Origin of the sequence: Collinsella intestinalis (genome assembly GCF_902364775.2) — a bacterium.
In the GTDB taxonomy this organism is placed as follows: Bacteria; Actinomycetota; Coriobacteriia; order Coriobacteriales; family Coriobacteriaceae; genus Collinsella.
In genome coordinates this window covers 304,076-361,746 of the sequence record NZ_CABJEU020000001.1, presented here as the reverse complement: position 1 = coordinate 361,746, position 57,671 = coordinate 304,076, and the positions used below count along the sequence as shown (strand labels likewise).

General features: G+C 60.0%; 46 protein-coding genes (1 of these 46 cut by a window edge). 12 read left to right on the top strand and 34 right to left on the bottom strand.

Annotated elements, in window-relative coordinates:
• Nucleotide 1 precedes the first annotated feature (1 nt).
• The 4 genes from FY258_RS01440 to FY258_RS01425 form a co-directional block, all read right to left on the bottom strand.
• Nucleotides 2–1,267, bottom strand: coding sequence for a 4Fe-4S binding protein (locus FY258_RS01440; protein WP_118102542.1), 1,266 nt, complete (start codon nt 1,265–1,267; stop codon nt 2–4).
• 126 nt (nt 1,268–1,393) lie between these two features.
• Nucleotides 1,394–1,954, bottom strand: coding sequence for a DUF308 domain-containing protein (locus FY258_RS01435; RefSeq protein ID WP_118102540.1), 561 nt, complete (start codon nt 1,952–1,954; stop codon nt 1,394–1,396).
• A 97-nt stretch (nt 1,955–2,051) separates the two neighbouring features.
• Nucleotides 2,052–4,361, bottom strand: coding sequence for a hydratase (locus FY258_RS01430; RefSeq protein WP_118102538.1), 2,310 nt, complete (start codon nt 4,359–4,361; stop codon nt 2,052–2,054).
• Nucleotides 4,362–4,462: 101 nt separating this feature from the next.
• Nucleotides 4,463–4,633 (bottom strand): hypothetical protein, encoded by a 171-nt coding sequence (locus FY258_RS01425; RefSeq protein WP_182279360.1) that lies wholly within the window; start codon nt 4,631–4,633, stop codon nt 4,463–4,465.
• 219 nt (nt 4,634–4,852) lie between these two features.
• Here FY258_RS01425 and FY258_RS01420 point away from each other — a divergent pair, with 219 nt between their 5' ends.
• Nucleotides 4,853–6,616, top strand: a complete 1,764-nt coding sequence (locus FY258_RS01420; RefSeq protein ID WP_118102536.1) for a TerB N-terminal domain-containing protein — start codon at nt 4,853–4,855, stop codon at nt 6,614–6,616.
• A complete protein-coding gene (locus FY258_RS01415) occupies nt 6,609–7,943 on the top strand; it encodes an ATP-binding protein (RefSeq protein WP_118102534.1) in 1,335 nt (444 codons plus the stop codon). Before FY258_RS01420 ends, FY258_RS01415 begins: the two co-directional genes overlap by 8 nt.
• A 138-nt stretch (nt 7,944–8,081) precedes the next feature.
• Here FY258_RS01415 and FY258_RS01410 read toward each other — a convergent pair whose 3' ends face one another.
• Entirely contained in the window at nt 8,082–8,501 is a 420-nt protein-coding gene (locus FY258_RS01410) for a DUF2871 domain-containing protein (protein WP_118102532.1), read from the bottom strand.
• A 158-nt stretch (nt 8,502–8,659) separates the two neighbouring features.
• Nucleotides 8,660–9,673 carry a DNA alkylation repair protein gene (locus FY258_RS01405; protein ID WP_259324394.1) on the bottom strand — a complete coding sequence of 338 codons (1,014 nt, stop codon included), beginning with the start codon at nt 9,671–9,673 and terminating at the stop codon, nt 8,660–8,662.
• 184 nt (nt 9,674–9,857) lie between these two features.
• Here FY258_RS01405 and FY258_RS01400 point away from each other — a divergent pair, with 184 nt between their 5' ends.
• Together FY258_RS01400 and FY258_RS01395 are read left to right on the top strand one after the other, a co-directional pair.
• Complete coding sequence (locus tag FY258_RS01400; protein WP_259324393.1) at nt 9,858–10,430, top strand: SGNH/GDSL hydrolase family protein; 573 nt, start codon at nt 9,858–9,860, stop codon at nt 10,428–10,430.
• Nucleotides 10,431–10,880: 450 nt separating this feature from the next.
• The gene (locus FY258_RS01395) at nt 10,881–11,318 is read left to right on the top strand and encodes a rhodanese-like domain-containing protein (RefSeq protein WP_118102528.1); all 438 of its coding nucleotides are present in this window, start codon (nt 10,881–10,883) and stop codon (nt 11,316–11,318) included.
• Nucleotides 11,319–11,433: 115 nt separating this feature from the next.
• Here FY258_RS01395 and FY258_RS01390 read toward each other — a convergent pair whose 3' ends face one another.
• From FY258_RS01390 to FY258_RS01330, 13 genes are all read right to left on the bottom strand, one after another.
• Nucleotides 11,434–13,083 (bottom strand): coiled-coil domain-containing protein, encoded by a 1,650-nt coding sequence (locus FY258_RS01390; protein ID WP_118102527.1) that lies wholly within the window; start codon nt 13,081–13,083, stop codon nt 11,434–11,436.
• Between the two features lie 18 nt (nt 13,084–13,101).
• Nucleotides 13,102–13,833: a tRNA (N6-threonylcarbamoyladenosine(37)-N6)-methyltransferase TrmO gene (tsaA, locus tag FY258_RS01385; protein WP_118102526.1), complete on the bottom strand. Its 732-nt coding sequence runs from the start codon at nt 13,831–13,833 to the stop codon at nt 13,102–13,104.
• Between the two features lie 8 nt (nt 13,834–13,841).
• On the bottom strand, nt 13,842–14,795 hold the full coding sequence (locus tag FY258_RS01380; RefSeq protein ID WP_118102525.1) for a tRNA dihydrouridine synthase: 954 nt from the start codon (nt 14,793–14,795) through the stop codon (nt 13,842–13,844).
• A complete protein-coding gene (locus FY258_RS01375; RefSeq protein ID WP_118102524.1) occupies nt 14,796–15,851 on the bottom strand; it encodes an alcohol dehydrogenase in 1,056 nt (351 codons plus the stop codon).
• 305 nt (nt 15,852–16,156) lie between these two features.
• Entirely contained in the window at nt 16,157–16,804 is a 648-nt protein-coding gene (locus FY258_RS01370; protein ID WP_182279359.1) for an SIMPL domain-containing protein, read from the bottom strand.
• A 68-nt stretch (nt 16,805–16,872) separates the two neighbouring features.
• Nucleotides 16,873–17,439, bottom strand: a complete 567-nt coding sequence (locus tag FY258_RS01365; protein ID WP_147350708.1) for a hypothetical protein — start codon at nt 17,437–17,439, stop codon at nt 16,873–16,875.
• A gap of 89 nt (nt 17,440–17,528) precedes the next feature.
• Complete coding sequence (locus tag FY258_RS01360) at nt 17,529–19,088, bottom strand: restriction endonuclease (protein WP_118102521.1); 1,560 nt, start codon at nt 19,086–19,088, stop codon at nt 17,529–17,531.
• A 103-nt stretch (nt 19,089–19,191) separates the two neighbouring features.
• Nucleotides 19,192–20,073: an abortive infection family protein gene (locus FY258_RS01355; protein ID WP_118102520.1), complete on the bottom strand. Its 882-nt coding sequence runs from the start codon at nt 20,071–20,073 to the stop codon at nt 19,192–19,194.
• Nucleotides 20,074–20,184: 111 nt separating this feature from the next.
• Nucleotides 20,185–23,277 carry a type I restriction endonuclease subunit R gene (locus FY258_RS01350; protein ID WP_118102519.1) on the bottom strand — a complete coding sequence of 1,031 codons (3,093 nt, stop codon included), beginning with the start codon at nt 23,275–23,277 and terminating at the stop codon, nt 20,185–20,187.
• Between the two features lie 2 nt (nt 23,278–23,279).
• Nucleotides 23,280–24,527 carry a restriction endonuclease subunit S gene (locus FY258_RS01345; RefSeq protein ID WP_118102518.1) on the bottom strand — a complete coding sequence of 416 codons (1,248 nt, stop codon included), beginning with the start codon at nt 24,525–24,527 and terminating at the stop codon, nt 23,280–23,282.
• Nucleotides 24,528–24,529: 2 nt separating this feature from the next.
• Nucleotides 24,530–26,326, bottom strand: a complete 1,797-nt coding sequence (locus FY258_RS01340; RefSeq protein ID WP_118102517.1) for a type I restriction-modification system subunit M — start codon at nt 26,324–26,326, stop codon at nt 24,530–24,532.
• Between the two features lie 50 nt (nt 26,327–26,376).
• Nucleotides 26,377–27,834: an N-6 DNA methylase gene (locus FY258_RS01335; RefSeq protein WP_118102516.1), complete on the bottom strand. Its 1,458-nt coding sequence runs from the start codon at nt 27,832–27,834 to the stop codon at nt 26,377–26,379.
• A gap of 2 nt (nt 27,835–27,836) precedes the next feature.
• Nucleotides 27,837–28,439, bottom strand: a complete 603-nt coding sequence (locus FY258_RS01330; protein ID WP_118102515.1) for a restriction endonuclease subunit S — start codon at nt 28,437–28,439, stop codon at nt 27,837–27,839.
• Nucleotides 28,440–28,803: 364 nt separating this feature from the next.
• Between FY258_RS01330 and FY258_RS01325 the strand changes: the two genes are divergently transcribed.
• Nucleotides 28,804–29,853 carry a restriction endonuclease gene (locus FY258_RS01325; RefSeq protein WP_220396006.1) on the top strand — a complete coding sequence of 350 codons (1,050 nt, stop codon included), beginning with the start codon at nt 28,804–28,806 and terminating at the stop codon, nt 29,851–29,853.
• Nucleotides 29,854–29,993: 140 nt separating this feature from the next.
• On the top strand, nt 29,994–31,037 hold the full coding sequence (locus tag FY258_RS01320; protein WP_118102514.1) for a Fic family protein: 1,044 nt from the start codon (nt 29,994–29,996) through the stop codon (nt 31,035–31,037).
• A 53-nt stretch (nt 31,038–31,090) separates the two neighbouring features.
• Here the strand turns inward: FY258_RS01320 and FY258_RS01315 are convergent, their stop codons facing one another.
• Nucleotides 31,091–31,366, bottom strand: coding sequence for a DUF4160 domain-containing protein (locus FY258_RS01315; RefSeq protein WP_118102513.1), 276 nt, complete (start codon nt 31,364–31,366; stop codon nt 31,091–31,093).
• Nucleotides 31,359–31,619 (bottom strand): hypothetical protein, encoded by a 261-nt coding sequence (locus FY258_RS01310; protein ID WP_118102512.1) that lies wholly within the window; start codon nt 31,617–31,619, stop codon nt 31,359–31,361. The genes FY258_RS01315 and FY258_RS01310 overlap by 8 nt, the downstream gene beginning before the upstream one ends.
• Nucleotides 31,620–31,868: 249 nt before the next feature.
• Here FY258_RS01310 and FY258_RS01305 point away from each other — a divergent pair, with 249 nt between their 5' ends.
• Nucleotides 31,869–33,866 carry a DNA gyrase/topoisomerase IV subunit B gene (locus FY258_RS01305; protein WP_118103944.1) on the top strand — a complete coding sequence of 666 codons (1,998 nt, stop codon included), beginning with the start codon at nt 31,869–31,871 and terminating at the stop codon, nt 33,864–33,866.
• 75 nt (nt 33,867–33,941) lie between these two features.
• Nucleotides 33,942–36,182, top strand: a complete 2,241-nt coding sequence (locus tag FY258_RS01300; protein WP_118102511.1) for a DNA gyrase subunit A — start codon at nt 33,942–33,944, stop codon at nt 36,180–36,182.
• A 1,123-nt stretch (nt 36,183–37,305) separates the two neighbouring features.
• Here FY258_RS01300 and FY258_RS01295 read toward each other — a convergent pair.
• Nucleotides 37,306–37,473, bottom strand: coding sequence for a hypothetical protein (locus tag FY258_RS01295; RefSeq protein WP_157966984.1), 168 nt, complete (start codon nt 37,471–37,473; stop codon nt 37,306–37,308).
• Between the two features lie 837 nt (nt 37,474–38,310).
• On the opposite strand from FY258_RS01295, the gene FY258_RS01290 reads away from it, so the two are divergent.
• Entirely contained in the window at nt 38,311–39,597 is a 1,287-nt protein-coding gene (locus FY258_RS01290) for an MFS transporter (RefSeq protein WP_117798973.1), read from the top strand.
• Between the two features lie 261 nt (nt 39,598–39,858).
• On the top strand, nt 39,859–41,328 hold the full coding sequence (abc-f, locus tag FY258_RS01285) for a ribosomal protection-like ABC-F family protein (protein WP_117734620.1): 1,470 nt from the start codon (nt 39,859–39,861) through the stop codon (nt 41,326–41,328).
• Nucleotides 41,329–41,533: 205 nt separating this feature from the next.
• Here the strand turns inward: abc-f and guaA are convergent, their stop codons facing one another.
• Nucleotides 41,534–43,144: a glutamine-hydrolyzing GMP synthase gene (gene guaA / locus FY258_RS01280; RefSeq protein WP_182279358.1), complete on the bottom strand. Its 1,611-nt coding sequence runs from the start codon at nt 43,142–43,144 to the stop codon at nt 41,534–41,536.
• A 246-nt stretch (nt 43,145–43,390) separates the two neighbouring features.
• Between guaA and FY258_RS01275 the strand changes: the two genes are divergently transcribed.
• Nucleotides 43,391–44,458, top strand: coding sequence for an asparaginase (locus FY258_RS01275; protein ID WP_118102510.1), 1,068 nt, complete (start codon nt 43,391–43,393; stop codon nt 44,456–44,458).
• Between the two features lie 39 nt (nt 44,459–44,497).
• On the opposite strand, the gene FY258_RS01270 is transcribed toward FY258_RS01275, so the two are convergent.
• Nucleotides 44,498–45,013: a hypothetical protein gene (locus tag FY258_RS01270; RefSeq protein WP_147350707.1), complete on the bottom strand. Its 516-nt coding sequence runs from the start codon at nt 45,011–45,013 to the stop codon at nt 44,498–44,500.
• A 153-nt stretch (nt 45,014–45,166) separates the two neighbouring features.
• Here FY258_RS01270 and FY258_RS01265 point away from each other — a divergent pair, with 153 nt between their 5' ends.
• A complete protein-coding gene (locus FY258_RS01265; RefSeq protein ID WP_118102508.1) occupies nt 45,167–45,376 on the top strand; it encodes a helix-turn-helix domain-containing protein in 210 nt (69 codons plus the stop codon).
• A gap of 79 nt (nt 45,377–45,455) precedes the next feature.
• On the opposite strand, the gene FY258_RS01260 is transcribed toward FY258_RS01265, so the two are convergent.
• From FY258_RS01260 to FY258_RS01215, 10 genes are all read right to left on the bottom strand, one after another.
• On the bottom strand, nt 45,456–46,958 hold the full coding sequence (locus FY258_RS01260; protein WP_118102507.1) for a S1C family serine protease: 1,503 nt from the start codon (nt 46,956–46,958) through the stop codon (nt 45,456–45,458).
• Between the two features lie 215 nt (nt 46,959–47,173).
• Complete coding sequence (locus FY258_RS01255) at nt 47,174–47,836, bottom strand: response regulator transcription factor (protein ID WP_118102506.1); 663 nt, start codon at nt 47,834–47,836, stop codon at nt 47,174–47,176.
• A 62-nt stretch (nt 47,837–47,898) separates the two neighbouring features.
• Nucleotides 47,899–49,236 carry a glutamine synthetase family protein gene (locus FY258_RS01250; RefSeq protein ID WP_118102505.1) on the bottom strand — a complete coding sequence of 446 codons (1,338 nt, stop codon included), beginning with the start codon at nt 49,234–49,236 and terminating at the stop codon, nt 47,899–47,901.
• Between the two features lie 186 nt (nt 49,237–49,422).
• On the bottom strand, nt 49,423–51,345 hold the full coding sequence (locus FY258_RS01245) for a fructose-1,6-bisphosphatase (protein WP_118102504.1): 1,923 nt from the start codon (nt 51,343–51,345) through the stop codon (nt 49,423–49,425).
• Between the two features lie 636 nt (nt 51,346–51,981).
• Complete coding sequence (feoB, locus tag FY258_RS01240; RefSeq protein WP_118102502.1) at nt 51,982–54,249, bottom strand: ferrous iron transport protein B; 2,268 nt, start codon at nt 54,247–54,249, stop codon at nt 51,982–51,984.
• A gap of 132 nt (nt 54,250–54,381) precedes the next feature.
• A complete protein-coding gene (locus FY258_RS01235) occupies nt 54,382–54,603 on the bottom strand; it encodes a FeoA family protein (RefSeq protein ID WP_118102501.1) in 222 nt (73 codons plus the stop codon).
• 132 nt (nt 54,604–54,735) lie between these two features.
• Nucleotides 54,736–54,969 (bottom strand): FeoA family protein, encoded by a 234-nt coding sequence (locus FY258_RS01230; RefSeq protein WP_118102500.1) that lies wholly within the window; start codon nt 54,967–54,969, stop codon nt 54,736–54,738.
• Between the two features lie 241 nt (nt 54,970–55,210).
• Nucleotides 55,211–55,963: an ABC transporter ATP-binding protein gene (locus FY258_RS01225; protein WP_118103940.1), complete on the bottom strand. Its 753-nt coding sequence runs from the start codon at nt 55,961–55,963 to the stop codon at nt 55,211–55,213.
• A gap of 200 nt (nt 55,964–56,163) precedes the next feature.
• Nucleotides 56,164–57,228, bottom strand: coding sequence for an ABC transporter substrate-binding protein (locus FY258_RS01220; RefSeq protein WP_259324392.1), 1,065 nt, complete (start codon nt 57,226–57,228; stop codon nt 56,164–56,166).
• A 188-nt stretch (nt 57,229–57,416) separates the two neighbouring features.
• A protein-coding gene (locus FY258_RS01215; RefSeq protein ID WP_118102499.1) for an ABC transporter permease crosses the window boundary here: on the bottom strand, nt 57,417–57,671 show its 3' portion. The gene runs 528 nt beyond the window's last position; the window shows 255 of its 783 coding nt (coding positions 529–783); its start codon lies off the right edge, out of view; it ends in the stop codon at nt 57,417–57,419.

Below are 57,671 nucleotides of genomic sequence, written 5' to 3'. Positions count from 1 at the left end.
TTTAGTCTGCGAGTTTTTCGATCTGGTCGAGCGCCTTGCCGAGCTTCTGCTTGACCTCGGCCTTGGCCTCCGCGTACTCCGCCTTGGCCTCTGCGGCGAGCTTGGCCTTGCGCTCGGCTTCCGGATCGGGAACAACGAGCTCGGCTCCATCGCGCTCGACCATCTTGAGGGCATGGTCGGAGCAGACCTCGGCGCACAGGCCGCAGCCGATGCAATACGTCGGCTCGATGGCGAGCTTACCGCCGTCGAGCAGGTCGCAGGCGAAGGTCGGGCACGCCTCGACACACGCGCCACACATCGTGCACTTGTCGTGGTCGAATTCGGGGAACTGCACGCGCACGTTCTCAGCAAGCTCGGGATGCTGTTGCAGCGTGGAGAGCATGAGCTGGCGCCCCTGCGTGAGGATGCGGCGACGCTTCTGCGTGGTCACGCCGCAGGCGCTGTTCAGCGTCTTCTCCAGCGCGCTCACGCGGCTCGAGTGTTCACGGATGCGCTGCGTCACGCTGGCGACGGCAGCCGTGGCAGGCGTGAGTTTGGACACCGTGAGGCCCGTCTGTCGCACGATCTTGTCCATGAACTCCTTGCGCTCGTACTCGCGACGCTTGTTGCACTTGAGGTCGCGCGGCTCGACCTCGAGGCCCATACCGCGGCCGGCCCACTCCTCGGCCTCGCCGATGGCCTCGCCGAGCATTTCCTCACCGCAGGTGTTGCGGCAGTTGGCGCAGATATCCAGCGGCAGATACACGCTCACGTTGGGGAAGTCGGTCAGGATGGAGAACCAGGTCTCGCGCGTCACGTCGCCGACGCACGCCACAAGCACCTCATTCTCGCGCGGGATGCGCTTGAGGGCGCGCGTGCAGGTGACATACGCGGTCTCATGCGCGGTGGCGGCACGGGCCACGGCGTCGTAGACCTTCTTGGGCTGCAGGCGCGGGCTCACGAAAGCCTCGGTGGGACAGGCGGCGACGCACAGGCCGCACTTGCGGCAGCTGTCCAGAACGTCGATCGCGCCGTCCTCGATCTCGATCGCGTTCACCGGGCATACGTCCATGCACGCATGGCAGCTGCTCTTCTCGGATTTGCAGGCCAGGCACGGAATGCAGTTGACGCGCGGACGTTCCTTGTAATCGGCGGGATTCCAATGCGGCTTGCTCTCGTCCACGGTGCCCAGCAGCGCGTCCGTGATGCCCCCAAAGGGATTCTTGAGGGCGTCGACGCCCTTGCTGATCTCGATGATGTCGTCGAACATATCGTGCTGCTCGGCCATGCGAACTCCCTTATCGCGCCCAGGCAAGCGCGCAGATGCGAAGCGCCCGCGATGGCGGGCGCATGTGAACCGTTAGCTGACTATTGTACCGATGCCGCGGCGGCCATGTGTGAAGACCCGACGGGGCTACTCGGCGTGTCCGGCCTTCGGCTGCCCCTCGTGGCTGGCGACGTGGAACGGATAAACCACGAGCTCCAGACCGAGCAGCAGGACATGATGGCCCAGGTTGGCAATGGGCGCGAGCAGCAGCATGGTGCCGAGCACAAGCTCGAAAATTCCGGAGGCGAGCGGAGCGACCCACTTGTGCCCGGCGGAATGCGCCTTCAGGGACTCGTCGATCTCTGCCGCGGCGTTCTCCAGACCCAGCAGGCCCCACATCACGGCGATGACGTTGAGCGACTCATGCGTGTTGAGCAGCGTGACGATGCCGAGCACGATCATGACAACGTCCGTACCCACGGTGATCTTGCCGGGATTCGAGTTGCGCTCCAGGATGTCCGTCACGATATCTGCCGCGCCGACGAACAGCATAACGCCGCCGAGGAGGTGCGGGAGATGCTCGGCCACGGGCTCGGGCATGACAAGGCACGCCACACCGAGGATGGGCAGGAGCAATGTGGCCACAAAGGCGACTTTGCCCGGGATTTTCTGACCCTTGGGATTGCGGTCGATTTCGATCTGCGACATGCGTGGAGCCTTTCGTGCAAAATGCCCGCCTCGCGTGAGGCGGGCATGCCCTATTCACGTGGCGTTTATACCCACGACAAGCAACTCCAAGCAGGCGTCAGTTATTCTTCGCACGGTCGCGATTGTAATTTATGAGACAACCGGCCTTCACAATGGCGCGTTCCTCGGACGTCATGTCGGCGACGAACAACTCAATCTGCTCGACCTCGCCATTCGCACGCACGACCCACGCGGCAATCGCATCCATCGCGCCCTCGAGCGCGGAGCGAATGCCCGGCACATACACGTAATCCCCCACCTCGAACGTGGGCTCGCCCTTCATCTGGAAGGGAACCATGCCCCAGTTCATCACGTTGGAGCGATAGCGCTTGGTGGCGTACTCGCGCGTGATGTTGGCCAGGCCGCCCAGCACGCGCTGGCAGCTGGCGGCCTGCTCACGTGCAGATCCGTCGCCGGGCTTGACCGCATAGATGGTCGACCCGATCTCCACGGACGCCGGGTCGCCCGCACCGGGCGCTCCGGCGGAGACGAGCCTATCGAACACGCCGGCGACCTCGGCAGGCACAGCACCCCCGAGACGCTGCGCCTCAAGCGCGGCCACGGCCTTGGCGCGACCCACGTATTCCGGGTCGCGGCGGCTCAGCGTGAACTCGGCGAGGCCCAGCGGGTTGGAACGATACGAGCTCGTCTCGCCCGAGGGGATCAACTCATCGGTGGTGGTCACGTCGTCCATGATCTTGGAGGCGACGCGCAGCAGGATATTCTCGGCGAGCGGCTCCATGTCCGGCCAGTCCTTGATATTGGGGCCGTACACCAGGTCGCGCTCACCCTCGGCGGCGCCGAACCCCTGATACACGCGGTGCTCGTACGCGCTTGCGTCGAAATGGTACGACACGCGCTCATCCCAAACATCCTCGGGCAGATCGGTCGCAGCGGTCAGCACGCCGCCCGCGGCCGCGGTTGCGGCAATGGAGCGCGCGTCCATGAGAGCAACGCCCGTGAGCTGGCCATTTCCGGGCTTAGAACCCTCGCGGTTGGGGAAGTTGCGGGTGGTGTGGCGAATCGACAGGCCGTTGTTGGCCGGCGTGTCGCCCGCGCCGAAGCACGGACCGCAGAACGCCGTGCGCACGATCGCACCGGCCTGCATGAGGTCGAATGCGGCACCATTGCTCGCCATCTCCAGGAACACGGGCTGGGAGCTGGGGTACACCGAGAGCGCGAACTCACCATTGCCGCAGGTCTTGCCCTTGAGTACGCGAGCGGCCTGCATCACATTGGTGAAATTGCCGCCCGAACAACCCGCGATGACGCCCTGCTGCACCTGCAGGCGACCGTCCGGACGGATCTTGTCCAGCAGGGACAGCGACGCGCGGCCACCACCCACCTCGGCGGCGCGGAGTTCGACCTCGTGCAGGATATCCTCGAGGTTGGCGTTGAGCTCCTCGATGGCGTAGGCGTTCGAGGGGTGGAACGGCAGCGCGATCATGGGGCGCACCGCGGAGAGGTCGACGCGCACGCACCCATCGTAGTAGGCGACGGGGGCAGGATTGAGCTCGCGGTAGTCCGCCTCGCGTCCGTGCTCGGCAAGATAGGAGCGCGTATCCTCGTCCGTGCGCCAAATGGAGGTGAGGCACGTCGTCTCGGTGGTCATGACATCCACGCCGTTGCGATAATCGGTCGGCATGCTCGCCACACCGGGACCGACGAACTCCATGACCGCGTTCTTCACATAGCCGCAGTCGAACACCGCGCGGATGATGGCGAGCGCGATGTCCTGCGGGCCAACGCCGGGCACCGGCGCGCCCTCGAGATACACTGCCACCACGCGGGGATAGGCCACATCGTAGGTGTCGCGCAGCAGCTGCTTGACCAGCTCGCCACCGCCCTCGCCGATAGCCATCGTGCCCAGGGCGCCATAGCGGGTGTGGGAGTCGGTACCGAGGATCATCTTGCCGCAGCCGGCCTGCATCTCGCGCATGTACTGGTGGATGACGGCGATGTGCGGCGGGACAAAGATGCCGCCGTACTTCTTTGCGGCGGACAGGCCGAAGACGTGATCGTCCTCGTTGATGGTGCCGCCCACGGCGCACAGGGTGTTGTGGCAGTTGGTGAGTACATAGGGCACGGGGAACTCGGTCATTCCCGAGGCCTTGGCCGTCTGGATCACGCCCACATAGGTGATGTCATGGCTGGCGAGTGCATCGAAGCGCAGGCGCAGGCGGTCCATGTCGCCGCTCGTGTTGTGCTCGGCAAGGATCCCATAGGCAATGGTCCCCTCGCGGGCGGCATCCGGGTTGGGAAGCTGGGGGGCGTCTTGCATGGCCCCGGACACGACCTCCTCGGAGATGATCGTCTTCCCATCCACGAGATAAACGCCACCGTTATACAGCTTCACAGGCTCTGCCATGCGCTTGCCACCCCATCCTGGTCATCGGGTCTCGTCTCCCGCGACCATGGGCGCGCGGGTACTTTATCTCGTTGCAGTATACCCGAGCCGCACAAACAGGCCTAGCGCGCAGCCCTGCCCAGCAAATAGATCATCCCAAAGAAGAGGGCGGCGGAGGCCGCAAGGCACCCGATCATGCCAAAGGCTTGGTCGAAGAGGCCCTTCACGCCGCGAGGGCGTGTCTCGTCATCGAGAGCATAGGGGTTGTACTCGTACGGATTGCGGGCATTCATCGATTGCCTCCTTATCGGCCTGCGGGCGGGCAGCCCTTTTGTTCTTGACTGCATCATCCGCCACCTGCGAAAACAGCACCATCGATTTGGCTTACGGACGCCTTGCGCTTTTGTAAGGAAGATTTCGAAATACTGAAGACGGACGGACTCGCAATACGAACATCTGTTTGCTTCTGTGGTAGACTGAGGGGCACATTCGATGAGCCGGGGAGGTGGACCATGAGGCCGATGAACGGAGGCAAGCCCGCTGCGCGCGAGCTCATAGACCGCATCATGTCGAGCGAACGCCTGCAAAGCAGCTCGCATTTCTCCGAGCGCGTGTATGAGAGCGAACCGATCCTCACCACCGGCCGCCAAATGGCGAACTACCTCCCCGAGCGCTATCGCGAAATGAAGGCCATCACCCGCTGGGAGGCCAATGCGAACGGTGGCGGACGATGGCTCTCCGAAGCCGAGCTGTTCTACCGTCAGGCGCGCTTCATGGAGGACTTCGAGGACGACTGCCCTTATCCGGGCACGTTCAATTCGTATTTCCCCACCTACAATGCGATGAGCGACCGTCAATTGCGCGGGTATTTCACCTGGCGCGCGGCGGTGCGCCGGGGCGACGTCCAAGAGTCGTGCCTCTCCTTCGCCTATGTATACCTCTACGAGCTCATCTGCGGGATTGGCATCACTAGCCCGATGGACGGCTTCCAAAAACTCAATTCGTTTTGGCAGACGTACCGCGCCTTCTCGCCCGAAATCGACCGTTACGTCCATGTGTGGCTGCAAGACTACGTTGTCTACCACGCCCTGCCCCAAAACCTGCTCGAGTCGAGCAAGACGCTCGTCTTTGATCGGGCGCTTATCACGTTGGCGCATGTCGAATGGCAACTGAGAACGGACCTTGCCGACCCCAAGCGGCAACGGCGCAAGAAGGGCGTCTCGGCAATGCCCTTACCATGCAATGCCGCAAGCGAAGACGAGCTGTTCGCCGCCATCGACACGCTCTCGACCTATCGCGTCACCGGAAGCCGCCTGTTCAAAGTCGAGCCCGAAGCGCTGCGCCACGTATGCTGCGCGGTCTATGTCCGCTTGAGCGAATACTATCTAAAACATCGCATGTACAGCCTTACGGAAAGCTGGTTCGGAGGAATGCTCACGACGCCCTACACCATGTTCGGGTCCGCGGTGTTCTTCGATCCTGTCACCCACCCGGATGCGGATTACGAATTCAACGAGGCCCATAGCTACCGTTGCGACCGGGGAATGTGGACCTGCAAGCGATTTCCAGGGGGCCTCTCCCGCAATGCCAAGCTCGGTCAGGCGATGCGCGCCGTCGACCGGATGTTGCGCGAAGCACTCGGCTTTGAACACCCGCTCAAAGAGCAAAAGAGCGTCCCAAAGTACCTTATGGGCTTTATCTCCGATGAGATTGAAGCATGGACGTCGTGGCGCAGCGCACATGCGCCCAGGCATATCGACATCGACCTCTCGCGTCTTTCAAGCATCCGCGACGCCGCGGCCATCACACGCGAGGCGCTTCTCATCGAGGAGGAGCGAGAAGGGACGGGGGCCTTGCTCGACGCCGCCGACGGCACAACGGCCAGCGCTGCCGTCCCGACGCTCGAAATGGGAAACTCGACTACAGATGAGCGGATGACGAAGCAGCCGGCGCCAGTGACCACGCCGGAGGAGGGTTCTGGGCGGGCGTTCGCTCCGACAGAGGATCCAACACCGGAGCCCATTGCCGGCGCGGGGCCGACGAACGGCCTTTCCCCTGCCGCCGCCGCTTATCTGCGCGCACTCGTCGAAGGGGACGAAGGCGCCGCCGATGCCGTCATCAAACGGGCTTCTGTCTCGGAGGACATCTTGGTCGACACCATCAACGAGGCCCTTTTCGAGCTCGTTGGGGACACCGTGGTCGAATACGGGCCAAATGGACCCGAGTTGATCGACGATTACCGCGAAGACGTGGAAGGATTTCTGAACCATGAGTAGCCAGCCAGCCGCACCGCGCGTCCCCAAGCGCGTCGCCGCCGTGATCTTGAACTCCCTCAAGGGAGGCGTTGTCCCGCGCATCGGTCTGCCCTACATCACCGTCGGTCGCGAAGTCGAGATTCAGGCCCTTCTCACCGATCTTGCGCTCATCTCCGACGGAGGGGCGAGCTTCCGCTTCCTGGTAGGCCGATACGGCGCGGGCAAGAGCTTCCTTCTGCAGACCATCCGCACCCACGCCATGGGCGAGGGCTTCGTGGTCGCCGACGCCGACCTCTCCCCCGAGCGTCGCCTGCAAGGCGGCCAGGGACAGGGCCTCGCCACCTATCGTGAGCTCATCCGCAACCTCTCCACCAAAACGCGACCCGAGGGCGGGGCGCTCACCCTGATCCTCGACAAATGGGTCGCCAACATTCAGGCGGAAGAGGAGGCCGCGGCGGCGGGCCGCTCAACGGGCACGGGGCTGCGCGAGCAATTTGCCAACCTCGAAGAGATGGTTCACGGATTCGAATTCACGCGCGTTCTGGGCATGTACCGGGCAGCCTGCGCCCAAGGCGATGACGAGATGAAGAGCCGCGCCGTCAAATGGCTGCGCGGCGAGTACCGCACCAAGACGGAAGCCCGAGCAGAGCTGGGGATAAGCACCATCATCGATGATGACTCCTGGTACGACTGCATCAAGCTGTTCGCGCGCTTTCTCACCGGAGCGGGCTACCGGGGCATGCTCATCCTCATCGACGAGTTGGTCAACCTGTACAAGATCCCCAACGCCATCACACGTCAATACAACTACGAGAAGATCTTGCAGATGTATAACGACACGCTGCAGGGCAAAGCCCAGCATCTTGGCATCATCATGGGCGGCACACCGACTTCCATCGAAGACCGCAGGCGTGGCGTGTTCTCTTACGAGGCGCTGCGCAGCCGTCTCACGCAGGGGCGTTTCGCTCGCGAGGGGATGCGCGACATGCTCGCCCCCATCATCAGGCTGCAGCCGCTCACCTATGAGGAACTGCTCGTGCTCATTGAAAAGCTCGCGCAAATCCATGCCGGATATTTTGGCTACGAAGGCGATCTGGACGAGGAGGATCTGGCGGACTTCCTCAAAATCGAGTTCGGCCGCGTGGGTGCCGACACGCACCTCACGCCGCGTGAAGTCATCCGCGATTTCATCGAGCTGTTGGACATCATGTGCCAGAACCCCGACGTCACCCTCAAAGACCTGCTCAACGGAGAAGGCGGGTCGGACGGCGGCTGCACATTCCTCTCAACATCCGCAAACGGCTCCGCCACCGGCGACGATGCGCCTTTCGCCGAGTTCACCATTTAGGATCAGCCGTAACGCCTGATCGCGCGCTGCACGCAGGCGCGCTCGTAGACGATGTTTGTAACCAAAAAACGCCCGGCACCACTATCGAGGTGTCGGGCGTTTGCCGATTCGAGCTGAATCGCATCGAACTGCGAGGGCCTACGCCTCCGCTCGGGAGACGGCGCGCTTCACGCCCAGCAAGATGAGCACGATGCTCACGCCGAGCACGATATGGCCGAGACCGGCAATACCGGAAATCGCCGCATCCATACCGTGAGCAAGCTCAATGCCGAGCACCTGCGGAATGCCGCGCACCACGAGCATCGCCGCGGTGGCGTTGAGACCGATGTGATACGCCGTCACGGCGCGGCTCACTTTGGAATCGGTGATGTGCAGGGCGTTCTCAAGCAACACAAGCAAGAGAAAGACGATCATGCCCAACGCAAAGTAATGAGTGTGGACGAACGCGAGGGTCGTTGCCCCCTCGAAACCATTGAACTTTGTGAACTCACGGAAGAACACGCCTCCCACCATGGCGAGAATCGCGTAAATCAAAGCACTGTTGGCATACTTCTTCATGACAGTTCCTTTCAATCGCTCCCAATTGTTTCTTATTCTATTGCATATATGACATGAACCCCGGAGATCTTCGTTCAGCCGAGGTCCACGCCTACTCGGCACGCGTTATGCCCATCGCCCGCCCATCTCAACGCGAAACGACCGCCCGCGACCATGGTTTAGCGGAACGAACGCAAGCGCTCTTTTGCCTCAACGGAAATGCGCCGACTCTCGCAGGCCTTTTGGATTGCCTTGCGGCGCGTCCATTCATCAAGCAGCGCGCATTCATCCCGACGTTCCACATACGGCCATGCCGCCATTGGCTGCCTGACCAGTGCCTCCGCGAAGTACCATGCCCGCATCATGTCAACGTAGTAGGCGTCCGATTCTGGCTCGGGGCGCTCGGGCGAACCTGGCATGCGCGCAGCCGCAACCATCGCCGGAAACCTCGACTCGAACAGGTCGTCCAAAAACAGACGCATGAGAACTCCGATGCCGAAGCGCACGGTGAAACCGTGCTCCGAGCCCATCCAACGCCGCACGCACTCCAGCGTTCGGGCAGGCTGCTCGGCCAGCACTCGCACTGGCAGCTGGTCACATGTCGCCCAATTGTCTACATGCGGCAAAAACAAGTCATACAGCTCAACCACCCGCTCGTACTCGCGTTCCATTCCGATGGCAAACGCGTGGACTTGATTCTCCTCAAACAGGGCATGCGGAAGGGAGCGCATATAGTCCGATGCATCGTCGCGTCGATACAGTTCGCGAGTAATCTTTCGCAACTGCGGCGTGCGAACGCCAACAAGCCGACGGGGATCGACCGTAGGAACGAGCGGCCTCATGAATGCGGCGTAGTTGGGGTCCACGTAGTTTGCCAAACTCCTGCGAACGAATTCGGCAGCGGTGTCCTCGCCAAAACCTGGAAGCTCACGCCGCAGTACGTCCTCAAGCGGCTCATGCTTGGACCGCTCCAGAAGCTTGTCTTTTTGCTCACGGGAAAGCTGCTTGAAGTGAGCCTCCGCGCTCATCGCACGAGTTTTCGAGTAAAACCGGGCCTGAGCGACAAGGCTAACGGGCGCATGGGATTTAGTGTACTTGGCACCGCGGCCCGACTGATGGGCCGCCAAGCGCGCCTGAACATCAGTCGCATACCCGGTATAAAGGCTTCCGTCGCCGCAGGCGAGCACATACATGTAGTGATCGAATGGCGACATCGGACCCCTTTCTTGAACTCCATCCCCAGCAGAACGGGCGCTCCCACGCCCCAGCAACACTAGTCTAACTGCCTCGGCTCTAAGCAGCTCGTTTGCACGGATGACGACTGCTACGATAAACGGGCCCACCGGCTTTATGCAGCCCCCACATGGAAGATTCTCTATGCGCTCGATACTCATGGTTGGCAACAGCCTAACCTCAGCCAACAACATGCCCCAGACGCTCGAGTCCATCTTGGGTGCCGAGGTCGTCGCCATTACGCGCGGCGGAGCGCGGTTGGCGGAGTTTTCGAATGAGAAAACCCGAACAGGGCAGCGTGTGCGGGAAGCACTTTCATCTGGAGGCTTTGACCTGGTCATAATGCAAGACATGAGCCACCTCGCCGCAACGAATCCGGAGGCGCATGTGCGCTCCGTTGCGGCGATGAGCAAGTTGGCCAGGAGTCATGACGCCTCTCCGCTCCTGTATGGCACCTGGGGATATCTGGTCGGATGCCCTCGTCTCGAAAAACTTGGGATGACCGCGGAAAAGATGTGCAAGCTCATGAGCGCAGGGGGCCAGCAGGCGGCAGATGTAGCTTGCGTGCCGCTGATCGACATGGCGAGCGTAGCCGCCCGATATGAGAAGCCAGAAGATCTCTACGCTGCAGACGGGATTCATCCAAGCAAAGCCGGATCCCTGCTCATTGCGAACCGTATTACAGACCTTGTTGAAGATTTACTTGCCTCTAGATGAGGCCCGCGCGCTCTTTGGAGCGCCGGGCGTCGTGCGTTTTCGCAATCGTGGTCAAAATGCCCTGATGGTGCGCTGACTTGACGCCGGGGTGGGCGCAAAAACCTTATACATTTCTCAAATGACGGTCATCTGTTCATTATCTTTTCTCCTCAGCCCTATCCGGAGATCGAAATGAGGGAGAAATGCCGGGCACCGCGGGTTTCGCAGTCGTTTTCCGGCTTCCTTTAGCGCACAATCAGGGTATTTTGACCAAACTCAGAAAAACGAACGGCCACCAGCAGGCGAAAAACGCGATTTTCAGCCGATACGTTTTTTGCTCTGCATAGACACCGGCAATTACCTGCGGCGATTCGATAGCCCGTGTATAACCCCACTCGCCCTTCTATGTGACAAAGTCACAATCATTTCCTGATATGCTGAAATCGAACAAAGCCAAGAGAAAGGCACGACATGAACCGTCGTACATTCCTAATCGCTGCTTCTCTCACAGGCGTTACCGCGCTCGCCGGGCTCACCGGCTGCTTTGGCGCGGCCGCCGGCAGCAACGGCAGCAATGCTGCGAATGGCAGCAGCAACTCTAGCTCCTACCAGCAGGTTGACGCCGAAACCGCAAAAGAGCTCATGGATACCGAGGACGATTACGTCATCCTCGACGCTCGCACGCAGGCCGAGTACGACGAAGGCCACATCCCCGACGCCATCCTCATCCCGCACGACACCGTGGCAACCGCCGCCGAGGACGCACTGCCCGACAAGGACCAGCTCATCCTCGTATACTGCCGCAGCGGCAATCGCAGCAAGCAGGCCTCGCAAACACTCGTGGACCTCGGCTACACCAATGTCGTCGAGTTCGGGGGCATCAACAGCTGGCCCTACGAGGTCGAATAGCGGCCGCCCGCCGGGCTCGACCGCACCCCGATTTTACCAAGCAAAACACCCTTAAAAACAGATGGGGGCGCGGCCAGATTTCCCTGGTCGCACCCCCTTTCCCACATCTGCCGATCTACAGCTTTCGCGTCGTGCAGTTCGTCAGGTGCTTCGTGTCGCCGATGACCAACCTCTCGGTCTCCTCATCCCAATTGAAGTAAATCCGGATGAATTGCGGGCTGTTCGGATCTCCCACACTCGAACAGATATGCGGCTCGATAAACAGCCTCCGTCCCTGATACTCATCCTTGCGCTCACGCATAAACTTGGAGTTCGCCCTGGTCTGCGGCCCTTCGCCACGTGCGAACTTAAACCGCGACCGACTGTTGAACTCACCGATCTTATCCGCGGCGCCATCGCGATACAGCGGGTACAAAACCGTGCACATACTATGCAAGGCGCTCCAAAATGCCCTGGGTTCGTACCTGCAATCCTCCAACGATGCCCATCCGCGCTCGCTAAAATCTATCCGGTCGGGAAATGCCGAAACGAACAGCCTGGCAATAGCCGGGATAGTGAGCTCAGAAGTATCCGCCATCGCCGTCGCAGCGCCATCCTCTGCCGCGTTGCCGCCTTGCGAGCCGAGCGCATGCTCGAGCCAGGCGATGCGCGCCTCGAGATCATGGTTCGTCTGCCTGCTTTGCCTCAGCTCCTCGCGCATGGCATCGCACTCGTCCTCGGCAAGGCGCGCGAGGCCCTCGGCTTCATCGAGCATCTCTTTGACCTGATCGAGCGCCATATCTTGAATCTGCTCGGCACGGCGCTTGAACGCAAGCTCCTTTCCGGCATTGCGATTGAGCCGATTGACGTCCTCGATGCGGACCGAGGTGTCGCGCGCGAGCACGTCCTCGGCGAGCGCACGGCGCAAGATGGCCATGTAGTGCTCCGCCCCTTGCTCGCGGATATCCGCAGCGGAAAAGAACCGGTGGTTGAAACCATCCCCCACAATGCCGAAGTGCGGATGAGGAGCGTACACGCGAACGGCTCCCCCGTAGCATCGTAGCGACTCGTCCTCGAACTCCGCGTTGAGCACGTCCATGGCGCTGCAATCCACGGTGTAGTACACGGTCGCGTTGGGACCGAGCTGAGACGCAAGCGCCTCGGGATCGATCAGGCACTCGCCAGCGCGGGTGGGGCTGATCACGATGGCGGGGGCTTCGCGATAGGGATTCGCGAGACGCTCGTGAATACCGGGGGCATCGGAGCATGAGAATTCAACCGGGGCGAGCCCGAACTCACATCCGTCTATCGTGCAAACGAGCCTATCGTTTTCCAGCATACTGGCGATCAACTTGGGCACGTTCGGCTTTGGCGCAGGTTGCAGCGGACCGATGTAGCCCGGCATGTCGCTGAACATCGTGATGATCGAGACGGTGCCGCGGTCGACCGAATGACCTTCGAACCCGACCTCGGTTATCCAGCGGCGCGGGGCGCAGCCGGGCGCCCTCTGGTCCTCCACATGCTGGCACGCCCATGTCTGGGCAAACTCGCCGTGATGAAGCGCGGCGTAGAGCCTGACGCTGCCATCTGGGGATTCGAGCATTTCACCGCTTTTGAGCTTGCTCCAAAAGCGCATCTCCTGGGGCAGGGAGTATCCGTCACGGCGGGCCTTGCGCAATGACCAGTCGCGTACGCTCAGAACGAGAGACCACAGGACATCCTCGCCTTGAGGCGCCTCTATTTCGAACCTCGCCTTGAAGAACATCGTGCGATCGAGATCGATCATAGTGCTCCTTCCCAGCCCTTACGTGATATCGACCACGCGCAGCGACTCGCCGTCGACGGTGAACGCCACGTCGAGCCCCGCGTAGGCCAAATGATACACGCGCTCGGGCTCGTGCTTGCTGCCGGCGCGGCGCGGGTCCTGGCGCAGCACCTCGATGAGACCTGCAAGCTTGGGCGAGGGGATGATCTTGCGCAGCTCGGCGGGGAAATCGACCTCGAGCTCCCGCCATGGCGCGCGGTCGATCCAGCCGCCCGTGGCATCGGGATGGCTGTCGGCGAAGGGGATGTAGGGCTTGATGTCGAAAATCGGCGTGCCGTCGCGCAAGTCCGCGGCGAGCACGTGAATCACGGGGGCGCCGTCGACGATCTCGACGCGATCGAGCTTCACGCAGGTCAGACCGATGGGATTGGGCCGAAAGGGGCTGCGCGTGGCAAAGACGCCGCGACGTTCGGAGCCGCCCAGACGGGGCGGGCGCACGGTGGGGGTCCACTTCGCCGTGGTACCGGGCTTGCTGGCAGTCGCCGCATCCGTGGCGATATCGGCCGCCGTTCCACCGGGCGTGCCGTTTTCGAACTCCCAGAGCAGCCACAGATGGCTGAACTCCTCCAAGCCCGCCACGGCCTGCGGCAGTGCGAACTCGGGCTCGAACACGATGCGCCCCTGCAGATGCGGAGCCAAGAAGCTGTTGCGCGGAATGCCAAACTTCTGTGGCAGGTCCGTCTCGATATGCGCGATGGGCGTCATTTCCATGGCGCCCCCTACCCGTGGAACCGCGCGACGGGAGCCAGGGGCTCGGTGCGGAACACGCGCTCGACCGCCGCCTCGTACTCCTCGACCTTGCGGGCCTTGCGCACCGCGCGATGGACCGCCATAGGGTCGGTAAAAGCGCACTTGGCGTAGAACCACCACTCCTTCATGCGGAAGACCGCATTGCCGCCGATCTCGTCGAGATAAGCGGCATATAGCTTGTCGTGGAACTGTCTGAGTTCGTCCGCGCTCGCAGCCGGGCCGCCGGCGAGCATGCGCGCGAGGGCCGGATTGGCGAGCAACCCGCGGCCGAGCATCACATGACGGGTCCGCGGATGCGCCTCCATGAGCACATCCATGTCCTCCGTGCCAAAGATGTCGCCGTTGTAGGCCACCGGGAAGGGTGCACGCGCGAGCGTCTCGCCATACGGCTCCCAGCGCGGTTTGCCCTGGTAGCGATCCTTCTGCACACGCGGATGCACGATGAGTTCCACGAGCGGCAGGCTGCAATACAGCTCGAGGATGCGCTCGTACTCGGCATCGTCCTCCAGGCCCAGGCGCGTCTTGACCGAGACGGGCAGCGGAGAGCGGTCGCACACATCTCGCAAAAACACCTCGAGCTCGTCGAGGTTGCGCAAAAAGCCGGAGCCCTTGCCCTTGGAAACCACCGTGCCCGAGGGACAGCCCAGGTTGAGGTTGACCTCCGCATAGCCCAGCTCGGCCAGTTCGCGTGCGGCCCACACGAACTCGTCCGCGTTCTTGGTGAGCAGCTGCGGAATGACGTTCAGGCCCTCGTTGTTGGCAGGGTCGATCTCCTTAAACGCCTTGCCGCCAAACGAGTTTCCCACGCGCGGCGGGGCGAGAAACGGCGTGTAGTAGCGGTCGAGAGCGCCAAAACACTCAGCGTGCACGCGGCGGAATGTGTGCCCCGTGATCCCCTCCATGGGGGCGAGCGAGTAGATCATCTAGCGATCCTCCCACGGGGTGATGACCAGCTTGAGGCAACCGTCCTCGTGCGCCTCGAACGCGCGATAGGCCTCCACGATGTCGTTGAGCGGATAGCGGCCCGAGATGAGGCAGCTCGCGTCGATGCACCCCTCCTGCACCAGGCGCATGGTCTCGCCCATGTTGCACGCATCCACGCCGCCCGTCTTGAAGACGAGGTTCTTGCCGTACATCTCGTGCAACGGCAGCGTTTGCGGGCCCTCATACATGGCGGAGAGCACCACCACGCCATGCGGGCGGGCGATGCGCCAGGCCATCTCGAAGGTGTTGGAGCCACCGGCCGCCTCGATCACGCTGTCGGCGCCGCGGTTGCTGGAGAGTTCGCGCACCGCGGCCTCGACGGCGGCGAGATCCATGTCGCTCGCGTCGATTACGGCATCGGCCAAGCCGCGCTCACGGGCGAGGGCGAGGCGCGCGGGGTCGATGTCGATCGCGATGATGGTGGCAGGCTCGTGCAGGCGGGCGCACATCATGGTGGTGAGGCCGACCGGGCCGGCGCCGATCACGGCCACCGTGGAGCCGGGCTCGATCTCGGCGATGCTCGCACCCCAGTGGCCCGTGGCCACAATGTCGCCCAGGAAGAGGGCATCCTCGTCGGTCACGTCCGCGGGGATGGGCGCACAGGTGTGGCCCGCATGGGCCACGCGCACGAGCTCGGCTTGGCAACCGTCCTCGCAGCAACCGAGCTCCCAACCGCCTTCCACGCAGTTGTTGACCCAGCCGCGCTCGCAGTAGAAGCACTCGCCGCAGAAGGTCTCGCAGCTCACGGCCACGCGGTCGCCGGGTTTGAGGGCGTGCACGCCCTCCCCCACCTGCTCGACAACGCCCACGAACTCGTGGCCGAGCACCGTATTCGGCGTGGCACGCGGCACGGCGCCGTGAATGATGTGCAGGTCGCTCGTGCAGATGGTCGAGCACGTGACGCGGATAATGGCGTCGGTGGGCAATTGCAGCTGCGGCTCGGGGCGATCCTCGAGCGCGATATGTCCGTTGCCGTCGTGTACCAGGGCTTTCATGGGGGTCTCCTTATCGCTTGTTCGCCCGCAATGATACGCGATTCGGGAGACTCGTGACATGCCGCCGGCAACGTCCGCCTGCAGGTTTCGTCCTTAAAAATGTTGGACTTCACATTTTTAAGGACATAAAAGTGTTGAGTTCAACATTTTTCTGGACGAAATGCCGAGCGCAGCAAGTCTTCGCATAATTTTGCGATTCATGCAGTTCGAAGAATTATGCGAATCGCTTTAAGAGTGAGGGGCCAGCTAAGCGATGTTGAACGATAGGCGCCGAGCGAATTTTGCAGCAGCTGCTGCAAAATTGATCATGCCGAGGGCTTGACCCACCAGTCCACGTCAACGCTGCATTCAACTTCTATCGGCTCGGGATGGAGATCCGGCATGGAACTTGCCGCGCCATTCGGGGTCGCGGAGGCGTCGGCACAAGCCACGCGCCAGAAACAGGAGTCCCCGCTACGGTTGTAGCGAATCTCCTTTACGCCGGCGAGCTCCGTCCCGGCCGCAGTTGCGAGCGCCTCGGCACTCAGCCGGGCCTTCGCGACTGCGGCGCCTATCAGGCGCCGCTCCTCGGCGTCTTCGTCGCTAAGCTCGAAATGCAGATTCACCCGCGCCGTTGAGACTCGGCTTGCGAGCGCCGCCCAAATGGCGGCGATATCGTGAACCTCCCGCTCGACCTTGAGCGTCGCGGAGCAATAGTACTCGTAACCCGTGACGACGGCGCGACGACCGGATGTACATACGTAGGAGGAATACCCATCGAACCCCAGCGCATCGGCAATGCCAAAGGGCTCGAGCGCGCGGATCACGCGATCTTGCTCCGCAGCAAAATCATCGGCGCACTCCTGCTGGGTCTCGCACTTCTTACCAAAGCGCAGTGTGAAAACCGCGAGATCCGGATCGACCTTGTCTTCCGCCGTTGCGCTCACCTTGACGACTGCGAGGTTCTCAGACATATGTACCGACCATCCTTCCCTGATGCGGCCCTTGGACTGCCAACTGAGCCTCCATGTTGATAGGGCGATTAAAGCACCGCGTGAGGACATAGCTCCGCGACGGCGACCTGCTGGCCACCAAGTGCGCTTGGATCTGCCGAACCGCGCCTGCGGGCAGGTGTTTTCGCAACACCATTGCAAGTGCACGGCGGTGAGCTCGAAAAGGCCAGCCAAAGAAGCGGCCGGCGCCACTTCACATAGCAGACCTTCTCGGGAAACGCTCCGTCCGCCTGAATGTGGTACGCAATCTTCGATATGAGGCTGAACGCTTGAAGGTCGATACCGCTGGAGTCGCGGTGCGTCGTATTCGAGCAGTTGCGCACCGAGAGCGCACCCGCCTCCATGAGCTCATAGAAGTCTACGTTCTCGGCCAAGCCTTGGAGCGGGATGCCTTGAGGATAGCGCTTCGTTCGCACAATCTTGCGTGCCGTGGCAATGGGTTCGAATTCGATGTAGATCTCGCCGTCGAGCGTGGGAGCATCATCCTTGCGATTCCAGTTCTCGCATTCGTAGGCATAGAGCGCGGCGATGCCGTCGCTGTCGACGAGAACCGCCCTGCCGGCGTATCCAAAGCTCACGATGGTGCCTCCAACCATCCACATCCGTTCAGATCATATTAAGCTCTACTCCTACGTGCCACATATAGATTGCCTGGGCTTCGACACAGTCGCGTCGCCATGAAGGATCAGTCACCCCCGGTGGAGGGGCTCATAAAGACCGTATGAGTTCCTCGTATCTCGCAGATAATTCCTTCATCGACCTTGGTGCAAGTAGCCACACCCTGAGATACGGTTCGCACCGCCGCCGTATATCGATCGCCGAAAAGATCAATCCAAATCGATTCATCCACAACAAATGACGAAGCTCCCTGATTGACCGATTCCGTCAATTGCCCATCATCCACTTTTACCAACATAAAGGACAAGGAGCCTTTCAGCTCTTTGTCAAGCAAATCAAGCTTCTGCACAAAGCGACGTAAAGAGTCGGCAAAAACACTGGTTATATACGACTCATCAACAATTGGATTGATTTCAAAGAACTGACAGACGCGATAAAGTGCCTCGAAAAAGGTTGCTTGGTCTTCCCATGCCTCCTGAACATCCAGGTCTGCAAATGTGCAATACGTAGCATCGTCGGCATCCCCATTCGGATCACACATCCCCAGTCTCTTTGTCGCAGACAATTCCGCAAGAAAACGTGCGCCCTTAAGGGCGGATTTTACAGTGCAGCCCTCATAATGCGGCCTTATGTCAACTTGAATGGCGGGTCGAACGGCAGCGGAATCTAAATCGATTGGATATTCGAACTTCATGATAATCGGGCATCCATCCTGCCCCTCGTTCGAGCGAACACCGACCTCAGCACCGCACCTCACCGTCTTCAGATTAATATAGAGCGACAAGGGCCGCTCTTCTGCATCTCCCGAGAACAAAAGAAGCGGAGTAGGCGGCTGGCCAGAAATAGAGTGGCAAGCGACGGACTCACACTCACCTGGATCATCAGGGAAATTGATGAGCGGCTTCAGCACCACATCACTCGACGAAAGCGTGAAAGGCGTTCCATCATGGTAGAGCGCCTCAAGTGCATCTCTGCCCTTTTGCGATTTTGATTCAAGCTTCAATATCGGAACCTCTACGGTCACGTTCGGACGAACCTCATAAATCGTCGTCAGGTCGTCCCCGTCAGCAATCACCCTCACCGAAAGGCGATCATCTAGAACGAGATTGTTCAGCCTCCTCATGCCATTTTGAATCATCTCTATAGGCCTATTTCCATCGAGAAGGCTAATCGCCTCAAGCTGGTCTTGAGTGTCGGGAAAATACCTCTTCCTAACCTCCGGCGTCTCGATAAGCAGCGCCTTTACTTCGGAACCAGCAACGTATTTGATTTCGACATCAGGATGCTTCGCGCACAACGCTTCCAACGCCTTGACAGCAGCAGGCGTTGGGTCGGCAGAGCACATCAAGACCCACTGAAAAGCGCTTCTTTTCTCAAGAGCGTCTTTAAACGACTTTTCTATCTGTTTTGCCTGCTTCGAACCCCATCCGTCTCGAAAAAACTTGAATTGGAAGACAACGGAAGGATTCTCGTATGTGCCAATAAAGGCGTCAATCCCCTCATCGCCACCACGCCCGTTGACCGTTTTAACTGGATGGCCCTTGGCGTGTATCAGCGCGAAACACAGCTCTTCCCATTTGTCTGGATCAAGCGAGTTAAAATTGTATTCGTCTTTCAGTTCTCCCATTGTTCTCCAAGAGACCTATCATGCAGAGCCCAACAAAGCTCGGGCAGTTCTTTATTATCCGAGGCATGCAGAGTCGTATCCCACTGCACCACACAACGCACGGTTACCTATTTGCGTGATCGGCAACCGACAGAATGAAGTCAGCCATATTGGTCGCGGCGTTCACCGCCAACCGCGCATGGTAATCCGCAATGTTCAACCGGCTAGAACCCAACCCATGAGCGTCACCGTTCTTGTTGCGCATTTCCGACACAGCGGAGACGATTTTCTCCAAGCCAGAAAGCAGCATATTAACCCGCCTGTCCATGCTGGCATCGCCATGCATGCCATAAAGGGATTTAACGTGCTTGTACAGTTTTCCAATGTCTCCAGTCTCGCTAGACTTCTCCCCTTTCTGTTCAATTACGTAAATGAATACTTCTTCAAGCAGTGTTCGCGCCTTTGTTGTGGCACTGTCGAATTCGCCTTTATCTATATCCGCTTGTGCACGATCAGCGATATCCCTAACATAATTTCTATCGATTGCGCTTATCGAGGGGGTCGCAACCTTCAGAGCAGACCCTCTATCTACAACAACATATATCCCACCGCAGACACGAAGCTCATGACCCCCAAAATACAGTTCCCCATTGATCAATTCAACAGCGCCGTTAACTATCTCTTCGTGCTGGATCGCAATTTCATCAGGACTGAGCCCCCTCAATGCATCGACAAACTGTTCAAGAGAGAAAAGGTACGATAGGGCATCTGAAGCCCTGTCCTTTTCAATGCAATAATCCAGAAGCTCCTCAACGTACATCCACCTGCTCAAAGAGCCATACTCGACTGGATCACCAAATGTATTTAGAATCTGAACAATCCTTGGACCAGAGAGGTAGGGCATAGACAACTCCCTACCGTCAATCTTTGATACAAAGTGTTCATCGCCGTCGAGAATGTCATAAATCCTCCTTCGCTTGAGCAGTTTATAATTCTCCTTCGACATGGAAACCGCCCCCTCGCTATGTAAAATCTGGCGTTGTCATTTTCTAAGCAGGCAAAGGGGCATTGCAGGATGGTCTCTCTCCATCCTGCAATCACCTGCCCCGATCGAGTCCTACTTAAACTTCTCCACCAGCAGCTGTCCGATCGCATTCATCATGGCCCGATACTTGGCACCGTCCTCAAACAAGCTCGTGAAGGAATCGGTGTTCTCCACGTAAGCTTTGCGCGCCTCCTCGTCAAAGACCTTGGGCAGCAGACTCGACTCAAAGACCTGCCTCCCGTCGCGACGGATGGTGTCAGCCACCTGCGGATTGTCGGCGATTCGCTTCCAAAGCGTGTCAATCACAACCCTATCGCCCTCGGTAAAGTTGCCCGACCACTGCTCGTTGAACTTGTCGACTAGCACCTGCAGCGGATCGCGTTTCCTGTCGGGAACAACGGCCTTGGCGCTGCCGCCAGGCTCCAGAACACCCCCGCCAGCTTCAAGCGAGATGCTGCCCTCAAACTCGCGCTTGAGCTTATAGAAACGCATCTCGACCTTGTCATCCACAGCCTCAACGGGAATCTTCTCGACCTTGAGCAGGTGGCGCAGATAACTCAGGTACACGTACTCCTTGTGCAGCTCACGGTCGAACATACGCACGATCTGGGTGATGTAGGTGTACCACTTGCAAAAGCTACGAACCTTGCGCCTGACCTGATAGCGAGCGTCGTCATCCAAATCGTTATAGCGTGCAACTGCCGGCTTTAAAACACTCGCAAGCCTGCCTTGAACATTGTCCCGAACCTTTCCCTTTTCACCCGAAAAGACAATATCTGCCGCAGCCTCGATGTCAGACTCATCGTAGAGCCCATATCCGCGAATATCCGCCTGCACCTGATACAAAAGATCCGTATTGATCTGCTCGGTCAGTGACGTCTCTGTATAGAAGCGTTCGAAAGCCTTCTTGATGTCCTCGGGATCGTTAACAAAGTCGAGGATATACGTATCCTTCTTATCGGGATGGATTCGGTTGACGCGGCAAAGAGTCTGAACAGCCTTCACATCCTTGAGTTTCTTATCTACCACCAATGTATGCAGCAGAGGCTCATCGAACCCGGTCTGATACTTCTCGGCGACCACGAGCACATCACCGTAGTTATGAAACTCGGCCTTTGTCTGGCTCTCGGCAACACGCTGGCCGTCGTGGCCGACGTTAAGAGATTGCTCAGTATATTCAGGGCCATCTGGGCCATCGGCGGGATCGCTGATAGCCCCGGAAAAGGCCACCAGTACCTCCATGTCGTCATAGCCCTTCTTCTGCATATATCGCTTGATCTCGTGGTAATAGCGAACCGTGGCAAGGCGCGACGCCGTAACGACCATCATCTTGCCTTTGCCCTTGATCTTCGTGCGCGTAACGGTCCGGAACGTCTCCACAATGAGCTCCGCCTTTTGCCCAAGGGCATACGGGTGCAGCTCTTTGTACTTACGAAGCAGCTTGAGCGTGGGGCTGCTCGGCACATCGGGGTTGTCGGGCACCGTGCGCGCCAGCTCAACGGCTTCGGAATAGCTCACATAGCTGGCCAGGGGGTCCATGATGAACCCCTCTTCGACGGCTTGGCGCATAGAATAGATATGGAACGGATGAAACGAGCCGTCGGGCAATTCATTACCAAACATCTCGAGCGTCTGCTCCTTGGGCGTAGCGGTAAAGGCCACAAACGTCAGATTCTTATGACGGCCGTGGCTCGCGAGCTCAGCGGCAAGCTCGTCCTCCCAATCCGCCGCCGCGCCTTCCGCCTCCGCCTCGATTTCGGCGTACTCCTCAAGTGCGTCGCGCTTATCAGCAAGGGCGGTCTTGAGCTTAAGCGCGCTTGTTCCCGTCTGGGACGAATGGGCCTCGTCCACGATGACGGCAAAGCGCTTGCCCTCGCTCTCCACCTGCTCGTAAATCACAGGAAACTTCTGCAGGGTCGAAACGATCAGGCGGGCCCCGTCATTGATGGCATCCCGCAGGTCGCCCGAAGTCTTATCTTTGCCGATGGTCACAACCGAGCCAACAGCGTGATCAAAGCCGGAAATTGTCTCTTGGAGCTGGCTGTCAAGCACGCGGCGATCGGTAACCACCACAACGGAATCAAAAAGCGGTTTGTCGTCCACGAACAAAGACGCCAAGCGATAGGCCGTCCAGGCAATGCTATTTGATTTGCCCGACCCCGCCGAATGCTGGATGAGATAGTTCTTGCCCGACCCATTCTTGCGAACGTCCGCAACCACCCTGCGCACAGAATCAAGCTGGTGGTAGCGAGGGAAGATGATGCGCTGCCTCTTGCGCCTGACCTCGCACCCGCGCGCGTCGACCTCCGTCTCCTCCTTGACTTCCAGATGGAGGAACTTGTGGATAATATCGAGCAGGCTGTCCTTTTGAAGTGCCACCTCCCATAGATGGCTCACGGCGTAGCCCTCGGGATTTGAAGGATTTCCGGCTCCGCCATCATTTCCCGCCCCCGCGGAGCCCTGGTTGAAAGGCAAGAAGTGAGTCTTTTCGTCCTCAAGCCTCGTGGTCATACGAACGTCTTCTAAATCCACGGCAAAGAATGCCATCATGCGCGTATTGAACTTAAGGCAGCGGCACCGTGAATCGCGATCATCGCTCCACTGCCGCATCGCGTCCTCAACGTCCTGTCCGGTGAACTGGTCCTTGAGCTCTATGCCCACCACCGGAATGCCGTTGATATCCAGCACCATATCAATGGTCTGGTTGCCCGTTGGAGCAAAGTGGAATTGACGAATGCAGCGACAGACGTTCTTGGAGTAACGTCCGGCTGCACTCTCGTTCAGCCCGCTCTCCGGCTGGAAAAACGCAACCTTAAACGCAATGCCACGATGCTTAAAACCATGTTTGAGCACCGCAACCATGCCCAAACGGTCCACGGCATCGTCAAAGACCTTGACGAACTTGGCAACAGGGTCCGAATTGCACATGCGCTCAAAACGTTCCCATGCCTTGGGCTGGGTAGACTGGATGAAATTGACCAGAGTAACGGCATCCAGAGCGCGCTCGCGATGCGCCATGTAGCCGCCATTAACCATCTGGTAGCTACCATCATCAATGGCAAGGAGCGAATGCCGATCATCACACTTGAGGTAACCGCCCTCGGGTGAACACAGGAATGCCTCGATATCTTCCTCGAGATTCCTTTCCTTGGTCTGCGCAACCATTGTCACACCTCCCGTTTACCGGTGACGACTTCGTAGATGAGCGATTGTTTGTACGCCTTGAGATCGAAAATGATGGCTTGCTTGACTGCTATGGCAGAGTCAACCTGGGAGCACCTATCATCCAGGTATTCCGCGATGCGGCGCTGCTCGTCGAGGACGGGCAGAGCGAACGGCAGATTGCCGATCTTCTTCCAACTCAAGTTGCACGAACGCACGCGGATGCCGTCAGAGAGCGCCATGTAAACGTCGCGGTAGGCCAGCCCCCTCATGTAATACATCAGGAAGCGCTTGTTCTGATCGGAATCCATGACGTTGAGCACGGGCGATGCCTTACCGCGGGAATCGCTGATGCCGATGGAGCCCGCAAAGCCGTCCATGCCGTGGACAACGAGATCTCCGGGTTCGACCCCTTGATACCCGATTTCCTTAAGTGCGACGGTAAATCCCTCTGTCCTACGGTTCTCCCGCAGGGTAACCTCTCCGTCCCGGAAGCAGGTGACGACGCCGTCGCCCGCCTCCACGGGGCGCTGCAAGAGCCTCAGGATCCGCTTGCCCGGAACGACGTCCCATCCCGCGGGAACATCGCCGAGCCACTCAACGCCGCTGTCCACCATAGCCGCGCGCTCATCGAGCCCCTTAGTAACCGCCTGGAAAATCACCGAATTCTTATACGCCTTATATTCTTCTATAGATTGCTCGGCGGCGGAGATGGCGCGGTCGATCTCGGCGCATTTCTCATCCAGGTAGTCCACAATGCGGCGCTGCTCTTCCTCGCCAGGCCACGGCAGTCTAATATACCGAGCCTCCTGCCACTTGAGACCCTGACGCACGCCAGCTCCCATGCCATAAAAGCCCTTGCGCAAATCGTACGCGTGTAAGGCGTAATATATGAATCGGGAACGAAATGCATCGTGCGGGCGAACCGTCACATATGCCGAAGTGATGATGCCGCGCTCCGTCGCCCTGCCCACCCTTAGGCTTTTCTGGTCGTTCTGCAGGTCGGTAAATCTAAGAACGATGTCATTGGGCTGGATAATGTTGTAGGTCTCGAAGCTTGCCGGCAATAAACCGTCCACTGCATTGATATCGCGCCTCCTGATCTTGCCGTAACTCAAGCTGAGGAGATTATTCTCGGCCAGACCTTCATTTGGAGCCTTCACCACCTCCGCAAGTTGACCCACTTGGCGAATCTCCCACCCTGCCGGAACCTCACCAAGCCACTCAACGCCGCTGTCCCTCATCTCGCTCATCGTTACCGCACCTCACCGAAAAGCGCCTCGAGACTCTTTTCGAGCGTCTTCTCGTGCTCAAGGATTCTTTTGGCGATCTCGTCTGCCGGCTCGAGCTCTGCGCACTTGTAGAACACACGCGTGAACGGAATGGTATAACCCACCTTGGTCTTCTTCCTATCAACCCATGCATGCTTGTTGTACGGGCGCACCTCGCGCTCAATGTACGCATCGATATCCTGGTTGAGGGGGATATCCTCGGTGTCCGTCTTCGCCTTATCGGCCTGCATCTTGCCGCGAGTATTGAGAATCGGCTCACCGTGCTCGTCAACGACCGGGCTCTCCACGGTCACACGGTTAAATCCAAACTCGACCGTCTCCATCAGGCGAGTCTCGACACACACCTTCTGCCCGTTGGCGCCCACCGCCTCCCAGTTGCCGTCGCGGTACTCGGCATATGCCTGCACAATCAAGTCGCGGCAAGCCTTGGTGATGTCATTCTTTTTATCGCCAATACCCTTGCGGCGCTTCTCAAAACACTTCGAAGCATCAATGAGCAGCACGCGATCACGGTGCTCCGGGGCCTTTGCCTTGCTGAAAATCCAGATGTATGTAGCGATCCCCGTGTTGTAGAACGAGTCACATGGCAACTGCACAATGGCATCAAGCCAATCGTTCTCCAACACATAGCGGCGAATGCTGTCCTCGCCGCTACCGGGCTTGCCCTTGTAAAGGGGGCTCGCATCCTGAATGATCGCCATCACGCCATCGTCCTTGAGCTTGGCCAGGCCATTGAGCACGAACAGCATCTGCCCATCGCCCTTGGCAGGAAGCTTCTCCACGGGAAAGCGCCCACCGCCGGCAGACTTGAACTCTTTCTCCACAACGGTAGCCTGCGGATTCCACGGATCACCGAACGGCGGGTTTGAAATGCAGTAGTCGAACTTAAAGCCCTCGAACTTATCGGCCGAAAGTGTATCGCCAAAGCGCATGTTCGTGTCATCCTCGCCGCGAATGAGCGCGCTCGCCTTTGCAATGCCGAATGTGAAGGGATTGAATTCCTGGCCATAGCACGTCACACGAGCATCGGCGTCCAACTGGCAGAGACGCTCCTCTGTGCAGCCGAGCATCTGCGATGTTCCCATGGTCTGGTCGTACACCGTCTTGGTAATGTGGTCCCCATCAAAGACGTGCGGATCTGCTTGGATGAGTAGATCGGTCATAAGGTAAACGATGTCACGGCTCGTGAAGTGGGCGCCAGCGTCCTCGTCATAGGACTCGGAGAATCGCTGAATGAGGTTCTCAAAGATGTAACCCATATCGACAGCCGTTATCTTGCTGGGCGACATATCGGCTTGAGGCTTGCAGAAATCACAAACCAGCTGATACAGCAACGGGGCGTCCGGATCGCACAAGCGCTCGACCTGATCGGAGAAGTTCATGCGCGCAAGGATGTCTTGCACGTTGTCCGAGAACCCGTTGATGTAATCCTTGAAGTTGTCCTCGATGTTCTCCGGATCGGCCTTAAGGGTCTCGAAGGTGAACTTTGACGTGTTGTAAAACGGATAACCAGAGGCCTCGCGCAGAAAGCCGTCCTTTACCACAAACGCCTTGTATTTCTCCGCAGCCGCGATCACGGCATCGTGCGTGGGGGCAAGGCAGTCGTGGAAGCGCTTGATAACCGTCATGGGCAAGATAACCAAACCATACTCATGCGGCTTATAGGGTCCGCGCAGAGTATCCGCGGCGCTCCAAATGAGGGACGCCTTTTCCTGAATGTTGGCGCCGACGGCCCTGATAAGATCGTCGCTATTGGGCATTACCGTTCCTCCTTCTCAAACGGGCCCGATCATCAGGCCCGTCATTCAATCTAGCTCAAAATGCCAGCAATTTGCTCATCGAGGGTTTCTATGGCCTCCCGAGCGGAGCGCATGTCGCTCAGAATCTCATCCACCGAGCGCACCTCATCCAGCGCCGCCGCGTAGTCAACGATCTCCCCGTAGGCGGAATAGCAGAGACTGCTGCCATTGGCGAGAATCTCCTCGCGTTCGACAATGGTCGCCACCAGCGGAATCTCCTCGCGCTGCTCGACTGTCTTGACCAGCCAATCGATGCCCGCCTCGGTTATCTCGCAGCGGCCTCGTCCCTTGGAAACAAGGCCCTTGCCGTCAAGCTCCTTGCTATCACAATCGACGATGAACACGCCGCCCCTATTTGGACGGGCAGTAAGAACCAGCAACGCACTCTTTACACCAGATCCGGGCACGCAGCCGCCCGGTAGCTCGATGACGGTCTGCAGGCGCCCATCCTGGACCAGCATGCGACGCAGCGCCTGCCGAGTCCTTTGCTGCTGGAACAAGAAACCCGTCGAAACATGCAGGATTGCCACGCCATCTTCCGTAAGCGAATCGAGCGCCTTTAGGACGCAGAAGTCCTCCACGCTAACCGCTCGCGGCGCTTCCTCACCCGTGGCGTGGGCAACCATTTCCCTTGCGTATCCCCCATCGCCCACCTCGGACATACGAAGCCTCGTGCCAAGCGGCGGTGCCACGAAAACGCGCTCTGCTGGTGCCGTCGCAGAAGTCGCCTTGAGAACATCCCCGTTTGCGATGTCGCTGTTCTTGGTAGGATCTGCAAAGAAGCAAGCGATCTTAGCCCGCATGACAGCCGAAGCATCGATATCTCTTCCACAAGCCGAAGCCGCACCCTTGGAGAGCGCCGTAGCGAGATAGACGCCGTTGCCACATGCGAGGTCGAGCACGGTCTTTCTCTCAACATCCGCGAGGCTTGTAGCGAGATTCGCTATCGACAAAGACGTAGCGTGCTCGCCCCTGCGTTTGCTCCAAGAGTCGGAGCCATATTCCTCGGCAAGCACGGACCAAATAGTCGATGCTGTTTTACCCTCGCCCCTCTCCATCAAGCTGAGCCCGGAAGAGGCGAGCATTTGGGCCCACATCGTTATCGCGCCGGACAGGTCGCGCTCGCGAAACTCAATCCCTCGCAAATTAGGAAGGACGCAGCCGTGCGCACGCAATTCCGCATAGTAGTCCACAAAGCCCGCCGCTACGTACTCATTGCCGATGCACGTCTCGACCTCATCAATTGAGAACCTGTCATCGAAGTCGATGACACCGAGCTCGACAATATTGCGCGACACGTACGAGCAGTACAACATGAACTGTTCGAGGTCATAGATATCAACTAGGCCCAGTCGGCGCATCTCGCTTTCATATCCTTGGAGCAGCAGGCGCAGCTTGGGCACGAAGTCGGAGCCATCGACGGTGGAGAACGTAGCGGATGCAAACTTAAAGCCAATCTTCTTGCGCATGATTATCGGCCCTCTCCCCAGATGGAGTCTGACATCTGGCTAACAATAAGCTCCTCATCCAGCTCAATGAGCCTCGTGTATTGACGCCTCCGCTCTTGCACCGCCTGGAAAAGCAACGCAAGCTCCTGCTGTCGCTCCAGAGGTGGCAATGGGACCTCGATTTCCGCCACCGCCCGACGCTTGAGCATTGCCATGGCGGTGCTCTGTCCCGTGCTCACGGCCTGCAAAACTGCATTGGTCTGAGGCATGCCCAAGAACATGGAAAGATACTGCATGTCGACGGCCGCATCTGGCTTCTTGCGAAGGATCATGACAGACGAGGTGACAAGAATCCCTTCGTGGTCCTTATCGATATATGCTGAGTCATATGGTGTTGAGAGCTTGATAACGACATCGCCCTCGCGAGTGAAGTGCTCTTTGTTGATCTCGCCCACCTCCTCGGTGACGAGCTCGTCGTCGACGATGGAGCCGCCTTGCAGGGAGCGAGGGGGAAGGGCTCTGACGCTCCGTGCTTCGCCGCCCTCGGGTATCTTCCTGGCTCGGGCCATCGGGGCGCCAGTCTTGATATGGCAGAGCTCTTCCAGATTTGCATACTCAATGCTCATGTTGAAATCCTATCGGAGTGGTACACCTGTTGGTATACTGTGGCTTGGCTTGGAGCTCGTCCCTACTGGGACGGGCCCTTTTTGTTTGTGTGGGTTGGTGTTACCGAAACGGCGCGCTCCTTTCTTCCGCACTCCCCCTCTTCATCTCTTGCCTCCTATCATGATTCACCTATGTATTTGGACTCTTAATAGTCTGTCCAAATCGCTCTGGACAGTAATATATTTAGAATTGCTCTATTGGTCAAGTATGCGGTTAGAAATTGTCCAAATCCTTTTGGACAATTAAATCTAATGTACGGACCTTTCCTTACTCACCACATAGACACATTCGTATACAGCTCGTCCCAGTGAGATAATACGAAGCATGAGATTCGCAACGGGAAAGGCCGTCACCATGAACGCTTGGATGATTCGCGCGGGGCGCGGGGGAACGTTCGCAACCGATTGGGTCGAGAACAGCATCATCGGCATTGGCTGGGACTTCGATGGTCTGGACATCGCCAACATGGACCGCGACCAGATCAGGGCTGCATATGCCGCGGCGCACCCCGCCGAGAGCAAGCAGAAGGTCGCGACCAGCGTTGGGCAGGTATTCCGTTTTGCCCATTCCATGGAGCAGGGGTCGACCGTCGTCATGTACGACCCCGCCGAACGCCTCTACCATATCGGCGTCATCTCCGGCCCCTGCTCACCCGTGCCGGAGCCCGAAGGCATAACCTACACGCGTGCCGTCACTTGGAACAAAACTGCTCTACGCGACGTGCTCTCGCAGTCTTCCAAGAACTCGCTTGGCGGAATTCAGACCATTTTCGCCATCTCGGCCGAGGTAATGGCCGACCTGGAATCGGCAGCCTCCCATAAGCGCCCGGCGGCGGGCGGCGGGCTCGCCTGCAACCCCGACGAGTCAGCCCAAGATTCAAGCGACGACTCCTCTAGTGACGACGAGGCGCTCACCGCCACATACGACAACGGCATCGAGCTCATCAAGGACCGCGTGAGTCAACTCGGTTGGGAGGACATGGAGCGTCTGGTGGCGGGCATGCTCAAGGCGATGGGTTATTGCGCCCGCGTGACACCCAAGGGCCCCGATGGTGGACGCGACGTGATCGCCTCCCCCGACGCGCTGGGACTCGAGTCTCCACGCATCGTGGCGGAGGTAAAGCACCGCAAGGGAGCCATGGGCGCACCCGCAGTGCGCTCGTTCATCGGCGGGCTTCGCGCGGGCGATCGCGGGCTCTACGTCTCCACCGGGAGCTTCACCAAGGAGGCCCGCTACGAGGCCGACCGCGCCAACGTGCCCGTACGCCTGCTCGACCTCGATTCCTTTGTTCGCCATTACGTCGAGGTCTACGACAAGACCGACGACGAGACCCGCAGCATTCTCCCGCTCACCCGCATCTGGTGGCCGGCGTAGCGAGCCGCCCCACGGGGAATTTGGACACGCGGCCTCCTCGGCGCATCCTCGTCGCGCCTAAAGTATCCTCGCCAATGCTCAAGTATCTTCGCCAAATCGCCTATACTTGTCGAAGATACTACGTAGATGGCGAGGATACTTTGACCCAATTCGACTACAACCGAGCACTCAGCAGCCTTATGACCCCCAAGGTCGTCTCCGCTCTTGGGAGTATCCGCGAGCACAAGGGTAAGACCTCCCTGCTCTCCATCGCTCACCCCGACCACTTCGCCGCTTTGGTGGAAGTTGCCAAGATTCAAAGTACGAGCGCATCGAATAGAATCGAGAACATCTCGACCTCCGACAGGCGCCTGCGCGAGCTCATGCTCAAAAAGGCCGAACCCAGAAACCGCGATGAGCGCGAAATCGCCGGCTACCGCTACGTTTTGGACCTCATCCACGAAAGCCATGATGACATCCCGATCACCCCTGGCGTGATCTTGCAGCTCCACCGTGACCTGTACCGCTATTCGGGCGATTCCCATGCGGGCACATGGAAGGATTCGGACAATGTGATCGCTGAGCGCACCGCGCAAGGCGAACTCGTCGCGCGCTTTGTTCCCACGCCCGCCGTCATGACACCCGACGCTGTCGAGGCCATCTGCAACGAATACCGCGAGCAGATAGATGCCCGAACGCACGACCCCCTGCTCGTGTCCCTTGTGTTCGCGTTCGATTTTGTGAGCATCCATCCGTTCAACGACGGCAACGGGCGCATGAGCAGGCTGCTCACGCTGCTGCTCATGTACCGCTCCGGTTACGACGTTGGAAAGTTCGTCTCGATCGAGAAGGAAATCGAACGCACAAAAGAGACGTACTACGAAGCCCTTGCCGTAAGCTCGCAAGGCTGGCGGGAAGGAAAGAGCGACTACGCGCCCTTCGTCACCTACATGCTCGGCATCATTGACGCCTGTTACCGAGAGCTCGCCAACAGGCTCCCCCTCGTGGGCGCCCCCGCGGACAACGAGGAGGCTATTCGCGCCTTCTTCGACCGGCTGATCGGCTCGGCCACAAAGCGGGAGATCATTGACGCCAATCCCGGGATGAGTCAGCGCACGCTGGAGCGCATCCTCTCGAAGCTGCAGCAAGAAGGCGTGATCGAGAAGATCGGCGCCGCACGATCAACCGCATACCAGCGGCGATAGGGCACTACAACGGCGAAAAGCACCGATAGCGGAGGGCGGAGATATCCGGCAGACTACTTATAAAAACTGATATCCCCGTGGAAGTAGGCCTTCCAACGTTCGCAGATTTCACCGTGGTTCGCGAGAATGAAGTCCATCACGTTCGCAAGGTCTTTCTTATTGAGCTTGCTGCCGTTGCTCGCGAGCACACAGCCGCTATTGCGCGTCAGCCAAATCTTGGTTGCCCCTGCGGTCGGACGGCCCTTCGCCACGTGAACATGCACGGGCTCACCGTCCTCACCCGTCCAGAAGAAGATGGCGAAACCCTGGAAGAGGAAGAGCCTAGGCATATTCCCTCGACACCTCACGTGCGAGCCTCAGGATCAGTTGCGCATTGTTATGGACAAAGGAGTCTAGACGGGCGATGTCGGCATCGTCGAATCCCTCTATCTCCGACCACTCAAACGCGGGAAGCGTGCACATAGCGGAATCAAAGCCCAAGTCGACGGGCCGCTCGATAGAAACCTGCACCTCGCCACTATCGAGGACGTTGGAGAACGCCAGCTGCGTCCCATCCTCGAGCTCCGCATAGTTGTAGAACATTACGCACCTCCATGGCTGCCCTTCCGCCAGATTATACCCGCGCCAGGCCATTCGCACTTTAAGGGGCAAGGCGATGTTGCGCAGACGCTAGCCTGATTTCCGAGCTCAGGAAAAGTACGTGTACCCTCGACGCACGAACTTCTGTTCGATGGATTTCGATTGGACGAGACCCAACACGAGCTGGGCTATGCTACGGTATTCATCTATATGGCTACAAAGACGCAAAAGGGAACCACCGAGAGAGCGAGCATGGCAAAGAACACCGCAAACTATGGCAACGACAGCATCCGTCAGCTCAAGGACGAGGAGCGCGTACGCCTGCGCCCCGCCGTCATCTTCGGCTCGGACGGGCTCGACGGCTGCGCGCACGCCGCCTTCGAGATCCTGTCCAACGCCGTCGACGAGGCGCGCCAGGGCTACGGTAAACTGATCACCCTTACCGCCTTCCGCGACGGCTCCATCCAGGTCGAGGACAACGGCCGCGGCTGCCCGCTCGATTGGAACCCGTCCGAGAAGCGCTTCAACTGGGAGCTCGTCTTCTGCGAGCTCTACGCCGGCGGCAAGTACAACAACAACGAGGGCGGCGACTACGACTTCTCGCTGGGCACCAACGGCCTGGGCTCCTGCGCGACCCAGTACGCCTCCGAGTACATGGACGTCACGGTCTTGCGCGACGGCAACAAGTACTCCCTGCACTTCAAGAAGGGCAAGGTTGTCGGTACCAAGAAGAAGGCGCTCGAAATCGAGCCCTCTAACGAGGACCGCACCGGCACCACCATCAAGTGGCGCCCAGACCTGGAGGTCTTCACCTCGATCAGCATCCCGCACGATTGGTACCGCGAAACCATGCGCCGTCAGGCCGTGGTCAACGCCAACGTAACCTTCCGCCTGCGCATAGAGGGCGACGACGGCGAATTCGCCGAAGAGGACTTCTGCTATCCCAAGGGCATCGAGGACTACGTGCTCGAGAAGGTGGGGGCCGACTACCTCACCGAGCCCTTCTTCATCGAGGCGGAGCGCCGCGGCCGCGACCGTGAGGATCTGCCCGACTACAACGTCAAGATCACGGCCTGCCTATGCTTCTCGCGCACCTTCCAGATGCAGGAGTACTACCACAACTCCTCATGGCTCGAGAACGGCGGCTCGCCCGAGAAGGCGGCCCGCAGCGCGCTTACCAGCGCGATCGACGCCTACATCAAGGGCCAGGGCAAGTACAACAAAAACGAGAGCTCCATCAAGTGGCAGGACGTCCAGGACTGCCTGGTGCTGGTGACCAACTGCTTCTCCACCCAGACGTCGTACGAGAACCAGACCAAGAAGGCCATCAACAACCGCTTCATCCAGCAGTCCATGACGGCGTTCTTCAAGGAGCGCCTCTCGACCTACCTAATCGAGAACAAAGACGCCGCCAACAAGATCATGGAGCAGGTCCTCATCAACAAGCGCTCGCGCGAGAACGCCGAGAAGACCCGCCAGAGCATCAAGACAAACCTGCAGCAGAAGACCGACATGGCCAACCGCGTGCAGAAGTTCATCGACTGCCGCTCCAAGGACAAGACCCGTCGCGAGGTCTACATCGTAGAGGGCGACTCGGCGGCGGGCGCCATCCGCACCTCGCGCGATGCCGAGTTCCAGGGCGTCATGCCCGTCCGCGGCAAGATCCTCAACTGCCTGAAGGAGGACTACCCGCGCATCTTCAAGTCCGATGTCATCATGGACCTCATGCGCGTGCTGGGCTGCGGCGTGGAAATCAAGGACAAGCGCATCAAGAACCTGGGCGCCTTTGATCTGGACAACCTCAACTGGAGCAAGGTCATCATCTGTACGGACGCCGACGTGGACGGCTACCACATCCGCACGCTCATCCTGACGATGCTCTACCGCCTGGTGCCCACGCTCATCGACGAGGGCTACGTCTACATCGCCGAGTCGCCACTCTACGAGATCAACTGCAAGGAGAAGACCTACTTCGCCTACACCGAGCTCGAGAAGAACGCCATCCTGGCCGAGATCGGCGACCAGAAGTGCTCCATCAACCGCTCCAAGGGTCTTGGTGAGAACGACCCGGACATGATGTGGCTCACCACCATGAACCCCGAGACGCGCCGCCTGATCAAGGTAGAGCCCGAAGACGTGGCCAAGATGGAGTCCATGTTCAATCTGCTGCTGGGCAACGACGAGGCCGGCCGCAAGCGCCATATCGCAGAGCACGGCAAGGAGTATCTCGACCAGCTGGACCTGCAGTAAGGTCTGGAGCCCGCACTCGGGCGGCACCGCCCGTAACGAAGCACAACGGCCCCCAAGAAGCACCAAGAGGACATCGTGGCAAAGAAGAAAACCAACACCCAGAGCAAGAAGAAGCAGGTCAACACCGACAACGTCATCGGCCTGCACTCGGAGGTCACGGCGCAGCCCATCACGGAGACGCTCGAGACCAACTACATGCCCTACGCCATGAGCACCAACGTCTCGCGCGCGTTCCCCGAGATCGACGGCTTCAAGCCCTCGCATCGCAAGCTGCTCTACACCATGTACAAGATGGGCCTGCTCAAGGGCGACCGCCAGAAGAGCGCCAACATCGTGGGCCAGACCATGAAGCTCAACCCGCACGGCGACGCCGCCATCTACGAGACGATGGTCCGCCTCGCCACGGGCAACGAGGCGCTGCTCGCTCCCTTCGTCGAGTCCAAGGGCAACTTTGGTAAGTACTACTCGGGCGACCTGACCTATGCCGCCTCGCGTTACACCGAGGCCAAGCTCTCCCCCATCTGCGCCGAGATCTTCAAGGACATCGACAAGGACCCGGTCGACTTCGTCGACAGCTACGACGGCGCCATGAAGGAGCCGCGCCTGCTGCCCACCACGTTCCCCAACATCCTGGTCTCGGCCAACAAGGGCATCGGCGTGGCCATGGCTTCCGACATCTGCGGCTTCAACCTCAACGAGGTCTGTACCGCCACCATGCACTTCCTCGAGGACCCCAGCTGCGACCTGCTCGAGTACATGCCCATGCCCGATTTCTCCACCGGCGGCGAAATCATCTACCGCCGCGAGGAGATGGAGCGCATCATCGAGACGGGCCTGGGCAGCTTCCAGATCCGCTCGCGCTGGCGTTGGGTCCCCGAAGAGCGCATCATCGAGGTCTACGAGATCCCCTACACCACCAAGACCGACGTCATCATCGACCGCATCATCAAGCTCTCCAAGGAGGGCAAGGTGCGCGAGATCGCCGACATCCGCGACGAGACCGACCTCTCCGGCCTGCGCATCGCCATCGACCTCAAGCGCGGCGTGGACCCCGAGAAGCTCATGGCCAAGTTGTACCGCACCACCACGCTGCAGGACTCGTTCTCGTGCAACTTCAACGTTCTGGTGGACGGCTACCCGCGCGTCATGGGCGTGCGCCAGATCCTGCATGAGTGGGTTGCGTGGCGCGTCCAGTCCACGCGCCGCCGCGTGAACTTCGACCTGGGCAAGAAGTCCGAGCGCCTGCACCTGCTGCACGGTCTGGAGGCCATCTTGCTCGACATCGACAAGGCCATCGCCATCATCCGCGGCACCAAACTCGAGGCCGAGGTCGTCCCCAACCTGATGAGCGGATTTGACATCGACGAGACCCAGGCCGAGTTCGTGGCCGAGCTCAAGCTGCGCAACATCAACGAGGAGTACATCCTCAACCGCACCAAGGACATCGCCAAACTCGAGGCCGAGATCGCCGAGCTGGAGGAGATCCTCTCAAGCGAGGAGAACATCAAGAAGGTCATTTCCGACGAGCTGGCCGCGGTCAACAAGAAGTACGTCATGCCGCGCCGCACGGGCAGGATCGAGCCGTCCGATGTCATCGAGGTGAGCCTGGAGCCCGAGGTCGAGGAGTACCCGGTCACCATCATGCTCTCGCGCGAGGGCTACCTCAAAAAGATGACCGACCGCGTGCTGCGCAAGGGCGCGGCGCTCAAGTACAAAGACGGCGACGAGCCCTTCATCGAGTTCCCGTCCGCCAACACGCACGAGCTGTTGGTGTTCACTAACAAGAGCCAGGTGTACAAGTGCAAGGTCGCTGCGTTTGAGGACACCAAGTCCGCGCAGCTGGGTGCGTACCTGCCCACCGACCTGGAGATGGACCCCGACGAGAGCGTGATCTGGGTCATCGACCCCGAGGATTACAAGGCCGACGTGCTGTTCGTCTTCGAGAACGGGCGCGCGGTGCGCGTCGCGCTTGCCGGCTACGTCACCAAGACCAACCGCAAACGCCTCAAGAACGCCATCTACGGTGGGTCCAAGCTGCTGTATGCGCAGGTGCTCAAGGAGGATCGCGACGTCGCGCTGGTCTCGAGCGACTACCGTCTGATGAACTTCAACACATCGCTGCTCAAGACCAAGACGACCACCAACACGCAGGGCGTTCAGGCCTTCACGGCCAAGAAGGGACGCGTCATCACCACCGTGAGCACGGCCGAGGAGGTGTTGGGCGCCGGCGTCTCCGCGGAGAAGTTCACCGCGCAGAGCCTGCCGTGCGCCGGCGCGCTCATGAAGGACGACGACATGCCGAGCCTGTTCGACTAAGGCAAGAACACCCGCACTAAACGCAGAAGAGTCTCAAACCTAAGGGCAAAGAACAACATAAGGCTCACATCATCCGACTCGACGGGCTTCCGCATCTCGCGCGGAGCCCGTCGAGCTGCGCATATCAGGCGCCCACGCTTCCCGCGCTTTACCATAGATGCCGCATCGACCAGGTCAGAGCCGCCCTAAAACGCGCTCCCGCTACTTCCGGGCAGAGGGGTCGAGCTTTTTCGTACTTGTTTTCGGTTTTGCCGAGTAACAGGCGAAATCACACGCACAAAACGCCTGGTCACGGAGCCGCGGTCGACTCGTATACTCGGCATTTTCGGAATCTAGTACGAAAAAGCTCGACCCCTCTGCACTATCCCGCCCCCAAACGCCATATCGTCGCAAAGTGCCACGCCTCAACTCCCTTTGCATTTCCCAGTTCGCTGCACATTTCACAACCCACGCTCAAAGTGGGAACCATGCCTGCTCGGGATTCCCCGTCTCCAATCCAGGAAGAGCTGATGTCATCGAAAGGTTGCCCAGAGGTTGCCAAAAAAGATAAGCCCCCGACCTCTCCGCAGGTCAGGGGCTTGAACGGTGCCGTTTCTCGCTATTCCCACTCGGTGGTTATAGTTTTGCCGTCTCGTCACTCCAGTTGCACCCAGTTTTCGGCGGCATCTCGAAGTGAGTGCCGCTGAATGACGCGACGTCGCGTTTCATCGGCTTCGGGGACAAAAGCTGGGACAACTTCAAAAACCATTTTCAAACTCAGAGTATTGAGTTTTTATTTTTGTCCCAAGGGGCACGGAGAGCCGCCTTTGGAGGCTCGATATCGCCGAAAAACGCCCGTTTTGAAACTCAACCGCCTTTGAGCCTGCAAACCACCAGCTTCAACAGTAAGTGAGTCGACGCGGGTGGCTTACGAGCCGTTCACAAAACCGCAGGCCACAGGTCTTTGTCAACGATAAGCAAAGTGAATAGTCTCAGGTGGCTTGCCCATGAGTTGGCGTAAGCCTGTTTAGCAAAAGGCTAATCGGACACGACAGGCCGCCCGCATGGCGACGGCGTTTCCCGTGCGGGCACAAACAGCCCTGCGTGCCCTGTCGCGCGATATCCCAATGCGACGTTCAGAACCCTACCCGCCAAGCAGCCACCTCGCGAAATTCAGCACGAGCACGCCCTCCCGGGTATGGGGCTCATGCCTCGTGCGAGTGATGAGAATCTTCGGGAATGCATCCCCGATGGATAGAATCGGCGCAATCTCCCTCTCGAGCGTCGAATCGGCGCCGATATCGTCGCTCACATACACTTTCCTTCCCGGTTTCGAAACTTGGAAGGCAGTATGCGCAAGGATGCGTCGAGGTGCGATCCCAGTCGTACCATGCCAGCAGAGATGTCGAGGCACATTCGTTCATGCTGCAATGCGGGCATCGGAGATGAAAAACAGCCCGTCGGGTAGTCATGGGCGTGCGGGAGCCCGCATCAGTAACCTGCCTCCTCGGTTGTCCCTTCTTTGCATGGTCGTCTACATAAAGGAGGAACCAGCCATGCAGATCAGCATGCTTGCCCTTCTTGGGTCACGGACCGGGGAGGCGAGGGCCTCCGTCGGGACCGCCCCGAGCAACCGGCATATCCAAGGAATGACAAGGCTCGATCGCTGTGCTGGTCAGGATGCCGAAGCGGGCCGTCCGCCAATCGGAATGCGGGTCAGGATGCTGCAACGTGATTCCAGCTGCAGGATACGGCTCCTTTGCGGTTGCCGCAAAACCTGCTGGCAACATTCTTACTATCCGAATGATGTACGCATCCCTTGGGATCGTTTCGCCTGACCAGGGCCATCTTCAGCGCCTCATCGGCCAGCTCGGCAGGCGCCTCTTCCACGCGTAATAGCCCTGGCGGGTCACCTATGCAACCATAGATACAAAAGGAATCGAATGGCCAGAGAGGACTGCGCTTACCGATGGTCGATTCTTGACAGGCAAACTCAAGCCTCGTTAATATTACATGGTTTGCCAGACCGAATTAACAAAGGAGGGGTGTCGTGGTTGGTCTTTTCCGCACGTGGATGAGCGCCTAGAAAGCGGCGCTGTTGTGGCGTCGCGCTGTTTTTCTGCACGCCATTTCACGATTGGACATAACCATGATATTTGAAACCTCTCGGGGCAGGTCTGCTCTGCTGTGCCATTCATGGCAATTCAAGCTTTGTTTCGTATGGGGCGGCGAGCTCGTTTCGACATTGACGAGTTCGATTCTCCAAATGGGTCTTATTTGGCATCTCGCCCTCACGACAGGGTCGTCTTCTCTCCTCTCCTTAGCATCGCTGGCAGGCTTTCTGCCGATTGCTTTGTTCGGAATCCTTGCGGGCGCCGTTGTCGACAGACTGCCTTTGAAACGTGTCCTCATCGGCGCCGACCTCTTCATTGCCGCGGTGGGTGCCGCCTTGGCGATTGCCTCGTTGGCCGGCAGCTTACCTGCATGGCTAATTCTCATCACCCTGTTTCTCCGTGCAGTTGGTACTTCGTTCTACACGCCAGCCTCCCAATCTCTCACGCCCCATCTCGCCCCACCGGAGCATCTCGTTCGCCTATCGGGGGTGACTCAGGCGATTCAGTCCGGCGGATACATTCTTGGCGCCGCGCTTGCAGCAGTGATTTATCCCGTGGCGGGTATTACCGCTATGATTGTCCTCGACGTGCTGGGAGCGCTTTTCGCTTCTTTAGCCATCCTCGCCGCACAGATAGACGCAGGGAGCCTCGACGAAGCCGACCGCAGCTTGTCCTTTTCCAATAAGGTTCGAGAGCTCTTCTCTGAGATTTCGGACGGCTACAAGCTGATTAGGGGGTACAGGGGGCTGTTCGCCCTTCTTTGGTGCGGGTTCGTCTTCGCTTTCGCGTTCTCTCCGCTCGCGGCATTGTTCCCAATAATGACCTTGGGGCATTTTGGCGGTAGCACGGGGGATGCCGCTTTGGTGGAAATCCTTTTTTCTGCAGGCATGCTGGCTGGGTCCGGTATCTTGGCGGTTACGGGAGGGTTCCGCAATAGGTCGTTCACCATGGTCGCCGCGATTGCCGGCTTCGGCATTGCCGCAATCGTATCCGGATCGCTCGGCCCGTCATTGTTCGCTGCTTTCCTGCCGGTGAGCTTTCTTATGGGCGCATGCTCCCCGTTGTACGCGGGAACCCAGACTGCCCTTATGCAGGAGCAGATACCTCCTGAGTACCTAGGCCGCGTTTTCGGCCTCTACGGAACCATCATGGCTTGGGCCATGCCCATGGGCCTCGCAGCCCCCTCCGTTTTTGCGGATCTGCTTGGAGCTCCGTTATGGTTCGTCGGCTCTGGAGCGACCATGGTACTGCTTGCGATGGCTATGCTGCTTGCTCCGAGCGTCCGAAACGTGGGGAAAAGAGATACCGGGCAGATTCAATAGCCCAAGTATTCGAAAAAAAGAGGCAGCAGCCATCGGTTCAAGCGTCAGCCTTCAAGCCCTTGCGACGACGAGGTATTGCACTGACATCCCACATCGCGCTCCTTATTCGTCGCCAACTATCATTTTCGGATTTGCCGGCTTGCGCAAGGCCAAAACGCTCGCGCCGGCAATTGGGCAAAGGCGAAAAATCGACGTGAGCAATCTTTTTTGGCATGGCTGCGCTTCCAGTAAAACGCTAATACACAAAAGGCGGTTCAACCTATGGAACTCATAGTCAAAGCTAAAGACATCTTTTTGGAATATGCCGGCCGCGATATCCTAGATATCGAAGAGTTGGAAATCTACTCCTACGATCGCATCGGCTTGGTGGGAGACAATGGCGCAGGCAAAACCAGCCTGCTTAAAATTCTGAGCGGCAATCTTACCATTGCGGACGCCGACGTCAGGCGTTTCGGCAGCATTGCCCTCATCGGCCAACTCGATGAACTCGACCTTGATGCGGCTCAGGGCAGTGGTGAGATGCTCTCCCGTCTCAACGTCGCCGGAGTGGCGCAGGAGACGATGAGCGGCGGAGAGGAGACACGCGCCAAGATTGCCTCTGCGCTCTCCCAGCAGGCAAGCGCGATCTTTGCTGATGAGCCTACGAGCCACCTCGACCAAGACGGCATCAGTCTTCTCGTCGGACAACTCAAGGCATTTGATGGAGCCCTGCTCATTGTGAGCCATGACCGTTATTTTCTCGATCAGGTAGTGGACAAGATCTGGGAGCTCAAAGACGGCGGTATTTCCGAATTCTGGGGTGACTACTCCGACTATCTGCGACAGAAAGAAGAAGAGCGCAAAGTTCAGGCGGCTCGATACGAAGAGGCGATGCGCGAGCGCGAGCGCCTTGAAGCCGCCATCGAAAAACAACGGAAAAAAGCACGGCAGGTCGACGCCAAGCAGAAGGGCGCAAAGAAAAGCAACGAGAATGCAGGTCGATTGGGACATCAGAAAGCAACCGGCACCAAACAGAAGAGGATGTACCAGGCGGCTAAGAACATGGAGAAGCGCCTCGAAGCGCTCGAAGGGATTGAGGCCCCTGACAGCATTCGCACCGTGCGGTTCCGCCAGAGCAAGGCCCTGGAACTGCATAGTAAATTTCCCATCTCGGCAGACGATTTCAACTTGAGCTTCGGCAACTGCATGCTCTATGACCACGCGAAATTCGAGATACCGCTCGGTGCCAAAGTGGCCATCACCGGTGGCAACGGTACAGGAAAGACCAGCCTGCTGAAGGCAATCGCTCGACGCGCCGACGGTATCAACATCTCTCCCAAGGCAGAGATCGGTTACTTCGAGCAAACAGGCTACAAGTTCGACGCCCGTCAGTCTGCGATCTCGTTCATGCAGGATGGTTGCGAGTACAGCATGACCGAAATCCGAAGCATCCTCGCCTCTATGGGAATCGGACCGCGTGACCTGGCAAAGGACGTTGGCGTTCTCTCGGGAGGCGAAGTCATCAAGCTGCTGCTCGCGAAGATGCTGCTGGGCAGATACAACATCTTGCTCATGGACGAGCCTGGAAATTACCTGGACATCAAGAGCGCCGAAGCCCTCGAGCAGATGATGAGCGCCTATGCCGGAACGATAGTGTTCGTCTCCCACGATAAGAGGCTGGTCGAGAACGTCGCAGACATTATTTACGAAATAAAGGACACCAAGCTAGTCAAAATCTTTCAGCGCGAATAGCCCTAAATGAGCAAGAAATAATCCCCGAACGGAGACAAGGGAGTAAAACGGCAAAGAAAGAGCCTCCGTCCCAACGCAGGGAACGGAGGCTCTTTAATCGCTTTTACTCATCTCCGTCGCTGGTGGCTTTGTCATGACTCTCGTACGAAACGAAACTCAGCGGCATAGTGCGGCACTCAAAATCGCAGGTCAGAACCCTGTCGTCCTACTCCCACTCGATGGTCGCCGGGGGCTTTGAGGTGATATCGTACGCCACGCGGTTGATGCCGGGAACCTCGGCCACGATGCGGCCGGAGATGCGCGCGAGCACCTCGTAGGGCAGGCGCGCCCAGTCGGCGGTCATGGCGTCGCTGGACTCCACGGCACGCAGGATCACGGGGCGCGCGTAGGTACGCTCGTCGCCCATCACGCCCACGGACTTGATATCGGGCAGCACGCAGAAGTACTGCCAGCAAGAATGCTCGCTATTGCGCTCGCCGGTCTGCTCGAACAGGCGCACATTGTACGCATCCAGCTCCTCACGCACGATAGCGTCGGCATTCTTCAGGATCTCGAGCTTCTCGGGGCTCACCGCTCCGATGATGCGGATGGCCAGACCCGGGCCCGGGAACGGCTGGCGGTACACGATGTGCTCGGGCAGACCCAGTGCCAAGCCCAGCTCGCGGACCTCGTCCTTAAAGAAGTGGTCCAGCGGCTCGATGAGGTCGAAGTGCACGCCCTCGGGGAACGGGATGAGGTTGTGGTGGCTCTTGATGGTGGCCGTCTTGCCGCCCGTCTTGCGCGCGCCGCTCTCGATGATGTCGGGGTAGATGGTGCCCTGGGCCAGGTACTTCACCGGACGGCCATCTTGCTCGAGCTCCTTGGCCACGGCGAAGAACTCGTTCCAGAACTGCGTGCCGATGATGCGGCGCTTCTCCTCGGGGTCGGTCACGCCGTCGAGCAGCGCGGCGTAGCGTGCTTCCGCATGCACGTGCACGAAGTCGACGTCGAACTGCTTGGTGAAGACCTCCTCAACCTGCTCGGGCTCGCCCTTGCGGAGCAGCCCGTGGTTGATGAACACGCAGGTCATCTGGCGCCCCACGGCGCGGGCGCCCAGCGCTGCCACCACGGACGAATCCACGCCGCCGGAGAGCGCCAGGATCACGCGGTCCTCGCCCACGGCCGCGCGGAACTCGTCCGTCATGGTCTCGACCAGGTTGTCCATGGTCCACGTGGCCTCAAGGTCGCAGATGTCGAACAGAAAGTTCTTGAGCAGTTGCTGGCCGTACTCGGTGTGCTTGACCTCGGGGTGGAACTGCGTGGTGTAGATACGACGCTCGGCGTTTTCCATAGCGGCGACCGGGCACACGGAGGTGCGCGCCGTCACGGCAAAGCCCTCGGGCACGGCAGACACGGCGTCGCGGTGGCTCATCCACACGGTCTGCTCGAGCGGGGTGGCGTTGAAAAGCCTGCTCTCTCGGTCGCGCTCGATGGTGGCAGGGCCGTACTCGCCAATTTCGGAGTGGCCCACCTCGCCGCCGAGCGCCACGGCGGTCACCTGATGGCCGTAGCAGAAGCCCAGAATGGGCAGGCCCAGCTCGTAGATGGCCGGATCGACCGTCGGGGCGTCCTCGGCGTACACGGACGCGGGGCCGCCGGAGAGGATCAGTGCGGAGGGCGCTATATCGCGCACCTCGTCGGCCGTGATGTCACACGGCACGATCTCCGAATACACATGCAGGTCGCGCACGCGACGGGCGATGAGCTGCGCATACTGCGCGCCAAAGTCGAATACCAGCACCTTCTGCTGAATCTGCTCAGATGCGTTCTGGGCCATGAAGCCTCCCAACCATGCCGCTGCCCTGCAGCGGCAACACGTGTCAGATAATTGGTACATCATACTCGCCGAGCTGCGCATACGCAGAAATCCTACAGGGATTTTGGCCTACAATATCTCGATGTCGCCTCGAAGCGCACCGACCGCCCTCCATAAGGGCGCCCCGCCGCGCATCGGACGTGCCCACAAAAGGCCGCAAGCTATGAGACGGGGCACCCGCAGGGACTGCAGAGCAAAGGAGCCCGCATGAAGCACATCCTCTTGATCGCCACCGGCGGCACCATCGCCTCCGCCGAGGACGGCAATGGCCTCTCCCCCGCTCTCACCGGCGAGGAGCTCGCCCGCAGCGTGCCCGAGATCGAAGGCGTCTGCGAACTCGACATCGTGCAGCCCATGAACATCGACAGCACCAATATGCGCCCCGCCGACTGGCTGCGCATCGCCGAGGTCATCCGCGAGAACTACGACGCGCACGACGGCTTCGTGGTCCTGCACGGCACCGACACCATGTCCTACACCGCGGCGGCGCTCTCCTACCTCATCCAGGACAGCCCCAAGCCCATCGTGCTCACCGGCTCGCAGCAACCCATGGGCAATCCCTTCACCGACGCGAAGATCAACCTGTACCAAAGCCTCGTGTACGCCGCATCCGACCGCTCGCGCGACGTGTCCATCGTCTTCGGCGGCTACGCGATCGCCGGCACGCGCGCCCGCAAACAGCGCACCATGAGCTTCAACGCGTTCAACAGCATCAACTACCCCGTGCTGGCCTACCTGCGCCAGGACAAGATCATCCGCAGCGGGTCGGTCGCCGTGTCCGCCGGACTGGCCGAGGGCGATTGCACCGAGTCCGCCGCGGCGGGCGACGTGGGCGGCAACGCCGCAGCGCCCCGTTTCTACACCGAGCTCAACAGCCGCGTGTGCGCCCTCAAGCTCACGCCCGGTCTCACGCCCGACATCTTCCGTCTGCTCAAACCCGATTACGACGCCGTGATCCTCGAGACCTTCGGCATGGGCGGCGTGCCCGAGCGGGGTGCCGACGGTGCTTCCTATCAGGAGGCCATCTTTGACTGGGTCGATTCCGGCCGCACCGTGGTCATGACCACGCAGGTGCCCGAGGAAGGCCTGGACCTGGGCGTATATGAGGTCGGCCGCGCATATGCAGAGCACCCCGGCATCCTCAAGGGCGGTGACATGACCACCGAGGCGCTCGTGGCCAAGACCATGTGGGCGCTCGGACAGACGCGCGATGCCGACGAGCTGCAGCGCCTGTTCTACCGCCCCATCAACCACGACCGCGTGGACGAATGGTAAGCCGCGCGGAGTAGCACGACGGCGGCACGAAGCGGCGACTTACACGCGCATCGCCACGGCCGCGTTCAACGCATGCACGAGGCCGCTCATCTCGCGAGGGAAAAACGTCCGCTCCGCCGTCATCGCGGCGTCGATTCCGGCTCCGTTGAGGGAGAGCGCCCTGCCCGCGCTCATCATGGCCTCGCAATCCCTCGGCGTGACGGCGATCACCACGGCGTGCTCCAACGTCGTGCCCCGCTGCACGCAAAAACGCGCCAGAGCCTCCGCGCGGGCCGCAGCCACCGTGAACGGAGCATCGGGTTCGCTCGCGGGGCCCTCATCATCCGCAAGGACAGTCGCAGGGATTCCGTGCTCGGCAAGCTGCGCACGCACGGGCTCGGCGAGCTCATGCGTGAACACCGCAATCGCGTAGCCCGCATCGCGCGCCCATCGCAGAGCGTCCAGCTCGCGCTCAGAGAGCGGGCCCCCGTCAACGCCAAAGGCCAGCACCGACGGCGTGGGCAAAAACCGCCCTCCCCGTACGACCTCAAACGCCCGCTCTTTTGCCCTCGACATGGCTGCACCTCCGCTCAACGAGTTTTCCTACTTATCCCCCAACACGCCGGCATCCCACCCGCGCGCTGAGTTTTCTTGGAATCGCTATGGGTAATGACCAGTTTGTAAAGCGCGCTTTACATCTTAGCGCTTCGCCGCGGGCATGCTCGAACCATGAATGCGACCGCGCGACAGAGACTGGGCGAGAACCTCATCGCCATCCGCAAGACCTCGGGTTTGACCAAGGTCGACTTCGCCTTGCAGCTTGGCATCAGCCGCGTGCTTCTTGACCTCATCGAAAGCGGCAACAGCAACCTCAAGCTCTCCACCCTCGAGCAAATCGCCGAACGCCTCGGCGTCCAGCCCTGGGAGCTCATCCGGTAAAGAAAAGGCGGGCACCTCCTCGGCACCCGCCCAAATTGTTGCAATTTACACCTGTCCCCAATTGCACCGGGGCAGGGCGTTAGCGCAGGGCGCCGCCCATGTACTCCTCGAGGTAGCGGAAGAACTCCTCGCGGCTCATGCCGGTTCCGGCACCGGGGCCGTCGGACGTGTCCTCCTGCTCGGCCTGCAGGGCCTCATCCGACCCGAGAGTCACCTTGACCTCGGTTTCATCCTTGCCGCGCACGACCGTCAAGGTCACCTCGTCACCCACCTCATGCTCACGCAAGGCGATGATCAGGCCGTCCGCCGAGGCGATGCCCTCGCCGTCGACGGCGGTGACGATGTCGCCCTTCTGGATACCAGCCTGGGCAGCCGGACCTTCGGCGGTGACCTCCGCCACATATGCGCCGTTATCGACCGCCAGCTCGTTCGTGCGGGCGTTGTAGGCATTCACGCTCATCAGGGAAACACCCAAGTACGGATGGACCGGGGTCTCGCCATCGATGATCTGGTTGGCGATGTTGATGGCGTAGTTCACCGGGATCGCAAAGCCAACGCCCGAACTGGAGCCAGAATAGGACTCGATGACCGAGTTGATGCCGATGAGATGACCCTTATCGTTGACGAGCGCACCGCCGGAGTTGCCGGGGTTGATGGCCGCATCGGTCTGGATCATGTTCGCGTAGATGGACGTACCGCTCGCGCTCTGCAGGGCAGTGGAACGGTAGAGCGCAGAGACGATGCCCGTGGACACGGACTGCTCGTTGCCGAAGGGGCTGCCGATGGCCATGACCCACTCACCCACCGCGATGTCGTCGGAATCGCCGACCTCGATGGGAGTGAGCTTGGCGCTCGTGGGATCCTTGAGGCGAATGACCGCCAGGTCGCTGGACTCGTCCGCGCCGACGAGCTCCGCCTCGTAGCTGTTGCCGTCGTCGGTGTTCACCACAAGTGCGGTCGCACCCTGAACGACGTGGTGATTCGTAAGGATGTTGCCGTCGGTGTCCAAAATCACGCCACTGCCGATACCGCCGGAGTTCTCATCCTCGCCCTGAGCGGTGATGGACACGACGGAGGGCAGCGCCTTTGCCGCCACGGCCTCGGACAGCGTGGTGTCCTCGGGGTTGATATCGATCGTCTGCGGGGTGCCGGAGGTGCCGGCAGTCTCGACGTTCGAATCGGTGATGCGGAACGCGCCGGACATGACGAGCGCGATGACCAACACCGCACCGACCACCAGGCCGGCGAAGGACGCTAGGAAGATGGGGAGCTTCTTGCTCTTGGTCTTGACCACGGTGCGGGTCTCAGTGCGCGTGGACGCATGGGCCTGCGCGCCCTGACCGGCGACGTGCTGACCCTGGGAATACGAGTAATCCGCTGGGGGGACCTGGCGGGTGGAGTCGGCGGCGGTGGGGTTACCGGGATCGACGGGGATGTGCGCCGTGGTATGGGCGCTTGCATTGCCGGACGCAGCACCTGCGGGCTCGACGGGCGTCGGCTCGACCTCGAGACGCGGCTGCGAGGACGGGCGCTGCTCCGATCCAAGGCCCTCGGGGCGCTGAGGGGTCTTTTCTTCACTCATGAACGGTCCTTTCAACGTCTTCATTCTCCAACGTTGTACCCCAAAAGCGCAGCTCCGCTCAGCACGAGCGACGGAGCTTAATCAAGTTGTAAGTTGCGTTAAGAATTTCTCAAGCGTCTTGTTCTGGGGCCCTGTCCGCATCGCGACATTGCAAACCCCATCGCAATGTGCGCAATTTGTACCTGGCACCAATTGAGACGTGGCGCCGGCTGAGGCTACTCCTTGAAGAGATAGCCGACGCCGCGAACGGTGGTGATATGCGCGGCGATAAGGGGGCCGACCTTGCTGCGGATACGGCGGATGTGGACGTCCACGGTACGGGTGCCGCCGCAGTACTCGAAGCCCCATACGCGATGCAACAGGACCTCTCGGCTGTACGCGCGATTGGGATGCGTGGCCAAAAAGCTCAGCAGCGAATACTCCATGAGCGTGAGGTCGACAGGCTCGCCATCGAGCGATACCTGGTAGGTGGCAAGGTTGATGGTGAGGTTATCCACGGTGAGCACTTCATCGACCGGAGCAGCCTCGCACTCGCCCAAAAGCTGGCGTGCGCGGACCTCAAGCTCGGCCTCTCCCGCACCCGAACAGATGAAATCGGCACGGACCTGGGAGGGAAGGCGCATCTCGGCGATATCTTCCTCGTCGACAACCAGCAGCATGGGCGCGCCGCCGCGCGATTCGAGCCACTTGGCCATGGCGTCCACACGATCGGGGCGAACGCCGTCGGCGTCGAGAACCAACAGGTCGAAGTCGTGCGCCGCGGCAGGCGAATCGGGCGTGGCAACGTGCACCTCGACGCCGAGAGACGTCGAGAGCGTCCTGATGAAGTCATGCAGCCGCGTTGTGCGGGCCATGAACAGCACTGTCTTTTCCGCCATGAGCTCACCTCCGTAGGCGTCATCTTATCAAAACGGCGTGCGCCTCGAATCGCACGGGATGCTTACGAGTTGGCCAGGTAGTGCCTGAGCTCCCACTCGGTGACCGTCGAATTGAAACGCTCCCATTCCGCGCGCTTCTTCTTGAGGAAGAACGAGTGGATGTGCTCACCCAGGGCGTCCTTCATGAAATCGGAGCTCTCGAACACATCAAGCGCCTCGTCGAGATTGCTCGGCAGGGGCTCGATGCCGCGGGCGCGCAACTCGGACTCCGGCAAGCGCAGCAGCTCGGAGGTTGCCTCCTCGGGCAGTTCGAGCCCGCGCTTGATACCGTCCAGGCCAGCGGCAAGCGTCACCGTGTTCACCAGATACGGGTTTGCCATCGGGTCGGGGCTGCGGAGCTCGATACGGGCCGCAGCCTGCTTACCGGGCTTGTAGATGGGCACGCGGATCATGGCGGCGCGGTTGCGCATGCCCCAGGTGGCAAAGCGCGGGCCGTTGCCCGCACCGGCGGACAGGCGCTTGTAGGAGTTCACCGTGGGGTTGGTGATGGCGCTGATCTCGGACGCATGGGCGAGGATGCCGGCCATGTAGCTCTTAGCGATCGGCGACAGGTGGTTTTGCGAATCGTCGCCCCAGAACACGTTGTTGCCCTCGCGGTCGAACAGCGACTGGTGCAAAAACATCGCCGAGGATGAGCCCTTGGCGATGGGCTTGGGCATGAAGCTCGCATGGATGCCGGCCTCGTAGGCGCACGTGCGGATCACGTGCTTGGCCGTCATGATCGCATCGGACATGGTGAGGGCCTCGGCATGGCGCATCGAGATACCGTGCTGCGAGTGTCCGGAGCTGTGGAAGGTGTACTCGATGGGGATGCTCATCTTCTCGAGCATGAGCACTGTGGAGCGGCGCAAGTCGCGGGCGGAGTCGGACGGCGAGAGGTCGAAATAGCCCACGGCGTCCAGCGGCTCGGGGGTGTGCTCGTCGGGGAAGTAGTAAAACTCCAGCTCGGCACCGACGTTCATGATGTAGCCGAGCTTTTCGGCACGATAGAACATGCGGCGCAGGCACTCTCGGGAATCGCCGGCGAACCGCTGGCGATCGGGGGTGCACACGTCGCAGAAAATGCGGGCCGCGCCGTCGTGCGTGGGACGCCAGGGCAGGATCTGGAAGGTCGAGGGGTCGGGGAAAGCCAGCATGTCCGCTTCGTCGGGCGTGGTGAAGCCCTCGATGGCCGAGCCATCGAAGCCGATGCCCTCCTCAAACGCGACCTCAAGGTCCTCCGGGCTGATGGCGAAGCTCTTGAGGCGGCCGAGCACATCGGTGAACCACAGGCGGATGAAGCGGATATCGCGCTCCTCGACGGTGCGCAGGACAAAGTCGATGTACTGCTGCTGATCCATTGCCAGACCTTTCACAAAGCACGGTTGTTGCGACTTCCCATAGTCGCACACGTATGTTTCAACGCGGTTACGCCTCATTTGGGGACAGGTACTAATTGGGACTTTCACCGCGGCCAAGCACGGGTCGCGCCGCCCGCCCTCCATGGGCCGAAATGGCTCATTTTGTACCTGTCCCCAATTGGCGTGCTAGGGGCGCTCGTCGAGGATGCCGGTACGGTAGGCCTCGAGCAGGGCCCGCAGGTCGCTGATCTGCTCGCGAATCTGCACGCCCGTGTCGGTGTCGCTCACCATGCGACGGCGCTCGGCCACATCGAAGCGGTCGGTCTCGCTCACGATATCGGCGTTGCGCGTGAGCACGGCCTCGACGCTCTCGAACGCCTGGTGCGCCTTGAGACGGCACCCGCGCGAGCTCGAGATGAGGGTGTAACCGGCAATCCCCGTCTTGGGGTGATACGCGCTGCAAAAACCGCCGTCGATCACAAGCAGGCGCCCGTTCGCGCGAATGGGCTGCTCGCCCTCGGCCGTGTGGACGGGCGTGTGCCCGTTCACGATATGCCCCGAACCCGCGGACACGCCGAACTCCGCCATGATGGCATCGCACGTCGCCTCGTCCTTGGTCAGCTCGAAATAGGGATCCATGGGCTCGGTCCAGCAATCCGGATCGTCAATGTAGGAGCGCTCGAAGGTCTTGACCAAACGGCCACTCGCCGGGGACTTCATGCCGATCCAGAGGTACCACATCCAGTCGAGCGAATCCTCGTCGCGCTCGCGCCAGGCACGACGCGCGATCTCATCGCAAAAGTCGAGGTAATCGCTGCCGCTGCGCCAGGTGCTCAGGCAGTTCATGCTCGAGAACGTGCCGTCCTCGTTCAGCGGGACGCAACCGTGGAACAGCAGGTTGTGATTGCGCACCAGGTACATGGAACCGTGGCTGTAGAGGAACTCGATATGGCGGCGCAGGTGGTCGGCGCTCGTGAACTCCGCCACGAGCTTCTCGACGATCCGCGCCTCCTCGGGCGTGAGCTCATAGGGATGCTCCGGGTCGAGCGTGGGGAAATCGCGCGTGGCGAGCTCGCGTACCGTGCCGTCGTACAGCTCGACGGTCCCCGCCTCGACGTCGATGCGCTCGAGCAGCAACCGGTCGTGCATGTCGAAGCTCCCGTGGCGCATGATGATCTGCCCCTCGAGCTTGAACAGCAAGACGTTCACGGCCTTCACCAGCGGTGTGAGCTTGGCAGCCAAACCGATCGCGCCATCGGGAACCGGCTCGTAGGTGCGCTCGGCAAACGCCACGAGCTCGCGCAGGGAGATGCCGTAGTCGTTTTCCAAGATCTCGAAATTGCCATAGCGCAAGTTATTGCGCAGGACCGTGATGATGCACGCGGGCTGACCGGCGGCCGCCCCCATCCACAGCAGGTCGTGATTGCCCCACTGGATGTCCAGCGAGTGGTACTCCATCAGGCGATCCATGATCTTGGAGGCCCCGCCGCCGCGGTCGAAGATATCGCCCACCAGATGCAGATGGTCGATGACCAAGCGCTTGATGAGATCGGACAGCGAGCAGATAAAGTCCTCGCCCGCATCGGTCTCCAGGATCGAAGCGATGATGCGCTCGTGATAGCGCACGCGGTAGTTGTTCTCATCGGGGTGCGTGTGCAGCAGCTCGTCGATGATGTAGGCGTAATCGCGCGGGATTGCCTTGCGGACCTTGGAGCGCGTGTAACGGCTGGACAGGGAGCGCGCCACCACTAGCAGGCGCTCGAGCATGACCTTGTACCAGCTCGGCGTCGCGATGTGTTGCAGATGCGCGAGCGCGAGCTTCTCATGCGGGTAGTAGATGAGAGTGCACAGGTCGCCCTTTTCCTCCTCGGAGAGCTCGTCGCCAAAGATATCGTCCACGTGCTCGCGCACCACGCCCGAGCAGTTGTTGAGGATATGCAAGAATGCCTCGTATTCACCGTGCAGGTCGCTCATGAAATGCTCGGTGCCCTTGGGCAGGTTGAGGATTGCCTGCAAGTTGATGATCTCGGTGAACACCGATTGCTGCGTGGGAAGTTGCTCCGAGAGCAGTCGCAGGTACTTGAGAGATTGGTCGGCGCGGGCGATCATGGCGCTGCGCCTCCTTTCTGCTGGACGGCAGACATGTGTTTTCAGATTACCACTCCCCGCCGATTCGCTCCCAAGGGCCAATCGGGGACAGGCGCGAAATTGCGCATGGACGCGAAAAAGCCCCCGCGATGAACGGGGGCTTTCGAGAGTTGTGCATATGACGCGGAGAAACGGCACTCCCAATGCGAGAGGGCCCGAGGTTCACCTCCCCCCAACCGAGATGTTCTTCGAAAGGCGGTCGGCAATGGAATCGGCACCCTCACAGGCCGGGCACGACGAGCGCTTGGAAGTCGCGCAGCTCGTGCATGATCCACCGCATGACCCGGCGCTCGCGCAATCGCCGCACGTGCCCTTTTTACGCACGCGAACAACCACAAGAACAAATGCAATTGCAATAATACTCAGAATTATGAAATCTATGGGTCCCATTATGCATTATTTCCTTTACGCGTTGAGTTCATGAAATCAAAATGTCGACTTTTGGCAACTTCATTCTCGCCAACGCGATCATATTCCCCGGCGAACGCGGCAAAACACGAGATTCGCCCCTCGTAAAATGCCCCGCTACTCCCGAACCTCGATTTGATGTTACCAAAAGTCGACTGAATGACATCGGGACCTCGACGCTCGGCGCGCCTAGTTCCCCATCGCAGGTTGAGCGGCGGAATCTGCTGCTTCATCGTCCCAGGCATAGCTCGGCATGGGGCGCAGCAGCTGGAAGACGATCGCAACCGCGAACGCCGCCGCAACGATGGTCCACACGCTGAACACGCCCTGGGCGGCCAAGTAAAACTGGTTGATCATGAGACCGACCACCCAAGCGAAGCCGCACTCGTAGGCCAGCGCGATGGCCGTCCACTTGCCCGAATTCATCTGGGCTCGAATGGTGCCCATGGCCGCAAAGCACGGCGCGCACAGCAGGTTGAAGGCACCGAACGCGGCGATGGCGCCGGCGCTGGGGAACAGCGCTGCGAACGCGGCCCACAGGCTCGGATCGGTCTCGGTGGCGTCCACCAGATGCAGCAGCGAGGCCGCGGTGGACATGACGTTCTCCTTGGCGACCAGGCCCGTGACGGACATCGCCGTGGCCTGCCAGGAATCAAAGCCCAGCGGCGCGAACATCCAGCTCACGGAACCGGCGACAGTCGCGAGCAGCGAGTAGTCGGTGAACTCCGAAGGCGTGCCCTCCATGGACGGAAGGTAGCCGAAGGAACCCTCGAACATGCCAAAGCTGGACAGGAACCACACGACGATGGTCGAGGCGAAAATGATGGTGAATGCCTTCTTGATATAGGCGCCCACGCGCTCCCACACATGCAGCGCCCAGCTGCGCAGAGACGGCATGTGGTAAGCGGGAAGCTCCATCACGAACGGCGTGGGACGGCCTGCGAACAGGCGGGTCTTCTTGAGCATGATGCCCGAGACGATGACCGCGAACACACCGAGGAAGTAGAACAGCGGGGCGATCCAGCTTGCCTCGGCATCGCCGATCAGCGCGCCCATGACCAGCGCAATGACCGGGAGCTTGGCGCCACAGGGAATGAACGTGGTGGTCATGACCGTCATGCGACGATCCTTCTCGTTCTCGATCGTCTTGGTGGCGAGCACGCCGGGAACACCGCAGCCCGTGGATACGAGCATGGGAATGAACGACTTGCCCGACAGGCCAAAGCGACGGAAGACGCGGTCCATGACGAACGCCACGCGCACCATGTAACCGCAGTCCTCGAGGAAGGACAGCAGCACGAACAGCACGAACATCTGCGGAATGAATCCAAGGACGGCGCCTACGCCGGCGACGATGCCGTCGCACACCAGGGAGATGACCATATCGGACGCGCCGGCGGCGGTGAGCCAGCCCTCAAAGAGCGCGGGGACGGACGGCATGGCGTTACCGAAGAACTCCCAGCCCTCACCGAAGAGATTGTCGTTCACCCAGTCGGTCATGGCGGTACCGAAGGTCGAAATGGCGAGGTAGTACACGGCGAACATGATGGCGGCGAAGATCGGCAGTCCGAGCCAGCGATTGGTCACGATGCGGTCGATCTTCTCGGAGGTGCTCATGCGAGCGGGGGCCCGGTGCAGGCTGCCGTCGACGATGTGCGCGATGAGGCCGTAACGCTCACCGGTGATGATCGACTCGGCGTCGTCGTCGCAATCGCGCTCGCACGCGGAGACGAGCTCCTCCACGCGAGATGCGGCCTCGCGCGAAAGGTTGAGCTCGGCGGTCGCCTCGGCATCGCGCTCGAAGAGCTTAACGGCGAAGTAACGACGGCGAACAGGGTCAATGGAAGCCGGAATCAGGGCCTCGACCTGGTCGAGCACATCTTCGATCGAACGGTCGAATGTATGATGCGGACCCGCGGCGTCTGCGGCGGCGACGGTCTTTGCCGCGCCCCCCTTGACGCGCCCTGCGGCCTTGCGCGCCGCCGCGATGAGTCCATCGACGCCCTCGTTCTTGAGCGCCGAGATCATCACGACCGGACAACCCAGGCTCTTCTCGAGCGCGGCGATATCGATCTTGTCGCCATTCTTCTCAACCAGATCAGCCATGTTAAGCGCCACCACCACGGGCAGGCCCGTCTCGATGACCTGCAGCGCGAGATAGAGGTTGCGCTCCAGATTGGTGGCGTCGAGCACCTGAATCACGACGTCGGGCTCGCCGCCCATGAGGTAGTCGCGGCTCACGCGCTCCTCGGGGCTGTAGGGAGACAGCGAATAGATTCCGGGCAGGTCCGTGATGAGCACACCCTTGTCGCGCGACAGGGGCGCCTCCTTCTTCTCGACCGTGACGCCGGGCCAGTTGCCCACATAGCCGTTGGCACCGGTGATCAGGTTGAACAGTGTCGTCTTGCCGCAATTGGGGTTACCGGCAAGCGCGATGTGCAGTATTGGATTCGCCATGCGATCCTTCTTTTCTCTTGGCTTTGAAACGTGCTCGTTGCTGAGTCGGGCCGCGATCGAAATGCCACCTGACATCTCATATATGTTAGATTCGGCTAACTCTACCTGTAGAAATATGCCCGTTGCGGCGCCTTAGGCGACCTCAACGATGGCGGCCTCCTCCTTGCGAATGGACAACTCATAGCCGCGTACGGTGATCTCGACCGGGTCACCCAGCGGAGCGACCTTCACGACCTTGAACGGCGTGCCCTTGATGAGGCCCAAATCCATGAGGTGACGACGCAGCGCACCTTCACCATGGAGCTTGACGATGGTGGCGCTCTCCCCCACCTTCACATCTGCCAGCGATTTCATGCTTCCCCCTTTCTGCAGATCAAAGAACACCCCATGTGTCCTCGCACCCCGGCCCACGCACGAACCATGCCGACACGACTCAGTGTGCCGACACCGCACCTCAGTGAACAACGAGCGGGTGCGCAGCTTTGCCTAGGCGGCCATGATGTGCTGCGCGACCTTGGAATCCAAGCCAAACCGCGCGCCCTTTACGAGCACGATGACGTTGGACGCCGAGGAGGAGACGACGTGCACCTCGGCACCGTCGACAAAGCCGATCTCCTGCAGATGGCGTTTCATGTCCTCGTTGCCGCGCACTCGGCAGACCGTGACAGTCTCGCCCGCGCGGAACAGAGACAGCGGCATAGCCGAACCATGTTTCTGCATGACAAAGCACCTCCTGTGGAATGTTCACCTATGTAAACTAACACAGTGCGAGCACATTATGTCTGAGAAGTTTGCCAAGCGCTACATTTTTCACGATACAGAAGCGGCCTCCCACCCGGTTCAGATAGGAGGCCGCTTCCCACGCGCTTGCCCCGAAAGCACAGCTGGGAGCTTCCTCCCGCTTGCTCCGAGACCCAAATGGGGGCCGCTTTTCTCTCGTCCACTCCGAAAGGACGACGTCCTAGCCCAGAAGGGACAGAAGACGGCGCTTGTTCTCAAGGAATCCCTCGGTCAACGCATATGCATTGCGCTCAGAACGCAAGCATTCGATACGCACCGAGCCAACAATGCCCGTCGGCTCACCTGCCTGCGGGTTTCCGCGCATGACGAACACTTCATCGGCGAGCGTAAGCGCCTCGTCGATGTCGTGGGTTACCACGAGCGCCGTGGTGCCCATGCGCTCCACGACGTCAAGGAACCACGTGTGCATGTCCGCCTTGGTAAAGGCGTCGAGTGCCGAGAACGGCTCATCGAGCAGCATGAAATCCTGCGAGAAAAGATAGCTCCGCAGCAAGGCGGCTCGCTGGCGCATACCGCCCGAAAGCTCACTTGGCCAGCGGCGCTCGGTGCCCTCCAAGCCGAAGACCCCAAAGAGCTCGGCTGCACGCGAGCGGGCCTCCTCAACCGGCACACCGCGCAGCACCAGAGGCAACGACACGTTGTCGATGATGCGCTTATGCTGCAAGAGCAGGTCTTTTTGCAGCATGTACGACAAGCGACCGGGACGACCGGTAATATCCTCGTCATCCAACAGCACACGGCCGGCGCGCGGCGACGCGAGGCCCGAGATCACATGAAACAACGTGGTCTTGCCGCACCCAGAGGGACCGAGCAGGCAGGCGATCTCACCGGACTCGACATCGAACGTCACGTCGCGAAGTACGTCGACCTCGCCGAACCCCTGTGAAATACCCTGTATCTCAAGCCGTGCCATCGCGATGAGCACCTTCCCGAACAAAGTGTACGTTTTGGGGATAGTTTCCCCTTATTTTTCGTGGCACGGACCCAAGCGGTCTCTTGCCAACTGGGGTTTTGCTGCGGCGATATTCCGACAACGCGCAAAACGCCGCAAAACCTTCCCCAAAACGTACACTTATATTTTTTGACACCCTGACTGACTAGTTTGCGCCTCGGTTAGCCCTGGAACTTATCGGTCATGCCCGCGCCGGGCTCGATCGGATCGGCGAAACCCTGGTCGCTCACCCACTCGAAGAAGGCGTCCCAACGCTTCTGGTCGATCTCGCCCCAAGTCTCGGCATCCGCCTGATACTGCTCGGCGAGGTAGGTCTGGCTCGCCACCACGAGCTCCTCCTCGAGCTCGGGTGCGGCCTTGAGCAGAACCTCGGCCGCGCCCTTCGGGTCGGCGATGCAATCCTCGTACCCGCGACGAGTGGCATCCATAAAGGCCTGGACCATTTCGGCGTCGTCCTCGATCACGCCGTTGTTTGCGATGATGACCGGCGTGTAGAAGTCAAAGACGGGATCGATATCGGCAAAGGCGAAGTAATTGGTATCGAGGCCCGCGAGCTTGCACTTCTCGCCCGCCCATGCCCAGTAGATCCAGATGGAGTCGACCTGATCGGTGGATAGCGCGGTCACCTCGTCGGTAACGGTAGAGGGGATCATCTCGACCTGGGAGAAGTCGCCACCGTCCGCCTCGACGCAATGCTCGATCATACCCTGCTCGATGGGCAGCTCCCACGTCGCGTAGGTGTGGCCGGCCATCTCGGCGGGGCTCGTGATGCCCTTGTCCTTCATGCTGATGATGCCGGAGGTGTTGTGCTGGATGATCGCGGCAACAGCGGTCACGGGCATCGGGTCGGAGCCAGAAACGTAGGAGGCCATGGTGTCCTGGAAGGTCACGCCGAACTCGGCGTCACCGGCGGCGACCAGGGCATCGGCGCCGTTCTCGGGAGCCTGGACGATTTCGACCTCGAGGCCGGCCTCCTTGTAGTAACCACGCTCGGCTGCGACATACACGCCGGTGTGGTTCGTGTTGGGGGTCCAGTCCAGGGCGAAGGTGACCTTGCGCAGCTTGGTATCGCCAGATGCGGCGGATCCGGCAGGCTTTTCGGCGCCGCCGCAACCGCTGAGCGCCGCGGCGCCGATCAGCCCGGCGCCTGCGACACCAGCACTCAACAGCGAACGGCGAGACAGCATGCGACCGGTCATCTTGGTGGTCATCGTGTTCTTATGCATGGATATCTCCTTTTTAACTGGGGGCAACGCCCCCGAACCTTGTATAAAATCCCCGGGGCACAGCCTATAGACAGCCCACAGGCCGCAGCCCGTATATGGCCCATAGATTCAACCTGCATGCAATCCATAGGTTCAACCTGCATGCAATCCGCAGGCTCAACCTGCAGGTGCTCGGATATGCGACACGGCTATCGCTCAGAGTCGCTCCGGCGCTCCCAAGGCATGGCGATGCGACGAACGGCGTCGACCGCCCACATGAGCACGAGGCTCAAGCCCGAGATCAAAAAGATCACCGCGAACATCTTGTCGAACGAATACGCCTTGCGCACGCGCGTCATGTACACACCAAGACCCGAAAATCCGCCGAGCCATTCCGCAATCACAGCGCCCACAATCGCGTAAGCGGCAGAGATCTTGAGCCCGGAAAAGAACTGCGGCATCGC

What these genes read in the sequence shown, in the direction of transcription:
- FY258_RS01390 (WP_118102527.1), bottom strand. Translation starts at nt 13,083, where the DNA reads ATGATCGATCTCGATCGCACGATGTTCTTCAAGGCGAGGTTCGAAATA.
- FY258_RS01440 (WP_118102542.1), bottom strand. Translation starts at nt 1,267, where the DNA reads ATGGCCGAGCAGCACGATATGTTCGACGACATCATCGAGATCAGCAAG.
- FY258_RS01435 (WP_118102540.1), bottom strand. Translation starts at nt 1,954, where the DNA reads ATGTCGCAGATCGAAATCGACCGCAATCCCAAGGGTCAGAAAATCCCG.
- FY258_RS01430 (WP_118102538.1), bottom strand. Translation starts at nt 4,361, where the DNA reads ATGGCAGAGCCTGTGAAGCTGTATAACGGTGGCGTTTATCTCGTGGAT.
- FY258_RS01340 (WP_118102517.1), bottom strand. Translation starts at nt 26,326, where the DNA reads ATGCCCAATAGCGACGATCTTATCAGGGCCGTCGGCGCCAACATTCAG.
- FY258_RS01250 (WP_118102505.1), bottom strand. Translation starts at nt 49,236, where the DNA reads ATGGATCAGCAGCAGTACATCGACTTTGTCCTGCGCACCGTCGAGGAG.
- FY258_RS01325 (WP_220396006.1), top strand. Translation starts at nt 28,804, where the DNA reads ATGAGATTCGCAACGGGAAAGGCCGTCACCATGAACGCTTGGATGATT.
- FY258_RS01270 (WP_147350707.1), bottom strand. Translation starts at nt 45,013, where the DNA reads ATGTCGAGGGCAAAAGAGCGGGCGTTTGAGGTCGTACGGGGAGGGCGG.
- FY258_RS01415 (WP_118102534.1), top strand. Translation starts at nt 6,609, where the DNA reads ATGAGTAGCCAGCCAGCCGCACCGCGCGTCCCCAAGCGCGTCGCCGCC.
- FY258_RS01425 (WP_182279360.1), bottom strand. Translation starts at nt 4,633, where the DNA reads ATGAATGCCCGCAATCCGTACGAGTACAACCCCTATGCTCTCGATGAC.
- FY258_RS01225 (WP_118103940.1), bottom strand. Translation starts at nt 55,963, where the DNA reads ATGGCACGGCTTGAGATACAGGGTATTTCACAGGGGTTCGGCGAGGTC.
- FY258_RS01410 (WP_118102532.1), bottom strand. Translation starts at nt 8,501, where the DNA reads ATGAAGAAGTATGCCAACAGTGCTTTGATTTACGCGATTCTCGCCATG.
- abc-f (WP_117734620.1), top strand. Translation starts at nt 39,859, where the DNA reads ATGGAACTCATAGTCAAAGCTAAAGACATCTTTTTGGAATATGCCGGC.
- FY258_RS01315 (WP_118102513.1), bottom strand. Translation starts at nt 31,366, where the DNA reads ATGCCTAGGCTCTTCCTCTTCCAGGGTTTCGCCATCTTCTTCTGGACG.
- FY258_RS01355 (WP_118102520.1), bottom strand. Translation starts at nt 20,073, where the DNA reads ATGTCGAAGGAGAATTATAAACTGCTCAAGCGAAGGAGGATTTATGAC.
- guaA (WP_182279358.1), bottom strand. Translation starts at nt 43,144, where the DNA reads ATGGCCCAGAACGCATCTGAGCAGATTCAGCAGAAGGTGCTGGTATTC.
- FY258_RS01335 (WP_118102516.1), bottom strand. Translation starts at nt 27,834, where the DNA reads ATGCGCAAGAAGATTGGCTTTAAGTTTGCATCCGCTACGTTCTCCACC.
- FY258_RS01380 (WP_118102525.1), bottom strand. Translation starts at nt 14,795, where the DNA reads ATGATCTACTCGCTCGCCCCCATGGAGGGGATCACGGGGCACACATTC.
- FY258_RS01350 (WP_118102519.1), bottom strand. Translation starts at nt 23,277, where the DNA reads ATGGTTGCGCAGACCAAGGAAAGGAATCTCGAGGAAGATATCGAGGCA.
- FY258_RS01345 (WP_118102518.1), bottom strand. Translation starts at nt 24,527, where the DNA reads ATGAGCGAGATGAGGGACAGCGGCGTTGAGTGGCTTGGTGAGGTTCCG.
- FY258_RS01260 (WP_118102507.1), bottom strand. Translation starts at nt 46,958, where the DNA reads ATGAGTGAAGAAAAGACCCCTCAGCGCCCCGAGGGCCTTGGATCGGAG.
- FY258_RS01330 (WP_118102515.1), bottom strand. Translation starts at nt 28,439, where the DNA reads ATGAGCATTGAGTATGCAAATCTGGAAGAGCTCTGCCATATCAAGACT.
- FY258_RS01370 (WP_182279359.1), bottom strand. Translation starts at nt 16,804, where the DNA reads ATGTCTGAGAACCTCGCAGTCGTCAAGGTGAGCGCAACGGCGGAAGAC.
- FY258_RS01310 (WP_118102512.1), bottom strand. Translation starts at nt 31,619, where the DNA reads ATGTTCTACAACTATGCGGAGCTCGAGGATGGGACGCAGCTGGCGTTC.
- FY258_RS01265 (WP_118102508.1), top strand. Translation starts at nt 45,167, where the DNA reads ATGAATGCGACCGCGCGACAGAGACTGGGCGAGAACCTCATCGCCATC.
- FY258_RS01395 (WP_118102528.1), top strand. Translation starts at nt 10,881, where the DNA reads ATGAACCGTCGTACATTCCTAATCGCTGCTTCTCTCACAGGCGTTACC.
- FY258_RS01235 (WP_118102501.1), bottom strand. Translation starts at nt 54,603, where the DNA reads ATGAAATCGCTGGCAGATGTGAAGGTGGGGGAGAGCGCCACCATCGTC.
- FY258_RS01220 (WP_259324392.1), bottom strand. Translation starts at nt 57,228, where the DNA reads ATGCATAAGAACACGATGACCACCAAGATGACCGGTCGCATGCTGTCT.
- FY258_RS01305 (WP_118103944.1), top strand. Translation starts at nt 31,869, where the DNA reads ATGGCAAAGAACACCGCAAACTATGGCAACGACAGCATCCGTCAGCTC.
- FY258_RS01375 (WP_118102524.1), bottom strand. Translation starts at nt 15,851, where the DNA reads ATGAAAGCCCTGGTACACGACGGCAACGGACATATCGCGCTCGAGGAT.
- FY258_RS01365 (WP_147350708.1), bottom strand. Translation starts at nt 17,439, where the DNA reads ATGGTTGGAGGCACCATCGTGAGCTTTGGATACGCCGGCAGGGCGGTT.
- FY258_RS01400 (WP_259324393.1), top strand. Translation starts at nt 9,858, where the DNA reads ATGCGCTCGATACTCATGGTTGGCAACAGCCTAACCTCAGCCAACAAC.
- FY258_RS01245 (WP_118102504.1), bottom strand. Translation starts at nt 51,345, where the DNA reads ATGATCGCCCGCGCCGACCAATCTCTCAAGTACCTGCGACTGCTCTCG.
- feoB (WP_118102502.1), bottom strand. Translation starts at nt 54,249, where the DNA reads ATGGCGAATCCAATACTGCACATCGCGCTTGCCGGTAACCCCAATTGC.
- FY258_RS01420 (WP_118102536.1), top strand. Translation starts at nt 4,853, where the DNA reads ATGAGGCCGATGAACGGAGGCAAGCCCGCTGCGCGCGAGCTCATAGAC.
- tsaA (WP_118102526.1), bottom strand. Translation starts at nt 13,833, where the DNA reads ATGGAAATGACGCCCATCGCGCATATCGAGACGGACCTGCCACAGAAG.
- FY258_RS01405 (WP_259324394.1), bottom strand. Translation starts at nt 9,673, where the DNA reads ATGTATGTGCTCGCCTGCGGCGACGGAAGCCTTTATACCGGGTATGCG.
- FY258_RS01275 (WP_118102510.1), top strand. Translation starts at nt 43,391, where the DNA reads ATGAAGCACATCCTCTTGATCGCCACCGGCGGCACCATCGCCTCCGCC.
- FY258_RS01360 (WP_118102521.1), bottom strand. Translation starts at nt 19,088, where the DNA reads ATGGGAGAACTGAAAGACGAATACAATTTTAACTCGCTTGATCCAGAC.
- FY258_RS01255 (WP_118102506.1), bottom strand. Translation starts at nt 47,836, where the DNA reads ATGGCGGAAAAGACAGTGCTGTTCATGGCCCGCACAACGCGGCTGCAT.
- FY258_RS01230 (WP_118102500.1), bottom strand. Translation starts at nt 54,969, where the DNA reads ATGCAGAAACATGGTTCGGCTATGCCGCTGTCTCTGTTCCGCGCGGGC.
- FY258_RS01290 (WP_117798973.1), top strand. Translation starts at nt 38,311, where the DNA reads ATGATATTTGAAACCTCTCGGGGCAGGTCTGCTCTGCTGTGCCATTCA.